The organism is Achromobacter sp. 1011811831, from assembly GCF_059760905.1.
In genome coordinates this window covers 1-57671 of the sequence record NZ_JCBANG010000034.1, presented here as the reverse complement: position 1 = coordinate 57671, position 57671 = coordinate 1, and the positions used below count along the sequence as shown (strand labels likewise).

The window sequence follows — 57671 nt, the reverse complement described above, 5'->3', positions numbered from 1 at the left end:
TCTTGCCGCCCGCGCCGGCGCAGAAGTCGATGATCATCTCGCCGCGCCGCGGCGCCACCAGCAGGGCCAGCAGCTGGCTGCCCTCGTCCTGCACCTCGATGCTGCCGTTCTCGAACTGGGCCCAGCGGTTGATGGCCGGACGGCCCTCCATGCGGATGCCCCAGGGCGAATACGGCATGGCGACCGGCTCGTAGCGACCGGCGCTCTGCTGCAGCTCGACCAGCATGGCGTCGCGCTCGGCCTTGAGCGGATTGACGCGCAGGTCCAGGCTGGCCTGGCGGTTCAGCGCTTCGATCAGCGCGTCCGGGCTGTCCATGGCGGACAAGCGCTCGTCCAGCCAGTCGGGAATGCTGCCCCGCACCGCGCGCGGCAGCGTGGCCGGATCGATGCGCGACACGCGCTGCAGCCATTCGGCCTCGGCCGCGTCCAGGCCCTCGGCCAGTTCCTGCGCGCCCAGCGTGGCGGCCAGGCCCAGGATGGCCAGACGGCGCGAGGCCGGGCCGACGCCGCTTTCACCGTACTGGCGATAGCGCCGCAGATGCCGCAGCACGTCGTAGACGGCTTCGGCGACTTCGGAACGGTCGCGGGCGCCCAGGCCCGGATGGCCGCGCAACCAGTGCGACAGGGCCGCGTCCGCCGGGTAGGTCCATTGCAGGATCTCGCCCAGCACGCGCTGCACCTGGTCGATACGGATGGCGGCATAAGGCTGGCGCGGACGCGAAGGCTGCGACGCACGGCCCTGCCCGCCGCGCGGGCCGCCGTGGCCGGACGCCGGACGGGAATCCTGACCCTGGCGTCCATCGCGGCGCTCGGCGCCCGGACGGCCATCACGTTCGCTGCGGAAATCGCGGTCGTCGCGGCCGCCGTCGAAACGGGGGCCTTGGCGATTCTGGCCGCTCGGCCCGTCCTGATAGGCGCGCTGGCCGTGGCGTTCATCGCCCCGACCGGCATGGCCCTGCTCGCGACGCCCGTCGAAACGGCCATCGCGGCGATCGTCCCGGGCGTATTCCGGGCGTCCCTGCGAACGGCTGTCGCGGCTGTTGTAGTTGTATTCACCACGGCGATCCTGCTGGCGATCGTCACGGCCAGGCTCCCGGCGGCCGTCCTGGCGAGCGCCGCCGGCATATTCCCGGCGCCCTTCCTGACGATCATCGCGGGAGTATTCCCGGCGTCCTTCCTGGCCGCGCGGAGCCTCGCGCCGGCCGGCATCGCCCTGCCGCTCATTGCGACCATAAGCGCGACCACCCTCGCGACCGCCGCCTTGCTCGCGGCGATCCTGGCCGGCGTACTCACGGCGGCCTTCGTGTTCGCGGCGCCCGTCCTGGCGCTCGTCGCGGCCGTATTCGCGGCGGCCGGCGCCCGCCCCTTCGTCCCGACGCCCCGCCGGCGCGTCACGGCGGGCGCGCGGTTCGGCATGGCTGCCACGGCCGCCATCAGGCCCCGAGGCCCGGGCGGGCCGCTCGGAACGCTCGACCGTGGCGCGGGCCTCGCCCTTCGGGCGCGAGAAGAAAGACCGTCCGTCGCGCCCTTCGCCCGCCTTGGCGGCGGCCGGACGGGAACGCGGAGATTGGGGTTTGCTCATGGTGTATTCCAAATAAGGCGGCATCGATCCGCCCTGGTAAATGCAATTGCGGGCCTGATGGCCGGATGATGGCGGGCCGTCAGGCGGCCGGCGACCAGGTGAACAGGCGCTCGGGATCGCCTTGCACGTCCACCCGGTGGTCAGGCGTCAGCGTAACCCGGCCTTCGGCCAGCCAGCGCACGGCGGCCGGAAAAGCACGGTGCTCGACCTCCAGCACGCGGTTGGCCAGCGATTCCGGCGTATCGCCGGCCAGCACCGGCACGCAGCCCTGGGCGATGATGGGGCCGTGGTCCAGCACCGGGGTGACGAAATGCACGGTGCAGCCGTGCACGCGCACGCCCGTGGCCAGCGCCTGGGCATGGGTGTGCAGGCCGGGGAAGGCCGGCAGCAGCGAGGGATGGATATTCACCAGCCGACCCGCGAAATGGTTGACGAAGCCTGGCGTCAGCACGCGCATGAAGCCGGCCAGGATGACGTAATCCGGCGCATGGCGGTCGATTTCCTCGGCCAGCGCGGCGTCGAAGGCCTCGCGGCTGGCGTATTCCTTGTGGTGCAGGGCCGAGGCGGCGATGCCCTGGGCGCGCGCCCAGTCCAGCCCGGCGGCGTCCGGCCGGCTGGCGATGACGGCGACGACCTCGGCCGGCCAGCCCTGGTCGCGACAGGCCTGGACCAGCGCCTGCATGTTGCTGCCGCGCCCCGAGATCAGGATGACCAGGCGGCGCTTGATAAGAGAAGAATCCGGCAAGATAGCGATTTCCGAGAAAAAACCCCGCGCGGCGCTGGGCGCGCATTCCGCTCCGGCGGACCATTTTGCCCAGGAGCGGCGGCGGGTTGGGGACCGTTCCGTCACCCGCCGGCGCAAGAATGCGCGGGGTGCGGACTGATCCTGAATCCAAAATTGTAAACTCTCGTCCGTGAAACCTACGCTGCGCATCCACCGATCCCTGCCCCCGCCCGCTCAACGCGCGCCCAGCGCCTTGACCATCGGCAATTTCGACGGCGTCCATCGCGGACACCAGGCCATGCTCGCGCGCGTCTGCCAGATCGCGCGCGAACGCGGCCTGACGCCCGCCGTGATGACTTTCGAGCCGCATCCGCGGGAGTACTTTGCCGCCCTGAACCGCCGGCCCGAACTGGCGCCCACCCGCATCTCCGGCCTGCGCGACAAGCTGGCCGCGCTGGCCCGCTACGGCATTTCCCAGGTGGTTGTGGAGCGCTTCAATTCCCGGCTGGCCGAAATGTCGGCCAACGCCTTCATAGAGAACCTGCTGGTCCAGGGCCTGCAGACGCGCTGGCTGCTGGTGGGCGAGGACTTCCGCTTCGGCCACAAGCGCAGCGGCGACATCGACCTGCTGCGCGAGGCCGGCCTGCGGCACGGCTTCGAGGTGCAGACCCTGGCCGACGTGACCGACCAGCACGGCCACCGCATTTCCAGCTCCGAGGTCCGCACCGCGCTGGCGGTGGGCGATCTGGACCGCGCGCGCCACCTGCTGGGCCACCCGTTCCATATCAGCGGGCACGTGATCCATGGCCAGAAGCTGGGCCGCACGCTGGGCTTTCCCACGATGAACCTGCGCGTGGCGCCGCGCTGCGCGGCGCGCTCGGGCATCTACGTGGTCCAGGTCTACGGCCTGGGCGACCGCGCCCTGCCGGCCGTGGCCAGCCTGGGCGTGCGCCCGACGGTCGAAGACCATGGCCGGGTCCTGCTGGAGGCCCACCTGCTCGACGAGACCGTCAATGCTTACGGTAAACTCGTGCGAGTCGAATTCCTGCACAAGCTGCGGGACGAAGAAAAATTTCCCGATCTCCCTTCCCTGACTGCCGCCATCGCCGAAGACGCGCGAAACGCGCGCGCCTATTTTGCCGTTCATGGACTATAAAAAATCCCTCAACCTGCCCGACACTCCCTTCCCCATGCGGGGCGACCTCGCCAAGCGCGAGCCCGCCTGGATCACGCAGTGGGAGGAAAACCACGTCTACCAGGCGATCCGCGCCGCCAGCCGCGGCCGTCCGCGCTTCGTGCTGCATGACGGCCCGCCCTACGCGAACGGCGACATCCACATCGGCCACGCGGTCAACAAGATCCTGAAGGACATCATCGTCAAGAGCCGCAACATGGCCGGCTATGACGCGCACTACGTGCCGGGCTGGGACTGCCACGGCATGCCCATCGAGATCCAGATCGAAAAGAAGTACGGCAAGCACCTGCCCGTGGCGGAAGTGCAGTCCAAGGCGCGCGCCTACGCGCTCGAGCAGATCGACCGCCAGCGCAAGGACTTCAAGCGCCTGGGCGTGCTGGGCGAGTGGGACCGCCCCTACATGACCATGAACTTCAGCAATGAGGCCGACGAGATCCGCGCGCTCGGCCGCATTCTGGAAAAAGGCTACGTGTTCCGCGGCCTGAAGCCGGTGAACTGGTGTTTCGACTGTGGCTCGGCGCTGGCCGAGGCCGAGGTCGAATACGCCGACCGCGTCGATCCGGCCGTGGACGTGGCCTTCCCCTTCGCCGACCGTCCGGCGCTGGCCAAGGCCTTCGGCCTGGATTCGGTCGACGATGGCGCCATCGTGATCTGGACCACCACGCCCTGGACCATTCCGTCGAACCAGGCGCTGAACCTGCACCCGGAAATCGAATACGCGCTGGTGCGCGTGTCGCCCGCGCCCGTGTCCGGCCCGCTGTTGCTGATCGCCAAGGACCGCGTCGAGGACTGCCTGAAGCAATGGCAGCTCGAAGGCGAAGTCATCGCCACGGCGCCCGGCGCCGCCCTGTCCGAGATCCGCTTCCGCCACCCGCTGGCCAAGGCCAACCCCGGCTATGACCGCACATCGCCCGTCTACCTGGGCGACTACGTCACGGCCGATTCGGGCACCGGCGTGGTCCACTCGGCGCCGGCCTACGGCATCGAGGACTTCGTGTCGTGCAAGGCGCACGGCATGAAGGACACCGACTTCATCAGCCCTGTCATGGGCGACGGCAAGTACGCCGACAGCCTGCCGCTGTTCGGCGGCCTGTCGATCTGGGACGCGAACCCCAAGATCGTCGAGGCCCTGAAGCTGGCCGGCACGCTGATGCACGTGGAAAAGCACAAGCACAGCTACATGCACTGCTGGCGCCACAAGACTCCCATCATCTACCGCGCCACCAGCCAATGGTTCGCGGGCATGGACGTCGCCCCCAAGGACGGCGGCCCGACGCTGCGCGAATCGGCCCTGGCTGGCATCGACGCCACGGCCTTCTATCCGGCCTGGGGCCGCGCCCGCCTGCACGCCATGATCGCCAACCGCCCCGACTGGACGCTGTCGCGCCAGCGGCAGTGGGGCACGCCCATGGCCTTCTTCGTGCACAAGGAAACCGGCGAGCTGCACCCGCGCACGGTCGAGCTGCTCGAACAGGTGGCGCTGCGCGTCGAACAGGGCGGCATCGAGGCCTGGCAGACGCTGGATCCGCGCGAGCTGCTGGGCGACGAGGCCGACCAGTACGAAAAGAACCGCGACACGCTGGACGTGTGGTTCGATTCGGGCAGCACCCACGCCACCGTGCTGGGCGGCAAGGACGGCGCCTTCGCAGGCTCGCATGGCGCCGAGCTGGCCTGGCCCGCCGACCTCTACCTGGAAGGCTCGGACCAGCACCGCGGCTGGTTCCATTCCTCGCTGCTGACCGGCTGCATGCTCTATGGCCAGCCGCCCTACAAGGCCCTGCTGACTCACGGCTTCGTGGTGGACGGCCAGGGCCGCAAGATGAGCAAGTCCGTGGGCAACGTGATCGCCCCGCAGAAGGTGTCCGATTCGCTCGGCGCCGAAATCCTGCGCCTGTGGGTCGCGTCCACCGACTACTCGGGCGAGCTCTCGATCTCCGACGAGATCCTCAAGCGCGTGGTCGAAGGCTACCGCCGCATCCGCAACACGCTGCGCTTCCTGCTGGCCAACCTGGCCGACTTCGACGCCGTGTCGCAGGCCGTGCCGCATGGCGAGCTGTTCGAGATCGACCGCTACGCGCTGGCCATGACCGCGCAGATGCAGGCCGAGATCAGCGCGCACTACGAGCGCTACGACTTCCACCCGGCCGTGTCGCGCCTGCAGACCTTCTGCTCCGAAGACCTGGGCGCGTTCTACCTGGACATCCTGAAGGACCGCCTGTACACCACGGCGGCCGGCAGCCTGGCGCGCCGTTCGGCGCAGACCGCGCTGCTGGAGATCACCCAGGCGCTGCTCAAGCTGATGGCCCCGATCCTGTCCTTCACCGCCGAAGAGGCCTGGAAGGAACTGGCCGCCTCGGCGCTGAAGAACCAGGCCGACGCCGCGCGCGTCACCATCTTCACCGAGGTCTTCCACAGCCTGCCGCCCTATGCCGACGCCGAGGCCCTGACGGCCAAGTGGGCGCGCCTGCGCGCGATCCGCGCCGAAGTGCAGCGCAAGCTCGAGGAAGTCCGCACGGCCGGCGACATCGGCTCGTCGCTGCATGCCGAAGTGGACCTCTACGCCGCCAGCGCCGACCAGGACCTGCTGGCCAGCCTGGGCGACGACCTGCGCTTCGTGCTGATCGTGTCGCGCGCCACCGTGCATGCCGGCGAGGGTGAAACGCGCATCGAGGTCACGCCGTCCCAGCACAAGAAGTGCGAGCGCTGCTGGCACTGGCGCCTGGACGTGGGCCAGGACGCGGACCACCCCGAGATCTGCGGCCGCTGCGTGTCCAACCTGTTCGGCGCGGGCGAAGCCCGCAACAAGGCCTGAGCATGGCCGGCCCCGTCGACCACGGGACGCCGGACCAGCCGTCCGGCCGCGCCGCTCCGGCGCGGATCGGCGGCTGGCTGGCGCTGGCGCTGTTCATCATCGTCCTGGACCAGCTGACCAAGATCTACTTCAACACCACGTTCCAGTACGGCGAACGGCTGCACCTGCTGCCGTTCTTCGACTTCACGCTGGTCTACAACCGAGGCGCGGCGTTCAGTTTCCTGGCGACCGAGGAAGGCTGGCAGCGCTGGTTCTTCACCGGCCTGGGCTGCGTGGCGGCCGTCGTGATCGTCTGGCTTCTGCGCCGCACCCATGGCCAGCCGCGCTTCAGCCTGGCGCTGGCGCTGATCCTGGGCGGCGCCGTGGGCAACGTGATCGACCGCGTGGTCTACGGCCACGTGGTGGACTTCCTGCTGTTCTACTGGAACGACTGGCAGTTCCCGGCCTTCAACCTGGCGGACGTGGGCATCAGCTGCGGCGCCGTGTTGCTGGTGCTGGACGAACTGCTGCGCTCGCGCAAGCCGCGCGGCTGAGCGCTGTAGAATCAATATCCATTCCTCGACTACGCGGCGCCCACCGCGCCGCTCCCGCCCCATGCTCGACCTCGCCCGCAAACGCATCGTCCTCGGCCTGACCGGGGGCATCGCCTGCTACAAAATCGCCGAGCTGGTGCGGCGCATGACCGAACAAGGCGCCACGGTCGACGTGGTCATGACCGAGGCGGCCACGCACTTCATCACGCCCGTCACCATGCAGGCGCTGTCCGGCCGCCCGGTGTTCGTCGATGCCTGGGACGCGCGCGTGCCCAACAACATGGCGCACATCGACCTGACGCGCGGCGCCGACGCCGTGCTGATCGCGCCGGCCAGCGCCGACTTCATGGCCAAGCTGGCGCACGGCATGGCCGACGACCTGCTGTCCACGCTATGCCTGGCGCGCGCCTGTCCGCTGCTGGTCGCGCCGGCCATGAACCGCGAGATGTGGGCCAACCCGGCCACGCAGCGCAACGTCGAACAGCTGCGCGCCGACGGCATTGCCGTGCTCGGCCCGGCCGCCGGCGAACAGGCCTGCGGCGAGACCGGCGACGGCCGCATGCTGGAAGCGCACGAGCTGCTGACCGACCTGATCGCCTTCTTCCAGCCCAAGCTGCTGGCCGGCCGTCACGTGCTGCTGACCGCCGGTCCGACGTCCGAGCCGGTCGACCCCATCCGCGTACTGAGCAACCGCTCGTCCGGCAAGACCGGCTACGCGCTGGCGCGCGCCGCGCGCGAAGCCGGCGCCCGCGTCACACTGGTCACCGGCGCGACCGCCCTGCCCGTGCCGCGCGGCGTCACGTCGCTGTCCGTGACCACGGCGCGCCAGATGCACGATGCCGTCATGGCCAGCGCCATGGATGCCGACATCTTCATCGCCGTGGCCGCCGTGGCCGACTGGCGAGTGAAGAACGTCAGCGCGCAGAAGCTCAAGAAGACCAGCGAAGGCGGCGGCGCGCCGCAGATGGAATTCGAGCCCAATCCAGACATCCTCGCCGAAGTGGCCAGGCTGGAAGGCGGGCCCTGGTGCGTGGGCTTTGCCGCCGAGACCGAGAAGCTGGCCGAGCACGCCGAGGCCAAGCGCGTGCGCAAGGGCATCCCGCTGCTGGTGGGCAACCTGGCGCAGAAAGTCATGGACGCGGACACCACCGAGCTGGTGTTGTTCGATGCGCAGGGCGTGCATCCCCTGCCCGCCGCCGGCAAGCTGGACGCCGCGCGGCGCCTGATTGCCGAGATCGCGGCGCGCCTGCCGGACTGAGGCCGGCAAGACAGGCGGCTGCCCGGCTACCGGACAGCCGCTACCCCCAGGCGCTCAATCGGGCGCGTTCCCCACCGTCTGCAAATGCGCCAGCGATCCGTAGCGCCGTTGCAGCGCGGCCCATTCCGCTTCGTCGTAGAACTTCAGCGCGCCCTGGCCATAGAGCTTGGCCACCTCGATGCAGAAGCGCATGGCCACGTCAGCGTCGACCGCATTGGTCACGCCCGTGGCGCAGCCGGGCACCGTGGTCTGCGCCGTCAGCGCCACGCCCACCACCGGCGCATCGGTGGCGATTGCCGGTTGCATCAGCGAATTCACATGCCACAGCCCGTTCTCGTAGGGCGTGATGTCCTGCGTCGTCAGGGGCAGCGTCAACGGCAACTCACCGCTCACCCAGCCCAGCAGGTCCAGCATGGTCTCGGGTATGCGCAGCAGATAACCCTGCTTGGCGACCGGCGTCAGCGCGACGCCGCGCTGGTTGACCAGGCGATTGCCGCGCGTGGTGTCGACCGACAGGATCGCGTCCATGCGCGGGTCGACCTCGTGCGCCATCATCTCGCGCATGGGAAAGGGCGAGCGCATCATCGGCACCGGCTGCTGCGGCCGCGTGCCCGCGCGCGGGCAGATATGCGTGCGGATGCGCACCGTGCCGGGCAGCACGTCGCCCTGCGCGGCCATCGCCATGAGCTTGAAGGCGACTGCAATGGCCACCACGGCGCCATCGCTGTCCGACACCAATCCCGTGACCGCCGGACGGGCGCCGATACCGCCCAGGCGGCCCACGATGCCCAGCTGGGGCGCGCTATCGTCCGCGCCCGGAATCACGATGGACAGGAACTCGGTGGCCGCGCCATCCCGCTCCAGCCGCGTGACCGTCACGTCGCAACGGCCGGCCGCGCGCAAACGCCCGGCGACCGCCTCGCCCGTGACATGCGCGGACGACAACAGCTCGATGGCGTCGATAGCCTGTTTCACGCGGGCAGCTCCAGCGCGCCCGGCGCGTAGACGCGCGGCTCCTGCTGCCCCTGGAACAACGGCGCCTCGTGCGGTCCGAGCAGCGTGACGGCATCGCCGCGCACGCGCAGCGCCGAGCCTTCAGGCAGCCCCAGCACCGGCATGGACGGATTCAGCACGCAGAACTCGGCCAGGCGCTGGGCCCGCGTTTCGCCGCGATGGCCGGGAGGATGGGCGTTGGTGTAATGCGGATTGATCTGGAACGACAACAGCCCCAGCGCGTCGAAACCTTCCGGATCGACGATGGGCATGTCGTTGGTCGTGCAGATGCTCGGGCAGGCCAGGTTCGAACCGGCGCTCCAGCCCAGATAGGGCGTGCCCAGGCGCACGCGCCGCGCCACGGCGTCGAGCAGGCCCTGGCGCCGCAGCTGTCCCAGCAGATTGAAGGTATTGCCGCCGCCCACGATGATCAGCGCGGCGTTTTCCAGCGCCGCCAGCGGGTCCGCCGCGCGGTGCAACGGCTGCACGTCCAGGCCGGTATCGGCCAGCGCGGCGCCGACCATGGCGGCGTAGTCATCCCAGCTGCGGGTCACGCCGGCAAACGGCACGAACACGGCGGGCGCGCCGGCCGGCAGGCCCGCGATCAATTCGCGGATGTCGGCCAGGGCATGCACCAGATAGCCGGCGTCGCTGCTGGAATTGCTGAGAAGCAGAAGATTCATGGAAAGGTTCCGTGGTGATGAAGGTCCGGATATCCGGAATGCGATGACTGGAATGCCGCGGACTCGGCGCGCGGCAAGATGGCGGGAAGGCGCGTGTCCGTCGTCAGCCCTGCCAGAATGGATCATTGAGTTCACGGCCCAGCGCGCCGACCAGTTCCAGCACCGCCTCGCGCAGTTGCGCCACGCGCGCGGCATCGGCCTGGAACGACACGAACGACAGGCACAGGCCGCGCAGCTCACCCGAGAGCGGATCGCGCACGGCGGCCGCCACGGCGCCGATGCCGGGCATGGCCTGGTCGATCGCCACGGCGCAGCGCTCGGCGCGCGTCCGGGCCACGCGCTCGGCCAGCTCGCCGACGCTGCCGGGGCAATCACGTCCCTCCATGGGCAGGTGCAGGACCGGATTGGCGCCGTACAAGGTCGTGAATTCGGCGTCGCTCAGGCGCGACAGCAGGGCCCTGCCCATGGCCGTGCCCGACGCGGCGCGGCGCGATCCGGGCGGTGACAGCACCTGCACCGGATGCGAGCCGTCCAGGCGTTGCAGCACCACCGTCTCGCGCTGGTTCAGCGTCGACAGATAGGCCGTCAGGCCGGAACGCTCGGAAAGCCGGGCCAGCACCTTGCGACAAGCGGAGTCCAGTGGACGGCCGGCCATGCCGGCCCGCGCCGCCATCGACAGCATGAGGCCCGGGCGATAGCGGCGGGAAGAAGCGTCCTGATCCAGCAAGCCATGGCGCTGCATCTGGTTGAGCAGGCGCGAAGTGGTGCTTTTGGGCAATGACAGGCGGGTCGCGACGTCAGTGAAGCTCAGTTCGGCCGCGCCTTCGGCGTAAAGCGACAGTACGCGTTGAACGCCGTCGAGGATGCTCATGCAAGTTCCTTATAAAAGAACAAGCATAGTGCAGCCGGAAAGCGTGGGTCAAGCCGGAACGGACGCCGACTCACGAGGGCCAGGGGGAAAGACGCCAGAAAACCCGGCGCGACCACGTCGCGCCGGTGAAAAGAGGCGCACGCAGCGGAACTCAGACTCCGCCGGTGTACATCTTGATCAGGTCCACGTCGCGGCTCACGCCCAGCTTGCGCATGGCGCTGCGCTTCTGGGTGCTGACGGTCTGCACGCTGCGGTGCAGCCGCTCGGCGATTTCGGTGATGGTGCTGCCGGCGCAGAACAGGCGGACGATTTCGGCCTCGCGCGGCGTCAGCCGGTTGGGTTCGGCCACCATCATGCTGTTGAGCAGCATGTCCTTGATGGTCGGCGAGTAATACTGCCGGCCGCCATGCGCGGCATGCACCGCGTCGACCAGATGCGTCAGCGAGTCGGACTTGCTGACCACGCCCGACGTGCCCTGCTTGACGATCGCCAGCAGCAGTGCGGGATTGTCGACCATGGTGTACAGCACCAGCCGCAACTCGCGATAGCGGCGCCGCAGATGAGACAACAACACCAGGCCATCGCCATACCGGCCGCCGGGCATGTTGTAGTCGAGTACCTGCACGTCGCAGGGATGCTGGTCCAGCAAGGCGACCAGTTCGGTGGAATCGTTTGCCTGCCCGATGATGCGCAGCGACGGATTGCGCTCCAGTTCCATCGCCACGCCGAGAAGCACCACCGGGTGATCATCGGCAACCGCTACTTGTATGCTGAGATCGGACACCGCACCTCCCGCTCATCTGGATCGCAAGACAGGAACGCCGCGCGGTTGCGCACGCCCTTTTCCTGCATGGTGCGAAGAATTCTAAACGACGGGATTCAGCGCAAAGCTTGGCTACATGCCGGTTTCCAGGGCATGGCCATCTTGTCACCCACTCGCGGATTGCTTCGGACAAGCGCGAGACCCACGGCTGGCAACGGCTCTCGGGGAACTCGTCATACAAGCCTCTGCCAATGAGCCGCAGGTGTGTTTCGTATTAGTCAAAACCAGAATTCGAATAAATACTAAATCTTCCTGTCGAGCCGCTACCTATAGTTCCCTCACCCGCAATCCTGCGTTGCGGAATGCGTATTCATAGGCTCCGCCGCCATATCGCTCACCGGCCGGCAAGAACAGGAACCGCGGCCTCCGCGGCTAGACCACGTGCAGTCGCTATACAAGAATGTCCCGGCGGCAACTCCGCCGCATGCAGTGCCCCCATCGATGGCCGCCCGGGCGCCCGGCCGCAATCCCGATCACATATCGACATCGCGCGCGTGGGCGGCCTGCCTGCTACTGTGCGCGGCCGTGCCCATGGCGGCACACGCGCAGGTGCCCGACGCCGGACGCAGCCTGCGCGAGATCGAATCGACGCGGCCCGAATTCGCGCCCCTGCCCGATCAGGCGCCGCTGGACGACTCGGCGGCGCGGCCCGCGCCGACGCCATCCAGCGATCCCGATGGCGGCGCACGGCTGCATGTGCGCGCCTTCCGGCTGCAGGGCAATCTCCACGTCGACACCGCCGCGCTGCAGGCGCAGCTTGCCGACCTGAACGGCAGCGAGCAGGACCTGGCCGGCCTGCGCGCCGCCGCCGACCGCATCACGCGCTACTACCACGACCAGGGCTACCTGCTTGCGCGCGCCTATCTTCCGCCGCAGGAAATCCGCGACGGCGTGGTCGACATCGCCGTGCAGGAAGGCGTGTACGACGAGATCCAGCTCGACAACCGCTCACGCGTCAGCGACGCCGTGCTGCGCCGAGGGCTGTCCGTGCTGCGGCCCGGCGATCCGGTGCACATCGACAATCTGGAAAGCCGCCTGCTGCGCCTGGGCGACCTGCCCGGCGCCGCGGTGCAAGGCACGCTGCGCGCGGGCGCGCACCCAGGCTCCAGCACGCTGCTGGTCGACGCGGCGCCCACGCCGCTGGCCACCGGCAGCATCGACGCCGACAACTTCGGCGGCTACTACACCGGCGAATACCGCCTGGGCGGCAGCCTGGACCTGAACAGTCCGCTGCGCCTGGGCGACCAGCTCAGCCTGCGCCTGCTGACCAGCGACCGCAAGCAGCGCTACTACTACGCCGCCTACCAGGCGCCGGTCGGCCCCGCCCTCACCCGCCTGGGCCTGAACGTGTCCAACATGCGCTATGCGCTGGGTCGCGACTTTGAACTCCTCGAAGCGCATGGCAGCGCGCGCACCACCGGCATCTTCCTTCAACAACCCCTGATCACCGGCCGCCATTTCCGCCTGGAAGCGCGCCTGCAATACGAAGACCGCCAGCTGCGCGACGACATGGACCTGTTCTCGCTGCGCCAGGCCAAGCGCATCCGCCTGGGCACAGCCTCGCTGTCGGCCAACGGCGAGGACAGCCTGTTCGGCGGCGGCCGCAGCGCCGCCTACATTTCCTACAGCCATGGTTCCCTGCGCCTGGAAACCGAAGCCCAGCGCATCCGCGACCGCGCGCTGAACCGCAGCGCGGGCGGCTTCGGCAAGCTCAACCTCACCCTGCTGCGCCTGCAGCACCTGTACGGCCCCTTCACGCTGTACGGGCAGATCAGCGCCCAGCGCGCCACCAAGAACCTCGACAGCTCCGAACAGTTCAGCCTGGGGGGCCCCTACGGCGTGCGCGCCTACGCCAACGGCTCGAGCAGCGGCGACTCGGGCTGGCAGGCCTCGCTTGAATTGCGCTACGTGCCCATGGCGGGCCTGCAGTTCGCGGCCTTCGCCGACGCGGGCCGGGTCCAGCTCAGCCAACGCCCCTGGACCGACGAACGCAACCAGAGGCGGCTTTCCGCCGCCGGCCTGAGCATCACGCAGGCCGGCCCGTCGCATCAGGTCATGGCCGCGATGGCCTGGCCCATCCAGCGCGAAAACGAACAGAACGGCCCCAAGCAAGAACCGCGCTTCTGGCTACGCGCCACGCGCTACTTCTGACCGGCCGCCCCCGAGTGCTGCAGCACCGTGCCACGCAGAATCCGGCACGTAATCCAACCCCAGAAGGAATCCCATGAACAAGACTCATACAGTGATATGGAACGCCAGCAAGGCATGCTGGACCGTGGCCAGCGAATGCGCCCGCCGCCGTGGGAAATCCGGCGTCTCCGGCGCCCGCGCGGTGCTGGCCGCCGTCGCGGCCGCCGGACTGAGCGCCCTGGCGCCGCAGGCCCTGGCCGCGCCCACCAACGGCACGGTCACGCACGGCAGCGCCTTCATCTGGCAGGACAATCCCGGCAACGTCGCCGGCCGGCCCACGAACACCGTCATCAGCCAGACCACGTCCAAGGCCGTCATCAACTGGAACACCTTCGACGTGGCCGGCAATGAATCCGTCACGTTCAACCATATGGATCCCAGCCATATGACGCTGAACAACATCACGGGCCTGGTCCCCTCCAACATCGCGGGCGCGATCAACGCCGTCGGCAAGGTCTTCCTGGTCAACCCGAACGGCATCGTTTTCAACAACACCGCGCGGGTCAACGTGGGCAGCCTGGTCGCCTCGACGCATGCCACCGACCCCATCGCGTTCTTCAACAACACCAGCGGCGTCTTCAACTTCGAGGCGCCAGCCGGCCAGAACAACATGGTCAACAACCTGGGCCACATCACCTCCAACTCTGGCGGGGACATCGTGCTGCTGGGCCATCGGGCGCGTAACGGCGGGAGCATCCAGACCAACGGTGGCTCCGTCGCGCTCGGCGGGGCCGGCTCCTTCACGCTGCGGCTTGGCAATGGCCCGCTCAGCCTGAGCGCGAATACCAGCGGCCTGTTCGCCGACGCCCAGAACACGGCTGCGGGCACGATCCAGGCGAACGGCGGACAGGCCCTGTTGATGGCCCGCGACTCGCGGCCGGCCAGCCCGCTGCAAGCGGTGGTGAACAATGCCGGCCTCATCGAGGCCGGCACGCTACAGGCCCGCCAAGGCAGGATCGTGCTTGATGGCGGCTCCGGCACGGTGCTGGCGGGAGGCCGAATGTCGGCCAGCGCCCTTGGCACTTACGGAGACGGCGGTTCGGTCTCGATCCGAGGCGGACACGTGAGCGTGCTGGCGGGCGCCCAGGTGGACACGCGCGCGAGCAATGGCAACACCGGCACGCTGGATATCCGCGGCGACGCGCTCAAGGTGAGCGAGTCCGCCGCCATCACGGGCAACATCCTGGCCAGCACGCTGGCGAATGCCTTGAACACAACGAACGTCAGCCTGGCCAGCAATGCCGGCGACGTCGAAGTGAACGCGCCGGTAAGCTGGAGCAGCGGCCACGCGCTGACGCTGAATGCAAGCCACGGCGGCGGCGGCAAGGTCGTGATCAACGGCGCCCTGACAGCCAGCGGCGCGGGCACCTCCCTGAATCTGTCGGCAGACCGACTGATCGACATCTCGCAGCGGATCACCCTGAGCGGCGTGTCCAACCAGATCCACCTGCGCACGACCCAGTCCGGCACGCCCGGCCTCGCGCCAACCGCCAATTACGTGCTGAGCGGTCCCGCCGGCCAGGCCGCGATCAGCCTGTCGGGCGCCAATCCGCTGTTCACGTCCAACGGACTGCGCCATATGGTGATCCAGAACCTGGCGCAACTGAACGCCGTCAACGGCAACGTGTCCGGCTACTACGTGCTGGGCTCGGACATCCGAGGCGCGGGCACGGTGCTGTCCATCGGCGCCGGTCAAGGCGGCTTCAAGGGGCTGTTCGATGGGCTGGGCAACAAGCTGGTCAATCTGGCAGTCCAGAATCCGGACAGCGTCGCCGGCCTGTTCAGCGAGTCCTCGGGCACGCTGCGCAATCTCATCCTGGACAACGTTTCGGGCACGGGTTCGCGACACATATACAGCGGCACCTTGATCGGCACCAACACGGGCACCATCTCCAACGTCCACATCGTCAACGGCCGGCGCTCCGGCTCTGAAATCGAGAACGGCGCTTTAGGCGGCATGGTAGGGTTCAATAATGGCGGCACCATTGAACGATCCAGCTACTCGGGCAACGTCAACACCTCGTCGCAAGTCTATAACGCGGGCGGGCTGGTAGGCCTGAACGTGAACGGCACCATCCGGGACAGCAGCAGCCAGGGGTCGGTTAACGACTACGCCGGCCACGGCTCCAACGTCGCCCATCTCGGTGGACTTGTCGGCATCAACCGGAATGGCGTGATCATCAACTCCTCCAGCACGGCCTCGGTCACGACCAAACAACAGAGCAACATCGGCGGCCTGGTCGGCACCAACTCCGGCCAGATCATCGCCAGCACCAGCAACGGCCGCGTCTCCAACACATGGGGCGGAAACGTCGGCGGACTGGTGGGTGAAAACACAGGCATGATTCTCGACTCCTCGCAAGCCGACGGCGAAGTCCAGGGGGCCGGCCTGGCCTCGGTGGGCGGACTGGTCGGCTTGAACGGCAACGGCGGCACGATCAACCGGGCGACCAGCAGCAGCGCCAGGGTATACCTGTCCGGCACGACCGCCAGCGTGGGCGGACTGGTGGGCATGAACGCGGCCGGAGCAACGATCAGCAATAGCGAGGCCCTGGGCAAGGATGTCCACGCCACCTCCGCCACCGGCGTGCGGGTCGGCGGCCTGGCTGGCGTCAACGACGGCGATATCCAGCAGAGCGCCGCCCGTGTGCGCGAGGTCAAGGGCGGGGGTAGCGCCTCCGCCGGCGGGCTGGTCGGCCGCAACACCGGCAACATCTTCGCGTCTGAGTCCGCGACGCTGCTGACGGAAAGCGGGAACAACAGCCATGCGGGCGGACTGGTCGGCTACAACGAGGGCAACGTCATGGCCGCGGTGTCCACGAGCCGCGTCGCCGCCGGCAGCTATTCGAACGTCGGCGGACTGGTCGGAACCAACGGCCTGCCGGCCAAGGTCTATCACTCGGAATCGTCGGGTGTCCTGGCAGGCAAAACGGGGTGCTCCGCCAACAACACCAACTGCTCTTGGACTTCCGGACAAGTCACCATGGGCGGCCTGGTCGGCCTGAATCGCGGTCTTGTTTCCGGATCATCCAGCAGCAGCTCGTTCCACGTCTACGATGCCGCCAAGACCGGCGGACTGGTGGGCATGAACCAGGGCCGCATGGAATACAACACGGCGCTGGGCGCTGCCGCGCTGCTTCGCCCGGCGGGCGTCAATCAAGGCATCATCGAGCCTTGACCTGACAGAGGCGGGCAACGGGGCCGGTCCGCATATCGCCGGCCCTGCGGCCAAGCCCGGATCCCCTGGAGGAGGATCCGCGAACGCCGCGCCGATGCGTCGATCCCCGCACAGCAGTCAGCTGTGCGGGGATCTTCTTTTGTGGGACGGAAAGCAATAAAGCCCGAATTCGGCCGACATCAAGACATCGGACTACGGGCGATGCCCTGGCGTATGCTTGCGCACCGCGATCAGTCGTAGCGCACCTGGAAGCGCACGCTGCTATTGGCCGGACCGGGTGTCACGCCCTGGCCTTCGTGATCGGTGCGCACATAGTGCGCCGCCAATTCCAGAGTCGTCGTCTCGCCATCCTGCAGCGTCCCATACTGCGGAAACTGTATATAGGGTCCGGCTTCCGGCGCGTCGCCGATGTTCACCTCCTTGCCGGGATCGTCGCGCCGCGTCAGCACGATGCCGAGATTCCTGGCATGGTTGATGTCGCTCTGATCCAGCCGCAGCACATTGGGCCAGCCGGGCACCTTGCCCTGGAAGCCCGGAGAAAACGATATCTTGGGCTTGGCCCGCGCCGCGCAGTTGCTCAGCGAGATGTCGAACGGCACGCTGCCGGCCCGGTCGCCTCGCCCGGGAAAACTGCCGCGGGTCACGGGTCCCATGGGCACTTCCCTGCCGCTGCCCTGATAGCTGGCATCCACGGCGCACACCGCCGTCACGACCGGCGGCGTCGTGCCGCCCCCGCTGATGAGTTGATCGATATTGAAGTCGAAGCTGGTATTGCAAGAAGGATCCGTGATCGGCCCCAGGTCCGTGCCCTCGGCAGCGGGCTGCGATTTCACTTGCACGATCTTGAAACGCATGCTGGCGCCCTGGTACGCCGTCGCCATTCCCGTCACGGGGAATGCGCCGATTCCAGGCAAGACATCGGAACCCATCTTCACCAGCTCCACGCGCAGGCCTATCAGTAATAAATATGGGGTCATTTGCATATTGGCCGGCATGATCAGCTGATCAATATTGCGGACCGCGCGGATCGCCGTCGTCGCCTGCACCTCGTTGGCACTGTCCCCGGGCGCGGCTCGCAACCGGATCCCTATTCCTGAAACGTTCGTAGGAAAGATGGTGCTGCCGTCCGGCCTGACCCCGGTCCACGTCGCTCCGGCCGCCAGGTAGTACCTGTTCTTGTCCGTCGTCGAGTCTACCGGCACCACCGTGGCGCTGGACGTCAACGTGACCGACCTGACGGCCAATACGGTGCCGTCCGGGATGACCTGGCTGCCGCCCACATTGCCGATCTGCGGAGGAATCCAAGCGCCCCCCGAGGTCTAGCCGGCGCCGAACGACTCGATTCTGCATGTTGTCGCGCGCGCCGACACGTTCTGGGCCCAGGCATCGACAGCAGGCAACGCGACACCGCCCGCCAGCAACAGCCCGACCAGCAGCCGGCTGGCCGGCCCCTCTTGTGGCGCGCGGGTCGGGCGATGAAACAGACGGTGGAACATGGTTTCTCCTTCTAGCTATGCCCGGCCGGCCACGAGGCCAGCCGATGGCGCTCAATCGACGCGCGCGAACTCGGCCTGGGCGCTGCCGCGCTTGGCCGCCCCAAAGTCGTCCACCGACTCATAATCCAGCGACAGCCCGCCCTGATCGCGCGGCGCGGGCCAGCGTCCCACGAAGGACGCGGACGACAGGGGCGGGACGGTCACTCCCGCCAGGCCATCCCCCTGGCTGCCGCGCACTTTCAGCGTCCGGAACGTGACGCTGTAGGGAGTGGGGTTTTCCGCCAACACGCGCATCGAACCGTTGCCGGCATCGCGCCAGGTCCAGCGCAGCTTGCCCGGCGCATCGCTTGCCTTTCCTTGCAGGCCCTCGGGCCGGAACAAGACCTTCATCGACAGGTGCAGTTGCAGGCGCAGGCTGTTCTGCTCGTCGCTCACGACCGGCACTTCCAGGAAGTTCACCCAGAACAGGGACTCGCGATCCTTGGGCAAGGACTCGCCGGTATAGCGCAACTGCACCGCCTTGCGTTCGTTCGGCTCCAGGCGCAGGAGCGGCGGCGTCAACACGAACGGCACCTTCAGCCGCGCCAGATCGTTGGCGTCCCGCGCCTCGCCCCGGTCCAGCCAGGACTGCACCAGGATCGGCTCGGCGCCGATATTGCCGACATAGACGCTGATTGCCTTTTCACGGGCGGGATAGACGAAGCGCGTGCCATCGACGGACATGTCCGCACGGGCGGCGCCGGCCAGCCCGATCCATGCCGCCACGATCGCCATGCCGGCCAAGCCCGCGTGGCGCAGTGCGAGAATGCGCCGGCCGATCATGGCTTCAGCCCCGCCACCGGCATCGGGCCGGCGGGTGATGCCGGCTCCGGCTGGCAGACGCTCTCGACCACATCGAAGCCGCTCTGGCCGCGCTCGCGCTCGGACAGCGCGTAGTCGATGCGGCAGCGCTGGTCGGCTTTCGATCCCCAACGCACGCTGACGCGGCCTTCATCCTTGCGCACGCGCATGACGATGCGGCTGCCCTGGCCAACGCTGCCGATCACCTCGCCATCCTCGAGATCGTAGACCTCGGCGCCGAATGGCAGCGGAGCGCCATCTCGCTGTTTGCCGTCGACCAGTACGGGCCTGGACCGGCGGGTGGGATAGGACAGCAGCACCACCGCGCCGGCGCGCGGCGCCACGGTACGCATATTGCTCAGCAGCTCTACGTCGTCGGCCATGTCGGCGGAATCCAGTTCCACGCTGTTGCTTCGATACGGCATCAGATAGGGCACCAGGCCATAGCCCCGCCCATCGATGCGGCTGTTGCGGTCGCGGGTGGTCCGCGCGTCCTTGGCGTCCGGTGCATGCAGCAGGCCGATGGTATCGCCCAGGACCGGCGCCAGCGTGACCCCGCCCGCGTGGGCCAGCACGTTGCCCGAGGCGCGCAGGCTGGTCTGCCGATAGTCGCGCCCCTGCGAGATGCTGGCGCCTACCTGGGCCAGGCTGCCCAGGTAGTCCAGGTTGCCGTTGGCCGATGAGATGCCCGAGCGGCTGTTGTAGCTGGTGCCGAGCGAATAGTTGAACAGCGAGTCCTCGCCGGCCGATCCGCCCACGCTCAGGCCGGAATTCGTGCCGCCCGCGCCGCTATGGCTGGTGTAGCTGTTGAGCAGGGGCGCGTCGTAGGTCTTGCCCAAGGGAATGTTCAGGTTAAGGGTGACCGTGGTCTCGCGTTCGCGTCCCAGCGAATACAAGCCGCCGTTGACGGTGCTGCGTTGCACGTTCAACGCGTAGGAAACGCGGCCCCAGTTGTTGTAGTAGCCGCCGCCAAAATTGATGTTGCGGCCCGCGCGCTTCCAGTACTGGATCGCCGAGCCATTCAGGTAAAAGGAGCCCAGCCTGTCACCGAGCGACTGGTTGATATTGACATCGATACGATTGCGCAGCCGGCCGCCGGCATCGTAGTAGCGATCGGACTTCGGGATGTTGCGCTGGGCGACGGCTTCGTTGAAGCCGACGAAGCCGCTGGTCGAATAGCGATATGCCAGCACCGAGAAATTCGTGCCCGTCTCGGGCAGATTCTTGCTGTATGACAATCGATAGCTGGAGCCCGATGACTTTTCATTGGCCAGCTTGGCGGTCGCCGCCGTGATGTCACCGGCCAACGCGCCCCATTCGGTATTGAGCACCGCGCCCAGCAACACCGAACGATAGTTGCCGCTGAGCGCCAGCCCCCCGTAGGCCGTGACCAGATTGCTCAGGCCGCGCCGCACCAGGCCTTCGAACACCGCCGGCCCGCCGCTGCGGTAGCCCGAGGCCATGGCCTGCCCCAGCGACATCGAGTAACGCGTTTCGCCGGACTTCAACAGCTCGACGGTCGTGGCAAAAGGCACGGTGAAGCGGCGCGTTTCGCCATTGGCCTCGACGACGCGCACCTCCAGGTCGCCGCCATAGCTGGCCGCCTGCAGATCCTCGATGACGAACGGTCCCGCCGCGACCGTGGTTTCATGGACCAGGAAACCACGCTGATAGACGCTGACCGTGGCATTGGTCTGGGCGGTGCCGCGTATGGTCGGCACGTAGTTGCGCCGTTCGTCGGGCAGCATGCGTTCGTCGCTGGCCACGCGCACGCCGCGAAACGAAACCGGGTCGAAATACCGCCCATCGGAAGATGTCTCGCCCAACAGCAGTTCGGATTTCCAGGACGGGATGCCGGTCACCGCGTACAGCCGGCCCCGTTGATAGCGCGAACCTTCGCGCGATCCCCAAGCCACCGAGCCATCGTGCCGGACGCGCCAGGAGGCGACGTTTAGCCCGGCGCTCAAGCCCAGGTAGCCTCGGTCGTCGGAACGTCCGCCGCGCACGTACTGTGAATAGTAATTGCCGGTATAGCCCAGCCGCGCGGCGGTGATGCCGCTGTCCGACAGGGCCGGATCCACATAGATGCTGGCGCGTCTCGTACCCAGGTAGATGGTGGGCACGGTCAATAACAACTGCTGTTCCGCCGCGTCGAACCTGACCTGCGTGCCGGGCACATGGCTTGCCAGATCGCCGCAATAGGGCGTGTCTCCCAGCACGGGACGCCCCTGCTCGACGGCCTGACGTTCGAGCTTTTCCATGTCGAACCCCGAGCTGCGCAACAGTTCGGCGGTGTAGCAAGGTGCCGCGCCCTCTTGATCCACGTCGCGGAACTCAACGAAAGAGGCCCCACGCCAGTTGCCATTCACCAACACATCGACGCGATACTGGCCGGGCAATACGGCGTTGGGCTTTTCGAAACGGGAAAGATCGACGGAATCGCCCGAGACGCCGCGCAACAACATATTGGAATCGAACTGCACGTACTGCTTGGATTTACCCTGCGCCTGCGCATCCGCCACAATGGCCAACATGCAAAGGCCCGCCATCCAGACCCGCCGTTGCCGCGACTTGCGCCTGTTTCCAGGACGAGCCGTCACCTGCATCGTCAAATGCATCGTTCTAGCCTTGCGAAAAAATGGAGCCTTCAGAAGCGCCGGTCAGGGCGATGACAAGGGGCGCTGATACGAGTGCCTGCCGCCAAAATCATTGATGGCCCAGTAGTGAATCTGACTTTGGCCCGGCACGGGATTTCGACCGGCCGAAACAGGAAAGCGCAACTTGGAAAATGGCGCCACCATGGCGTCCTGGCCTGCCCGGTCCAGGATCTCGCGACGCCCCGCCGTTTCCAGCTCGACAGACAAGAAAGACACGTGATACGGCGTCGGATTGTGCACTTCAACAGCGCCTGCGCCTGGGACCAGCGTCCATGTCAAGCTGTCTGGCGCGTCCCCGGCATCTCCGGACAATCCGGTCGGACGGAAGAACAGCTTGACCCGGGTGCGAAACTGCAAGGTCAGCGCATTCTCCTCGCTGCCGCGCGGCGGAGTTTCCATCACGTTCAGGTAAAACAGCGACTCCCTGTCCGTGGGCAATGGCCGTTTGGCGTAGAACACACGCAGCAGCGCGCTACCGTCAGGCTCGACCCTGGTCAGGGCGGGTGACACGATAAACGGCACCACCATCACTTCGGGCGACAAATTCGGGCGGCCGTCGTCAAGCCAGGACTGAGCGAGTATGGGATAGCTGCCCGGATTCCGCATCCGGATGCTGACATCCTTGGCCTTTTCCGGATAGACGATGCGCGTTCCCTCCAGGACCAGGGTTGCCTGCGCCACGCCAGCGCCGGCAACCCAAGCCATGACGCCCATGCACAACCAACGTACTGCAACACGCTTCATGGGCGTCATGCCTGCACCTCGACTTATCGGTAGGACACCTTGTATGCGATTTGCGAACCGGCGTTACCAGACTCGAGCGTGCCGCTGGCCCTGACATAGCCCGCCTCGAAAGTGAGGTCTCCGGCAAGGATCTGCGTGACGGTCGTATCGTTCGAGAACCTCAACTGAAGCGTCTGTACGTCGCTCGGAGACATGGTGCCTCGGAGGTCAAGCTTGTTGGTCTTGCCATTGCCGGCGTTCCAGATGCCGATCTCGACGCCTTTCGCCGGCTGGAAGCCAGTGACCATCAGATTGCCCGTGGCTCCATTGATGTTCGCCGAACCCTGGTCGAATTCAATGGCGGCGCCTCGCGTTTCGGTTTGTGCGGCGCCCGCGGCAGGGTTGGTAGGCAGAGGCGTGAGCAAGCTGCAATTGGACAGGCTGATCTTGAACGTCTGCTTGGAGCCAATGTTGGCGCCCACGGCCAGCGCCTTCACCGCCGCAGTGGGATCCACGTTGCCGAGCCGCACATCAGTGATGTTGCTCGCAGAACCCTGACCGCCATTGACGGAGCACGTGGTGTCCGACACGCTGCCCGTGAAGCGGATCTGACCGTCCCAGGCGGCCTGCGCGTGCGAAGCCGCCGGCGCCAGAGCCGCCAGCAGCGCGCCGGCAGAAATGAGATACGAGAGAGAACTGCGCTTCATCGTTGTCGTTCCTTATTGATTGGAGAGATGAAACCGGCGCGCCGCAACGACGCATCCAGGCCTTGCCATCGGCGGAGTACCGGAAACCCGGAATCCTGATGCCGGTCCCTGATGCGGATACGGCCTGTTTGAAGCACCCGGATCAAGGATTCGGGTACTTTGCCAGCGGGCACATTTCGGGTCTCTTGAACGAAAACGAAATACAGCTAGTAAAAATACGAGTTCCCCCTTCCCCCCTTGCATAGTGGAAGACAAGAACGCGACGCAGGATGAGGCGCCATGGCGTGGCCTCGCGCCTGGCGACGACGATGCGGTGCCGGCCGCGCGGCGGTGCGCGGCCGGCATGGGCACGAACCTAGCGCAAAGCCTGGTCCGCCCAATCTCGCAGCGGCAACGGCGGCTGCGCATCCAGAATGCGCGCCAATACCAGTTTCAGTTCCGGCCAACCCCCGCTGGCGCTGGGCCAGCGGCTGGGCACGACCGCGATCCAATCGCCTCCCGGCGCGCGCTCGGCCATCTTGAAACGGAAGGTGTAGTGCCCCGCCACGCCCATGCGCAGGTCGGTCACCACCAGCGCATCGCCGATCACGTCATAGCGCAGCCAGTCGCCGGTGAACCAGCGCAGCCTGTCGTGCAGCGCGGACCCCGTCAGGTTGGCGCCGGCGTCCGGGTTGAGCGACAGGCGCAGCCATTCCGGCGACGTCCGATCAAACCAGCCCGATACGGCTTCGTAATAGTGATCGTCCGGCGTCTTGGCAAGCACGCGCCATACGAGCGTATTGAACGGCATGGGCACGGCGCGCAAGGCCGTGACCTCGATGCCTTGCGCGGCCATGGCATCGCGCACGCGGTGCTCGGCCGCCACCCTGCCCGCCAACCCGAAGCCCAGATAGGCCGTACTGAAAACCAGCGCCGCCGCGAGCAATCCGCGCGCGCGCGCCGTCATGCCCGCCGCGACCGCATACAGCGACGCCGCCAGCAACGGCACCGTATAGACCGGGTCGATGATGAACACGGCCGCCCAGCTTTCCGGCACCGGCGCCAGCGGCCAGAACAGCTGGGTGCCATAGACGGTGAAGGCGTCCAGCAATGGATGTGTCACCAAAACCAGCCAGAGCGTCAGGAACAAGCGCCGACCGCCGTAGGGAGCCTGCGGCCAATACCGGCGTATCAGCCAAGCCAGCAGCGCCGCCAGGCCGGTCAGGACGAACAGAGAATGGGAAAAACCCCGGTGATAGGTCATCAATGAAACCGGGTCCGGATAGCGCATCAGTACGTCCAGGTCCGGCACGGTCGCCAGCGCGGCGCCCCAGAGCAGCGCCCTGCGCCCCTGGAAACGCCCCAGCAGCGCGCCCTGTATGCCGGCGCCCAGCACGGCTTGTGTAACGGAATCCATGATCCTCCGACAATCGGCTTCATTCATATGGCCGACGCATGCCGGTCCCACAATGCAGGCGTTAAGATACTCGATTGCGTTCAGCTGATATTCAACTTCCGCACATGGATCAATACATAGACCAGATCGGCATGTTCATCGAGGCCAACCAGGCCTGGGCCGGACCGATCACCTTCCTGCTCACGCTGGGAGAATCCCTGGTGCTGGTGGGCCTGTTCATTCCCGCCACGGCGCTGATGCTGCTGACGGGCGGCCTGATCGGCGCCGGCACGCTGGATCCCTGGAACGTGCTGGCCTGGGGCATCGCGGGCGCGATCGTGGGTGATGCCTTGTCCTACGGCCTGGGCCGCTGGGCCGGCCCCGGCGTGCTGCGCCGCTGGCCGCTCAAGCAGCAACGCACGGCGGTGGCGCGCGCCAGGCTGTTCTTCTACCGCTATGGCTTCGCCTCGGTGCTGATCGGCCGGTTCCTCGGGCCTATCCGTTCCACCATCCCCACCGTAGCCGGCGTCATGGGCATGGCGCATGGCCGCTTCCAGCTGGCCAACGTGTCCTCCGCCATCCTGTGGATGCCGCTGATGCTGGCGCCGGGCTATGTCACCGCGCGCAGCCTGGGCTCCGCGGAAAACGCGCAACAGATCGCCATGCTGATCGGCGCCGGCTTTTCGGTGGTGTTGGGCGTCGGGCTGCTGGTCGCCATGCTGCGAAAAAAAGGGAAGCCCCAGCCCCGAAGCGCCACGCGCTCCTCCCTGTAGGAGGCGCAGCTGCGGACCGGGTTGCGGACAGCCCCTCCCCCGCGGCGCTTGTGCGCTTCCCCCTCAAGGAGGCGCCTCTGCGGACCGGCGGAGCCGGCTCCGCGCGGCCTCGCCCCGGGAGCCTGCCATGCGCAGAAGGGGTCGCGGGCTGCACGGAATGGCATATAGTGCTGGAATGACTGGAATGGAGATGTCTGATGGCTCTGGGCGGCGAACCAAAGGATGGCGATTACGCGCGCTATGTCAAAGAACTGAGTCGTGTCAGCGCGTCGGGTCTGTTCAACGCGCCCTCGCCTGACGCCACGCGGTCTCCCGGCGCGACATCCGGCGGCGAGTCCACGTCGACTAGCCCGCTGTCGTCCGCGCCCTGGGGCAATGGCGGCACGCCGCCCGTGCCCCATTCCACCCTGCCCCCCGCACAACCGGATACCGACGCCGCAACGCTGGCCAAGACCGCCGCCAAGCGCGGCGTCGGCAAGGTGCTGACGGTCGCCGCGGCGGTGGTCGGCCTGATCGCGGCGCGCATTGTGCTGCAGGCGCTGAACAATCCGCGCGCCGGGCTGGACGATTTCATGCCCGCGGTGTTCCTGGCCTTCTTCGCCTTCATGCTGTTCAAGGCCGCCGGCGACGCCCGCAAGCCCGGCAAGCCGCCCGCCGGCAAACTGCCGCCGCTGAAGTCCACCTACCGCAAGGACGGCTAGCAGCAGCCTGGCCTGGCGCGACCCCGGCCTGCATCGCCAGCCAGCTGCGGCCTACCAGCTGCGGCCTGCCGACTGCGGTCAACCGGATACAGCCCGCCAGACGCTACGGGCAGAGAGCGGCCGACTGAGTGGCCGACTACCCAGGCCAGCGCCCGGGCACGGCCGGCGTAGCGCCACGGGGTGCTAACATCTGCGCCCTGCGCGCGATCCGCGCAGGTATTCCCGCGTCAAATATACGGAGCGAAAGTGAACACACCCGTCGGATTGAACCCGGCCCAAGCGGCCACGATGCTGAAACTGCAGGATCACCTGAACAGCATGATCAATCCCGCCTGGGTGACCAGCGGTTCGCGCTTCCTGCGCGCCGCGTTCGTGGAATCAGCCGAGGCGCTGGAACACCATGGCTGGAAATGGTGGAAGAAGCAGACCATCGACCTGCCCCAGGTGCAGATGGAACTGGTCGACATCCTGCACTTCTACCTGTCGCACACCATCGTCCAGGCAGGCGCGTCGATCGAAGGCGCCGCGGCCGAGCTGATGCGCGACCTGGCCGGCCCCGGCACCGTCACGCTGGACGGCGCTACCCGTGAGCTGGCCGCGTTGAGCGTGCCCGAGCTGCTGGAACTGATCGGCGGACTGGCCGTGTGCGGCCGCGCCAGCTTCAAGGTCCTGGAACGCACCATGACCGCCTGCGAGATGGGCTGGAACGACGCCTACACCCAGTACGTGTCCAAGAACGTGCTGAACATCTTCCGCCAGCGGCACGGCTACAAGGAAGGCACCTACATCAAGATCTGGAATGGCGAGGAAGACAACGTGGTGCTGGCCCGGCTGATGTCCGCGCTGGACCCGGCGCAGGCCGATTTCGCCGACCAGTTGCAGGCCCAGCTGGAACAGGCCTACGCCAAGCTGTAGTTCCTGGCCCGCAGCGGCGGTTCCAGATAAAAAAAGCGCCGCCTTGCCAGCGGCGCTTTTTCTTGCGTGCCGAATCCGCGTCAGCGCTGGCCGAAGCGCGTTTCCCCGAACAGCGCCTTGTGCTCGCGCGGCTGCGAACGCCAGTACTGGCGCGGCGCGTCGACCTGTCCGCCCAGCTGCGCGGCCGCGTGCCAGGGCCAGCGCGGGTCGTACAGCATGCCGCGCGCCAGCGCCACCATGTCGGCCTGCCCGCTGACCACGATTTCCTCGGCCTGGGCGGCCTCGGTGATCAGTCCCACCGCGATCGTGGGCATGCCGACGCGGCGCTTGATCTCAGCGGCGAAAGGCACCTGATAGTTCGGCGCGACCGGGATCTTCTGCCGAGGCGACACGCCCCCGCTGGACACGTCGATGAAGTCGCAGCCGCGCGCCTTCAGCGCCTCTGCGAAGGCCGTGGTCTGCTCCAGGTCCCAGCCGCCCTCCACCCAGTCCGTGGCGGACACGCGCACGCCCAGCGCGACGGATGTCGGCACCACGTCGCGCAGTGCCTGGAATACCTCCAACGGGAAACGCATGCGGTTTTCCAGCGAACCCCCATAGGCGTCGTCGCGCCGGTTCGCCAGCGGCGACAGGAACTGGTGCATCAGGTAGCCATGCGCGGCGTGCAACTCGATGGCGTCGAAACCCAGCCGCAGCGCGCGCCGGGCGCTGGCCACGAACGCATCGCGCACGCGGGCCAGGCCAGCGGCGTCCAGCGCCTGCGGCGCCGGCTCGGATTCATTGTGCGGCAGCGCCGAGGGCGCCCAGCCCTGCCAGCCGCCTTCGGTGGACGGCACCAACTGCCCGCCGTCCCAGGGAGCGTGGCTGGACGCCTTGCGTCCGGCGTGGCCGAGCTGGATGCCCAGCTTGATCGGCGAATAACGGCGCATGGCCGTCACCACGCGGCCCAGCGCGGCCTCGGTTTCATCGGACCACAAGCCCAGATCGCCGGGCGTGATGCGGCCGTCGGGCTCCACCGCCGTCGCCTCGACGAACAGCAGCGCGGCGCCGGACAAGGCCAGATGGCCCAGATGGATCATGTGCCAGTCGGTGGCACAGCCCGCGTCGGCCGAGTATTCGCACATGGGCGCGATCACGATGCGGTTGGCCAGTCGCAGGGGACCGGCCTGGGTGGGGGTGAACAATTGGCTCATGCGCAAGCGTCTCCGGGCAATGGAGCGCACAGCATAGCGCCGGCGCGCCGCAGCCGGGCCGATCCCCGAGGCCGCGACAGGGTCAAAGCCCGCCGCGCGGCCCGGCGCCCGCCGCGCATGGCACACCGCCCCCTGCCCGCCGTTCACTGCCCTTCGATCACGCTGTCCAGGAACTGCCGCGTGCGCGCTTGCCGGGGCTGGCTGAACAGCGTGGCGGACTCCGCGTCCTCGACGATATTGCCCTCGTCGAAGAACAGCGTGCGGTCCGAGCTGCGCTCGGCGAACTTCATCTGGTGGGTGACGATGATCATGGTCATGCTGCGGCGCGCGGACAGGTCGCGCAGGATCTGCAGGATGCCGCCCACCAGCTCGGGATCCAGCGCCGACGTCACCTCGTCGAACAGCATGATCTCCGGACACATGGCCAAGGCCCGCGCAATGCCCACGCGCTGCTTCTGGCCGCCGGACAGCTGCGCCGGATAGGTGTCCAGCTTGTCGCCCAACCCCACCATCTCCAGGTATTCCACGCCGCGCTCGCGCGCCTGCTCGCGACTCAGGCCCTGCACCCGCAGCGGCGCCTCCATGGCATTGCCCAGCGCGGTCATGTGGGGAAACAGGTTGAAGTGCTGGAACACCATGCCGATCTTGCCTCGCACCCGGCGCAAGTGGGACGAATGCAGCCCCGCCGGCTTACCGCCAGCGTCCGTCCACATGGGCACGCCGTCTATCTCGATCTCGCCGCCGCTGGGCCGTTCCAGCGTCATCAGCACGCGCAGCAAGGTCGACTTGCCCGAGCCGGACGGGCCGATCACGGCCACCGTCTGACCAGACGGGATCTCCAGGTCGATGCCCTTGAGCACCTCCAGGTCGCCGTAGCGCTTGCGCAGGCCGCGAATGTTCACACTGGCGCTCATCGTTTTCCTCCATAACGTTGCAGGCGGGTTTCCAGCCCGCGCACGCCCCAGGCCGCCAGCAGGCTAAGCGCCAGGAACAGCGCGCCCACCAGGGTCAGGGGCTCGGTGTAGCGGAACGTGGCCGAGCCGAGCATCTTGCTCTGCTGCAACAGTTCCACCACCGTGATGGCCGACAGCAAGGGCGTGTCCTTGAACATGGCGACCAGATAGTTGCCCAACGCCGGCACCACCGGCGGAATCGCCTGCGGCAGCACCACGTCCACCGCCGTGCGCCAGCGCGGCAGGTTCAGGGCGATGGCGGCCTCGGTCTGCCCCTTGGGCACGGCTTCGATGCCGGCGCGGTACACCTCGGCGCAATAGGCGGCGTAGTGCAGGCCCAGCGCCAGCACCCCGGTAGCCAGCGGCGACATGCGCAGGCCGGTCAGCGGCAGGACATAGAACAGGAAGTACATCTGCACCAGCAGCGGCGTGCTGCGCACGAACTCGATCACGAAGGCCGCCGGCCAGGACACCAGCCGCAACCGTGCACGCCGCAGCAGCGCCAACGCCAGTCCGAGCGTGACGGCGACCAGCATGCCCAGCACGGTGGCCTGGATCGTGACGATCAGGGCTGCGCCCAGCGCGGGCAGGATTTCGAGCGCGTATGACCAGTCGAATATCGGCGTCATCGGATGCGCATCCTCCGTTCAAGCAGGCGCACGCCCGCGGTGATCAGCAAGGCCACGGCGAAGTACATCAGCAGCATCAGGCTGAAGATCTCGGTGGTGCGCAAGGTCTCGCCGCGCAGCAGCTGGCCTCGGAAGGTCAGGTCCGTGATGGTCACCAGCGACACCAGCGCGGTGTTCTTGAGCAGTTCGATCAGCAGATTGCCCGCCGGCGGCAGCATGGCCGGCACGGCCTGCGGCAAGACCAGCCGCCGCAGGATCTGCCCGCGCGTGAAGTTCAGCGCCACGCCCGCCTCGCGCTGGCCCGGCGGCACGGCCCGGATCGCGCCGCGCACCACCTCGGCGCCATAGGCGCCGGCGTTCAGGCCCAGCACCACGATGCCGACCAGCATGGCGGGCAATTGCAGGCCGAACAGCGGCAGCACGAAGTAGAACCAGAACAGCTGCACCAGCGCGGAGGTGCCGCGGAATACCTCGACGTAGACGGAGGCCAGCCAGCGCAGCGGACGCCGCGTCGACAGGCGGCCGACGCCCGCGGCAACGGCCAGCGGCACGGCCAGCGCGGCGGCGCCCGCCATGACCTGCAGCGTCACGCCCAGCCCGTCCAGCAGCGGCGGCGCCAGCTCGCCCAGGGTCTCGATCCAGCTCGTCATGGCGCCGTCCTCACCGGCCCGCGCACAGCTTGGCCGCCGTCATGCCATTGGGCAGTTCCTCCGCCGTGAAGCCGAAGGGCGCGACCAGTTTCTTGTGTTCCTCGGTGCCCAGGAACTTGGCCAGCTCGGCATTGAACGCGTCGACGAAGGCCTGGTCTTCCTTGCGGAAGGCATAGGCGCCATAGCCGCGCACGCCCTTGCCGTCGATCACCGGATCGTTGAAGGGCTCGGCCTTTTCCAGGCCGCTGTCCTTGCCGGCCTTGCCCATCAGGTCGTTCACGGTCAGCGCGGTGGCGGCATAGGCATCGGCGCGCCCGGCCTGCACGCCGGCCAGCGCGCTCACCGCGTCGGGAAACACGACGGTGCGGTCGGGCGGCACCTTGAGGCTGGCGGCGTAGTCCGATTCGATCGCGCCCACCACCACGCCCAGCCTGGCGTCGGGGTTCTTGGCCGCGTCCTCGTAGCTGTGCAGGTTCTTGGGATTGCCCTGCTTGACCAGCATGGCCTGGCCCACGCCATAGGTGGGATTGGAAAACGCAGCTTGGCCGCAGCGCTCGGGCGTGATGTACATGCCCGCGGCGATGATGTCGAAGCGCCTGGCCTGCAGGCCGGGAATCAGCGAACCGAATTCCGTCAACACGCCCTCGACCTGGTTGATGCCCATGCGCTTGAGCACGACCCGTGCGATTTCGACGGACTCGCCCGTCACCTCGGCGCGCTGGCTGTCCATGTAGGCGAATGGCGCCTCGTTGGCGTAGCCGATGCGGATCTTGCCGGCCGCCTTGGCCGCCTCCAGCGTACTGGCGGCTCCCTTGGCGCCCGCCGAGCCGGCCTGGCTGTCGGAACCGGAGTCCGAGCAGCCTGCCAGCCCGGCTGCGCCCAGGGCCAGCAGCACGCCTGCCAGCAAGGCGTGGCGGCGGGAAGCGCGCGGCAGAGTGGTCTTGCTCATTGTTTTCTCCCATGTCGCAATATCTTCGCTAGAAATCATACGTCAATAAATGATTTCACTACTAATCATATGGACATGAAAAAAGCAGGCCGAGGCCTGCTTGCGGAAGCTGCCACCCTGGGCGGCGGCGGGGAATGCGAGGGATCGCTACAAGACGTGTCTTTATTGCCCGGCGTAGGAGAAACGGCCGTTCTTGACCACGCCCATCACGCGGGCGCGCTCGTCGAAGCCTTGGTGATCGTCCTTGGAAATATTGAACACGCCATTGGGCACGGCCAGGTCGCGGGTCGACTCCAACGCGTCGCGCAGCGCCTTGCGGAATTCCGGCGTGCCGGGCTTGGCGCCGCCCTTCAGGGCGCGGGCCACGGCCGAATCCAGCAGCATCCATGCGCCATAGGCGTCGCCGGCGAACTGGGTCAGCGTGTGGGCGCCGTACTGGGCTTCGTACTTGTCCGCGAACGCGACCGCCACCTGCTTGACCGGATTGGAATCCGGCAATTCGCGCGCCACCACGCCGGGGCCGGTGGGAAACAGCGTGCCTTCCACGTCCTTGCCGCCGACCTGCAGGAATTCCAGCGTGCCGATGCCGTGCGTCTGGTAGATGACACCGCCGTAGCCGCGCTCGAGCAGCGTCTTCTGCGGCAGGGCCGAGGGCGTGCCGGCGCCGGCGATCAGCACCGCGTCGGGCTTGGCGGCGATGAGCTTGAGCACCTGGCCCATCACCGACGCGTCGGTGCGCTGGAAGCGTTCCTGCGCCACGATCTTCAGGTCGGCGCCGGCGGCGGCGCTGAATTCCTTCCACCAGCTGTCGCCATAGGAATCGGCGAAGCCGATGAAGGCCACGTTCTTCAGGCCCTTCTTCTTCATGTCCTGGACCAGGGCGGTGGCCATCAGCGAGTCATTTTGCGGCATCTTGAAGGCCCAGGCGCGCTTGGGATCGGACAGCGGCTCGACGATCACGCTGGAGGCCGCCAGCGCGATCATCGGCGTGCCGGTCTCGGCCAGCACATCCAGGCCGGCCAGCGCGGCGGCCGTGATGTTGGGGCCGACGATGGCGTCGACCTTGTCCTCCGAGGTCAGCTTGCGCATGTTCTTCACGGCGCGGCTGACATCGGTGCCGTCGTCCAGCACCACGTAGCGGGCGGGCTGTCCGCCCAGCGTGGCCGGCCACAGCCGGACCGCGTTGTTGGTCTGGATACCGATGGCCGCGGCGGCGCCTGTGGTGGACACATCCACCCCGATCACGATTTCGGCACGAGCGGACAGGGCGGGAACGGACAGAACGGCGACGCAGGCGAGGCGTGCGAGCAGGCGGGACATGACAGCGGATCTCATGAAAAGCAACAAGCCGGTACGGCAAAAACGGGCACGGGGATAGTAGCCCAAACAGGCGGCGTCCCTTGTGCGGCGCATCCGGGCGCGCGCGGCGTGGCGACTGCCTCGCGTCTTCAGTTCATCGGGTTCGCGCCCGTGCGGTTCTCGTAGACCAGCGCTGCCAGCGTCAGGTCCTCCAGCGCGCTGCCGACCGCCTTGAATACGGTGATCTCGCGCGCGTCGCGCCGGCCCGGCGCCTTGCCCGACACCAGATCCGCCAGCGTGCCGCGCAGGTCTTCGCGCCTCAGCACGCCGGCCTGGAACGCGGCCAGCAGGTCGCCGGCCTTGGTCGGCGCTTCATCGGTGTCCACATAGACGGACGTGCCGTCAAAGCAGGCCGTGTCGGTTTCGATCATGTCCGGCTTGAAGCTGCCGATCAGGTCCAGGTGCGTGCCGGGTTGCAGCCAGGCGCCATGCACCAGCGGCACGGTGGACAGCGTGGCGCAGCTGACGATATCGGCCTGCCGCACCGCCGCTTCCAGATCCTCGGTCGCGGCCGCGTCGTAACCCTGCGCGCGCAGTTCCTCGGCCAGCGCCTGCGCGCCGGCCGCCCGCAGGTTCCACACCAGCACCTTGCGGATCGGCCGGACCGCGCTCATCGCCTGCGCCAGCAATCCGGCGATACGGCCGGAGCCCACGATCAGCAGCACGGCGGCGTCCGGCCGCGCCAGGTACGAGGCGCCCAGCGCCGCCGCGCCGGCGGTGCGGAACACCGTGACGATGTCGCCGTCGACCTGCGCCAGCGGCACGCCGCTGCGGGCGCTGTACAGGTTGTAGGTTGCGTGCAGGCCCGGCAGCGACTGGCGCGTGTTCTCGGGAAAGATATTGATCACCTTCACGCCGAAGTAACCGCGTTCGTTCCAGGCCGGCATGATGAGCGAGGTGCCATGCGCGCCGCCGGACTCGATCGCGTGCACATGGCGTGCCGGCACGTGGGCGCCTTGCGCGAAGGCCTCGCGCAAGGCGGGGATGGCCTGCTCGAAGGACAGCGCGCCGCGGGTTTGTTCCGTGTCGATCACCAGCATCTTGATTCCGCACCTGTATGTAATTGTTCGAGGGCCAGTGTGACGGCGCGCGCGCCTGCTGGCAAGCGCATCGCCGCGCGCGCAAGCGATGTCGATGCAATGGCGCGGGCTTGCGGTTACATCGGCTTGCCCGGGCCCGCGCCCGGTCGCCGTAACATGACTGCCAGGCTTCGCCGCGACGGCGCACCGGCGTGGCGGACGCCTCCCCTTTTCCCTGATGAAGGAGTCCCCCATGAAGAAAACCGCAACCGCCGCCTGGTCGGGCGATCTGAAAACCGGCAAGGGCACGATCTCCACGCAAAGCGGCGCGCTCAAGGAACAGCCCTACGGCTTCAACACCCGCTTCGGCGACACGCCCGGCACCAATCCCGAGGAACTGCTGGGCGCGGCCCATGCCGGCTGCTTCACCATGGCGCTGTCCAACATCCTGGCCGAGTCCGGCATGGTCGCCCAACGGCTGGACACCAAGGCGGAGGTCACGCTGGACAAGGCCGACGGCGGCTTCGCCATCACCGCCGTGCACCTGACCGTGGAAGCCGTCATCCCGGGCGCCAGCGCCCAGGCCTTTGAAGACGCGGCCCGCAAGGCCGAGACCGGCTGCCCGGTATCCAAGGTCCTGAAGGCGAAGATCACCATGGAGGCGCGACTGAAGGCCTGAGGCCGGTCCGCCGCCCCACGCCTGCCCCGGCCAGCCGGGGCGCGCCGTCCGCCGCATCATTGGGCTGCCCTATCCCGGACTTGGCGAAAATCAATTTGACGGGCGTTCTGCTCAAGAGAATAATGAGAACCATTCTCAGGAGTGGTTCATGACCGGACTCATCGTCGCGATGTCGGGCGGCAAATCCGCCCTGGCGCAGAACGCCCAGCTGTCCGCCAGCATGCGGCGCATGGTCGGCTCGGGCCTGCTGGTCGCCGTCGGCTACATCGACCCGGGCAACTGGGCCACCGACATCGCCGGCGGCAGCGGCTTCGGCTACGGCCTGCTGTCGGTGGTCATCGCGTCCGCGCTGCTGGCCCTGGGCTTCCAGGTGCTGGTATCGCGGCTGGCGCTGGCCACCGGGCAGGATCTGGCCACCCTGACCGCGCGCCACCTCTCCCCCCGCATGGCCAAGGCCGCCTGGCTGGCCGGCGAGGCCGCCATTCTCGCGACCGCGCTGGCCGAGCTGGTCGGCGGCGCCATCGCGCTGCGCCTGCTGTTCGGCCTGCCCCTGCTGGGCGGCGTGGCGGTGACCGGCGTCGGCACCTTCGCCGTGCTGGCGCTGACGCGCGGCAACGCCGACCGCCACGAGCGCGTCATCGCCGTGCTGCTGGCCATCGTGGCCGCATCGTTCGTGTTCCTGCTGTTCAAGGCCAACCCCGCCTGGACCGAGGTCGCGCAAGGCGTCGCCCAGACCGGCAGCGCGCTGCGCGATCCGCAGGGCTTCCTGATCGCGCTGGGCATCCTGGGCGCGACGCTGATGCCGCACAACCTCTACCTGCATTCGGGCTCGCTGGCCGAACGCGCCCGCAGCCTGCCTGCGGACGCACGCGACATGGCGATGCGCGTGGCGCGCAATGACACCGCGCTGTCGCTGGGCGTGGCCATGCTGATCAACGCGGCCATCATGATCGTGGCCGCCGCGTCCCTGTCCGGCCCCGGCCTCATCGTTTCCAGCCTGGACGACGCCCACGCGGCCATCGGCCACACGCTGGGCGCGGGCGCAGCCATCATCTTCGCGGTGGCGCTGTATGCCGCGGGGCAAAGCTCCACCATCACCGGCGTGCTGGCCGGCCGCATCCTGTCGCGCGGCTTCCAGGCCGGCAGGAACTGGTCCGACCGTCGCCGCGCGCTGGTCACCCGGCTGATCGCGGGCGCGGCCGCGGCGGGTCTGCTGGGCTACTCGGGCGGCCAGGATCCGGACGGACTGCTGGTGCTGAGCCAGGTGATCCTGAGCCTGGCCCTGCCCTTCGCGCTGGCGCCGCTGGTGCTGCTGGCCTGCCGCGAGTCCATCATGGGCCGGCACGCGCTGCGCGGCGCCTGGGCCTGGGCGGCCATCGCGGCCACCGTCGGCATCATCGCGCTGGATGGCTATCTGCTGGCCGATACCTTGCTGTAGCGCGGCGTCCGCGCGGAACCGGCCGTGGCAAACAAAAAAAGACGCCAGCATCGCGCTGGCGTCTTTTCACTTGCCCTTGCGGGAGGAGTCCCGATAGGCAGAAATCACAGGATGGTGTCGGCGTCCGACATCCATGTCATGCAGCATCTCGCCCAAGGCGCCGCCGAAGGCCGCCATGCGCAACTTCAGTCGCCGCCAGGCCTGGCGTCCGAAGGGCCCGTCCGACAAGGCTTGCGCCTGGATGGCCTCTTCGATCAGGGTCCGTTCCAGCTCGTCGGACATGCGTGCATGCTTCAACGTGGCATCGCTCATGATTCTCTCCCGGAGAACTCACGACTAGGAACCAGCATCAGCCCATGCTAGATCCGCGCGACCCGCGCCGCAATGCAATTTTCCTATCAGATTTTCATCTCTTGCTTAATGCGGACTAGCCCCTAAACCTATCGAACTAGACCGGCCGCGCCTCAATCGCCCGCGCGCTGCGGCGCAACATCCGGCGTCGGACCGACCCAGGCGTCGATCAGCCGTCCGGCGGCCTGGGCCAATTGCCCGGCGGGTCCGCCCTCGTGGAATAGCTGGCTGGATACGAACGCCCCTTCGAGCAGCAACAGCAGGCCGTCGCCCAGCGCCTGCGGATCGGTCGCGCCCATGCCGCGCGCCATGTCGGCCAGCCGCCGGCGCAGCTCGACCTTGTGCTCGACGGCCACGGCGCGCGCCGGATGCGGATCCTCCGGGTATTCGACGGCGGCGTTGGTCAGGCCGCAACCCCGGTAGCCGGCCTGCACGGCGCGCTGGCTCAGGCCGGTCAGGTAGGCCATCAGCTGCGCCCTCGGATCGCCCGGATGCGCGTCGCAGGCGGCATTGAAGCGCCCCCAGAACTCGGCGTCATAGTCGCGCAGATAGGCGGCCGCCAGCTCATCCTTGGACGCGAAGCTGCGATACAGGCTGGGCTTGGTCACGCCCGCCTGGGTGACGATGGCGTCCACGCCCACCGCGCGGATGCCATCGCGGTAGAACATTTCCCTGGCGGTGCGCCGTATCCGGTCCGCCGCCAGCAGCGGCTTGTCCGAAGATTGCGCGTCCGCCGCGCCGGCGGCCGGACGCTTGCGCGCAACGGTGGATTTGCTGGCCATGTGTCGCTCCTGTGCAAAGACGGGCCGCCCGGTCGCGCAAAAACAACTTGACGGCGTTACTGACCGGTACGTACGATTCGCACATCCCAACACGTACCGGTCAGTAACATGAGTATACCCCAGCCCCCATTCCCGTTCCGCCGCGCCGGCCAGCGGTACGCCTTCGTGGTCGTCGCGGTGATCTTCCTGTCGCTGCTGGTGTCGGCCGGCCTGCGCTCCACGCCCAGCGTGCTGCTGGTGCCGCTGGAGGAATCCTTCGGCTGGAGCCGCACGTCGATTTCATTCGCCGCCGCGCTGGGAATCTTCCTGTATGGCCTGGTCGGCCCCTTCGCCGCCGCCGCGATGGAACACTTCGGCCTGCGCCGGGTGCTCATCGGCGCGCTGAGCCTGATGGCCGTGTCCAGCGCGGCCAGCGCCTATATGACCGAACCCTGGCACCTGCTGCTGAGCTGGGGCGTGTTCTCGGGCATCAGCTCGGGCGCGGTCGCCATCGTGCTGGGCGCCACGGTCGTGAACCGCTGGTTCAGCGTCCATCGCGGACTGGTGATGGGCCTGCTGACCGCCAGCGCCGCGACCGGCACGCTGGTGTTCCTGCCCGCCCTCGCCGCGCTGGCTTCCTCCGGCGACTGGACCCGCGTGGTCTGGGCCGTGGCCGCGGCCGCGGCGGCCCTGGTGCCGCTGGCCTGGTGGCTGGTGCCGGACCGGCCCGCGCAAGTCGGACTGGTGCCGTACGGCAGCGATCCCGCCTCACCGCCGGCGCCGGCCGCGCCGCGCACCGGCATGATCGCCGCCACCTTTGGCGCGCTGGGCCGGGCCGCGCGCACACGCACATTCTGGTTCCTGTTCGCCACATTCTTCATCTGCGGCTTCACCACCAACGGCCTGGTCGGCACGCACCTGATCGCGCTCTGCGGCGACCATGGCATGCCCGAAGTGCAGGCCGCCGGCCTGCTGGCGCTGATGGGCATCTTCGATCTGGTCGGCACCACCGCCTCGGGCTGGCTCACCGACCGCTACGATCCGCGCAAGCTGCTGTTCGTGTACTACGGGCTGCGCGGGCTGTCGCTGATCTACCTGCCCTATTCAGACTTCTCGTTCTACAGCCTGTCGATCTTCGCCATCTTCTTCGGCCTGGACTGGATCGCCACCGTGCCGCCCACGCTGCGACTGACCACCGAGGCCTTCGGCGAACGCGACGCCTCGATCGTGTTCGGCTGGATCGTCGCCGGCCACCAGCTGGGCGCGGCCAGCGCGGCCTGGATGGCCGGCTTCGTGCGCCAGTCGCAAGGCAGCTACCTGACGGCCTTCGTGCTGGCCGGCATGACCGGCATCATCGCGGCGTTCATCGCGCTGATGATAGGCCGGAAGCGCATGGTGACAGCTCCCGCCTGAGCCCCGCGCAAACACGCAAGGGCCGCGCCCCTGCGCGCCGCCCTTGCTACGCGCTCAGAACCAGCCATGCTGGCGATACCAGCCCACGGTATCGGCCAGCGTCTGCTCCAGCGGACGAAAACGCAGGCCCAGTTCATGCTCGCTCTTGGCCGGATTGAAGCGGGTCCGCCCCGCCTCGCGCGCCATCAGCCGCACCGTCGCCAGCCCCAGCAGCACCGGCTTGCCCGAAACCCGCGCATAGACTTCCTGTACGGCCGCCAGCGCATACAGCAAGGGCAGCGGCAGCTTGCGCGTTGGCACCGGAATTCCGGCCACCTGCCCCAGCAGCGGGATCAGTTCTCCCATTTCCATGTGGCGCCCGGCCGCCAGATAGCGTTCGCCCCGGCGGCCGCGCTCGGCCGCCGCGATCTGCGCCAGCGCCACGTCACGGGCGTCGACCACCGAGAAGCTGCCGGGCACCAGGCCGGGCAGCTTGCCGCGCGCCACGTCGTTGACCAGTTGCCCCGCCGAGGTCGGCCCGATATCGCCAGGCCCCCACATCCAGCCAGGCAGCACGAAACACGCGTGCATGTCGGGATGTTGGCGCAGGAACGCGCGCACCGCGTCATCGGCCAGGATCTTGCTGCGGTAGTAGTCGTCGGCGTCGGCCGGCAAGCGGTCGCAGGTCTCATCGATCAGCGTGCCTGGCAATCCATCGAGTACGGCAATCGAAGACGTCTGCACGAACCTGCGTACGCCCGCGGCATGCACGGCGGCAATCAACGCCGCCGTGCCGTCCACGTTGATGCGCCGCAGTTCGTCCCAATGGCGTCCGCCCTTGTAGCTGTCACGGAAATGGGCGGCGGCATGGAACACCACGTCGCAGCCGGCCAGCGCGTCGGCGAAGGCGCCGACCTCGCCCATGTCGCCATGCACCACCTGCACCTGCGGCAGATCCGCGAACTGCTTGCGCGCCTTGTCCACGGACCTGACCAGCGCCCGAACCTCGATGCCACGCGCCGCCAGCTCGCGCACCAGGTTGTTGCCCAGCAGGCCCGTGGCGCCAGTGACGAAGGCCTGCCGGATGGGCCGGGCCCGAGGCTCCCGCGCCTGGACACCCTGGTTGCGCGCGACGCCAGCCTGTAACGGCGCCTGATGGTCTTGATGGTGCATGTAGCGATCTCTCCGGGTGAAGTGGGCGCGGCCATATGCGTGGACACACCCATTTCAGATATCAAATGATATTTGAATAGCAAATGGTATCCTCATCCGGCAAAATCAGTCAATCCAGATAGCAATCGATATTTAAAATGCCACGCCCCCGCCTGACACGAGAAGAGAGCCAGGAACAGACACGCCAGCGCCTGATCGCCGCGGCCTGCAAGCAAGTCGCCGAGCGCGGCTTCGCATCCACCAGCGTGCGCGATATCGCCAGGGAGGCCGGCTATACCCAGGGCGCCTTCTACTCCAATTTCCAGAGCAAGGAAGACCTGCTGCTGGACCTGCTGCGCCAGCACAAGGCGCAGGAGGCCGAGCGCATCACGGGCGGCGTGGCCATGGCGGGCGAGGACTTCGGCAAGGCCTTCGAGGCGTTGGAGCTTTGGGCGCGCGACTTCGGCATGGATGCCTCCCAGGCCCTGCTCGCGACCGAGCTGCAACTGCTGGCCGCGCGCAATCCGGAGTTCGGCCAGGCCTACGCCGCGCTGATGGCGGACCAGCGGCGGATCTACGCGCAATTGCTGGAACGATTGTTCGCGCTCGCCGGACGGACGCCGCCCGTCCCCGCTGAGGAATTGGCCGGCAGCCTCATGGCCCTGGCGCGCAGCCAGGCCATCGATCATGCGCTGTATGGCGCGGCGTCCGCGGGCGACATCCTGATCGCCGTGCTGCGCAGCCTGTTCCAGCGGCCGCCAGCATGATTCCGGGCATCTGCCCTGTTCCTGCGTGGCGATGAAAAAAAGCCGGCGCGATCCTCTCGCGCCGGCTTTTTCACGCAACGAACCCCGGGCTCAGGCGTGCTCTTCGACTTCACCCAGGTAGGCCGCGCGCACCTTGGGATCGTGCAACATGTCGCCGGACTTGCCGGACAGGATGATCTCGCCCGATTCCATCACGTAGCCGCGATGGCTGTTTTCCAGCGCCAGGCGTGCGTTCTGCTCGATCAGCAGGATGGTGACGCCTTCGCTGGCGATGGTCCGCACCACCTCGAAGACCTTTTCCACCATCAGCGGCGCCAGTCCCATCGAGGGCTCGTCCAGCAACAGCAGCTTGGGACGCGCGATCATGGCTCGGCCCATGGCCACCATCTGCTGCTCGCCGCCGGACAGGGTGCCGGCCGCCTGCTTGCGGCGCTCGGCAAGGCGCGGGAACAGCGTGAAGACGCGGTCGGTATCCTGGCGGATCTGGGCCGCGTCGCGGCGCACATAGCCGCCCATGGCGAGGTTTTCCTCGATGGTCAGCTGGCCGAAGATGCCCCGGCCTTCCGGCACCATCACCAGGCCCTGGCGCACGAGCTCGTGCGATTTCTGGCCGCCTATGGACTTGCCGCCATAGACGACTTCGCCGCCGGCCAGCGGCACCAGTCCGCAGATCGCGCGCAGCGTGGTGCTCTTGCCGGCGCCGTTGGCGCCGATCAGGCAGACCAGCTCGCCTTCGTCGACCCGCAGGTCGATGCCGCGCACCGCGCGGATGCCGCCGTAGGCGACCTGCAGGCCGCGCAATTCGAGTAGGGGTTGGGATACCGTCGTCATGCCTGGCGCTCCTGATGAATCAGCGGATCCTGGGCCGCGCCCGCGCCCAGATACGCTTCGATGACCTTGGGATCGCGCTGCACCTGGGCGGGCTTGCCCATGGCCAGCACCTTGCCGTATTCCAGCACCAGCACGCGGTCGCACAGGCCCATGACCAGCTTCATGTCGTGCTCGATCAGCAGCACCGTGATGCCGTCGTCGCGGATCTTCTCGATCAGCTTGCGCAGCACCACCGTTTCCGAGGCGTTCATGCCGGCGGCCGGTTCGTCCAGCGCCAGCAGCTTCGGCTCGGTGGCCAGCGCGCGCGCGATCTCCAGGCGGCGCTGGTCGCCGTAGGGCAGCGAACGCGCCACGTCGTTGGCGCGATGGCCGATGCCCACGTATTCCAGCAGTTCCTGGGCGCGCGCCTCGATGGCGGCTTCCTCGGCGCGCGCGCCGCGGGTGCGCAGCACGGCGCCCAACACGCCGGCGCGGGTGCGCATGTGGCGGCCGATCATCACGTTCTCGATCGCGCTCAGGTTGGCGAACAGGCGGATGTTCTGGAACGTGCGCGCCAGGCCGGCGTAGGCCACTTCATGCGGCTTCTTGCCCGACATGGACTGGCCATTGAAGGTGCAGGAGCCGTCTTCCGGGATGTACAGGCCGGTCAGCACGTTGAACAGCGTGGTCTTGCCCGCGCCGTTGGGGCCGATCAGGCCGTAGATCTCGCCCTGCTCGATGTCGAAGCTTACGTCCGACAAGGCTTGCAGGCCGCCGAAGCGTTTGCCCAGTCCCTGGGCTTGCAGCAGTTTGCTCATGCGGCGCCTCCTTGGGCCTTGCTGGACAGTTCGCGCTTGCGCACGGCGGACGGCCACAGGCCGGCCGGGCGGAACAGCATCACGCAGACCATGGCCAGGCCGAACAGCAGCATGCGGATGCCTTCCGGATCCAGCACCACGGCGCCGAACAGCATGTGCTGCGCCGGTTCGACCACGGCGCGCAGGAACTCGGGCAGGCCCGCCAGGATGATGGCGCCCAGGATCACGCCCGGGATATGGCCCATGCCGCCCAGCACCACCATGCACAGGATGGAGATGGATTCCATCAGCGAGAAGCTCTCGGGGCTGACAAAGCCCTGCATCGAGGCGAACAGCGCGCCGGCCACGCCGCCGAAGGACGCGCCCATGGCGAAGGCCAGCAGCTTGATGTTGCGGGTGTTGATGCCCATGGCCTTGGCCGCGATCTCGTCCTCGCGGATGGCTTCCCAGGCGCGGCCGATGCGCGAGTTCTGCAGGCGCAGGCAGACCACCACGATGATCAGCGTCAGCGCCAGCAGCAGGTAGTAGTACTTCTCCGGGCCGGTGAAGCGTATGCCCATCAGCGTTTCGGTACGGCCAAACGCGAACTCGCCCACCTTGAAGGTGTCGATGCGATTGATGCCTTGCGGACCGTTGGTGATGTTGATCGGCGAGTTCAGGTTGTTCAGGAAGATGCGGATGATCTCGCCGAAACCCAAGGTCACGATGGCCAGGTAGTCGCCGCGCAGCTTGAGCGTGGGCGCCCCCAGCAGCACGCCGAACAGGCAGGCCACCGCCAGCGCGATCGGCAGGATCGCCCAGAACGGCAGGTGCAGGCCGAAGTGCGGCGAGGCCAGCATGGCCCAGGCATAGGCGCCCACCGCGTAGAACGCGATGTAGCCCAGGTCCAGCAGGCCGGCGAAACCCACCACGATGTTCAGGCCCAGCGACAGCATCACGTACAGCAGCGCGAAGTTCAGGATGCGCACCCAGCTCTGGCCGGCCATGCCGATCACGAAGGGCAGCACCGCCAGCACGATGCCGATCAGCGCGATGCCGATCAGGTTGCGGGTGGAAAGCCCGCTCTTTTTCATGGTCGCGTTCATGCACGGTCCCCCACGCGCTCGCCCAGGAGGCCGGAGGGGCGGAAGATCAGCACCAGCACCAGCACGAAGAAAGCGAACACGTCTTGATAATGGCTGCCCAGGAAGCCGCCGGTCAGGTCGCCGATATAGCCGGCGCCCAGCGATTCGATGATGCCCAGCAGCAGGCCGCCGGCCATCGCGCCCACCAGGTTGCCGATGCCGCCCAGCACCGCCGCGGTGAAGGCCTTCAGGCCCAGCATGAAGCCCATGGTGTATTGCGACACGCCGTAGTAGGTGGCGACCATCATGCCGGCCACGGCGGCCAGCGCCGAGCCGATCAGGAAGGCGGCCGAGATGACGGTGTTGATGTTCACGCCCATCAGGCCGGCCACTTCGCGGTTCTGCGCGGTGGCGCGCATGGCCGTGCCCAGGCGGGTCTTGTGCACCACGGCCAGCAGCCCGCCCATGATGAGCGCGGCGATGACCACGATGGCGATCTGCAGCGTGCTGATGCGCGCGCCGAAGATCTCGAACACCCGTGGCGTGAGCACTTGCGGGAAGTTCAGGTAGTTGCGGCCCCAGCCCATCATCGCCACGTTCTGCAGGATGATGGACACGCCGATGGCGGTGATCAGGGCGGCCAGGCGCGGCGCGCGGCGCAGCGGCCGGTAGGCCACGCGTTCCGCGGTCCAGCCGATCGCCATGCACAGCGGCACCGACACCAGCAGGCCCAGGCCCAGCACCACGAAGGCCGAGGCCGAGGGATCGCCGCCGACCAGCGAGATCGCGATCGTCGTCGCCGCCATGGCGCCGATCATGACCACGTCGCCGTGCGCGAAGTTGATCAGCCCGATGATGCCGTACACCATGGTGTAGCCCAGGGCGACCAAAGCGTACACGCTGCCCAGCGTGACGCCGTTAATCAGTTGTTGAATGAAGATATCCATAGGGGCCGCAGAATAAGCCTGGAAAAAATCGCGCGAGCCGCGCGGATGGGGCGTCGAAGCCCGTGCCGGGCTGCGCGCGGCAGCGCCTGGCGGCGCTGCCGGTGCAAAGCGGGCGGAGGGCGCGGGGAGCGCCGCCCGCCTCGGTCATCCGGCCTTAGTTGGCCTGGCTGACCATCGTTTCAACCATCTCCCACTTGCCGTTCTTGACTTCGTAGATGGTGACCGAGATTTCCTTCAGATCGCCGTTCTTGTCGTAGGCGATGTTCTCGCTGGTGGCGCCCTTGCGGCTCAGCTTGGCCAGCGCCGGCAGGTACTTCTCGGGCTTGGCCGAGCCGGCCTGCTCGATGGCGGTGATCATGTTCCACGCGCCGTCGTAGGCGTAGGGCGCGTAAACGCCGGGAGCCTTCTTGAAGCGGGCCTGATAACGCTGCTCGAAGTCCTTGCCCGCGGCCATCTTGTCCAGCGGCACGCCGGCCAGCGAGGCGTAGGTGCCGTCGGCGGCGTCGCCGGCCAGCTTGATGAAGGTGTCGCTGCGGGTCATTTCACCCGAGACCAGCGGGGCCTTCAGGCCGAGCGTGGCCAGCTGGCGCTTCATCGGGCCGGACTGCGCGTCCAGGCCGCCGTAGAAGATGGCGTCGGGCGCCGAGCCCTTGATGTTGGTCAGGATGGCCGTGAAGTCGTTGGCCTTGTCGGTGGTGTACTCGCGGCGCACGATTTGGCCGCCGGCGGCCTTGACGGCCTTCTCGACCTCGTCGGCCAGGCCCTGGCCGTAGGCGGTGCGGTCGTCGATGATGGCGACCTTCTTGGCCTTCAGGCTCTGCACCATGAACTTGCCGACCGCGGCGCCCTGCTGGGTGTCGCTGGTCATCATGCGGAAGGTGGTTTCGTAGCCCTGCTTGGTGTACTCCGGCGAGGTCGCCATGGCGATCTGCGGCAGGCCAGCTTCGTGGTAGACGCGCGAAGCGGGAATGGTGGTGCCCGAGTTGAAGTGACCCAGGATGCCGACGACGCTTTCGTCGACCAGCTGCTGCGCGACCTGCACGCCCACGCGCGGGTCGGCCTGGTCGTCGCGCGACACCAGCACGAACTTGGCGGGCTTGCCGTCGATCTTGATGCCCTTCTGGTTGGCTTCTTCCAGCGCCAGGTTCAGGCCGTTCTGCATGTCCTCGCCGTAATGCGACTGCGGACCGGTCAGCGGCGCGGCAAAGCCGAGCTTGATGTCGGCGGCCTGCGCGGCGGCGGCCATGCCGACGGCGGCGATGCTGGCCGAAAGAAGCTTCAAAGTGGTGCGGAACTTCATAGGGGTCCTCCGGTATGTCGGATTTATGGCCTGTTATAACCTGGGCCGATAGCCCGGCTTTCGTTTTTTCACTTCCACGCCGCCCGGGTTCTCCGGGATCGGCGCCTGCAGCTTTCTACAGAAAGGGGATGCCGGTTTGCGGCATCCCCACTTGAGGTGCGACCGGATTTTGCTTCGAGTGCAACCTCATTCGATATTGGAGATAACCCTTGGTCACCCAAAGGTTACCCACCAGTCACCTCAACCGATCGTCATCAGGCTGGCGTTACCGCCGGCAGCGGCCGTGTTGACGCTGACGGAACGCTCGGCAAGCAGGCGCTCCGGCGCATAGGCCGTGCCCGCGGCCAGCGCGTCCGAGGTCAACCCATGCACGGCCAGGATCGGACCGGCGCGCTGGGCGATACGCTGGTTCAGCGCGCGCAGCGCGTCGCCGTCGCCCTCGAACAGCACCGCCTGGAAATCAGCGTGGTCGACGTCGGCATCGGCCAGGATGCCCGCCTGCCCCTGCTGCTCGGCATCCAGCCCGGACAGCAGCGCCTGCGCGGCCGGCGTATCGGCGAACCAGGCATGGTTGCCGGTCTGCCGGGCCACCGCCCATTGCGCGCGCGCGCCGGCCTCGCTGGCCGCCACGCAATACACGGCGCCGCGCGGCTCGACCAGATAGGTGTTGGTCTCGCCCGTGGGACCGGGCAGCGCGATGCGCTGCGGCAGCGGCGCGGCTGGATCCAGCGCCGGCGGCAGGCCCGCCGGGCGCGTGCCCAGCAGACGGTACATGTACAGCGGGCCGCCGGCCTTGGGGCCGGTGCCGGACAGGCATTCGCCGCCGAAGGGCTGCACGCCCACCACCGCGCCGACGATGTTGCGGTTGACGTAGACGTTGCCGGCATGCACCTGGCCCGTCACGTGCGCGATGGTTTCATCGATGCGGGTATGCACGCCGAAGGTCAGGCCGTAGCCGGTGCCGTTGACGGCCTCCAGCAGCGCGTCCAGTTCCTCGCGCTTGTAGCGCACCACATGCAGCACCGGCCCGAAGATCTCGCGCTTCAGTTCGCTGATGTGACCGATCTCGATGATGGTCGGCGGCACGAAGGTGCCGTGGCGGCATTCACCATTGAGTTCCAGCTGGTCCACTCGGCGGCCGGCGGTGCGCATGGCGTCGATGTGGCGCACGATGCCATTGCGGGCCTCGGCGTCGATCACCGGCCCCACATCCACAGACAGACGATCGGGATTGCCCACGCTGAGTTCGCGCATGGCGCCGCGCAGCATCGTCAGCACGTGGTCGGCGCTGTCTTCCTGGATGCACAGCACGCGCAGCGCCGAACAGCGCTGGCCGGCCGAATCGAAGGCCGAACTGAGCACATCGAACACGACCTGCTCGGCCAGCGCCGACGAATCCACCACCATCGCGTTCTGGCCGCCGGTCTCGGCGATCAGCGGAATGGTGTGGCCGTCGTCGTCCAGGCGATCAGCCAGCGCGCGTGCGATGATGCGCGCCACGTCGGTCGAGCCGGTGAACATGACGCCGCGCACGCCAGGACTGGCCACCAGCTGCGCGCCGACGGTCTCGCCACGGCCCGGCAGCAGCTGCACGGCGCCGGCCGGCACGCCTGCGGCGCGCAGGATCTCGATGGCCTGGGCCGCGATCAGCGGGGTCTGCTCGGCGGGCTTGGCCAGCACGGTATTGCCGGCCGCCAGCGCGGCGGCGACCTGGCCGGTGAAGATGGCCAGCGGGAAGTTCCAGGGACTGATGCACAGCACAGTGCCCAGCGGGCGGTGCGTGTCGTTGCCGAACTCGCGCGACGCCTGGTCGGCGTAGTAGCGCAGGAAATCGACGGCCTCGCGCACCTCGGCGATGGCGTTGGGCAGCGACTTGCCGGCTTCGCGCACGATCAGGCCCAGCAGCGTCTGCATCTGCTCTTCCAGCAGTTGCGCGGCGCGGCGCAGGCATTGCGCGCGCTCGGCCACCGGCGTCGATTGCCAGATGGGCGCGGCATTGGCCGCGATGCGCAGCGCGGCCTCGGCTTCCTCGGCATTGGCCTCGACCACATGGCCGACCAGGTCGCGCAGATTGGCCGGGTTGCGCACTTCGACGGCGCGCGCCGCGTCCCAGGCCTGGGCGCCCTCGCCCAGCATGGGGCCGGCGCGCCAGGTCATGCCGGCGCTGGCCAGCAGCGCGGCCGACAGCGATCCCAGGCGATGCTCGTTGCTCAGGTCCAGGCCGGCGGAGTTGGCGCGCGCACCTTCCTGCAGATTGCCGAACAGTTCGCGCGGCAGCGGGATCTTCTCGTGCGGCGCGCCCAGCGGCACGACGCGCGAGGCGGCGTCCACCGGATCGGACACCAGCAGCTCGACCGGGATGCTCTCGTCGCCGATCAGGTTCACGAAAGAGGTGTTGGCGCCGTTCTCCAGCAGGCGGCGCACCAGGTAGGCCAGCAGCGTCTCGTGCGTGCCCACCGGCGCGTAGATGCGACACGGGCGGTTCAGCTTGCCCTGCGCCAGCGGGCCGACCACTTCGTCGTACAGCGGTTCTCCCATGCCGTGCAGGCACTGGAACTCGTACTGGCCGGGGTAGTAGTTCTGGCCGGCCAGCTGATAGATGGCCGACAGCGTGTAGGCGTTGTGCGTGGCGAACTGCGGATACACGGCCTCGGGCGCGCCCAGCAGCTTGCGGGCGCAAGCCAGGTAGGCGACATCGGTGTAGATCTTGCGGGTATAGACCGGATAGCCTTCCAGGCCATCGACCTGGGCGCGCTTGATCTCGCTGTCCCAATAGGCGCCCTTGACCAGGCGCACCATCACGCGGTGGCGGCTGCGGCGCGCCAGGTCGATCACGTAGTCGATCACGAAGGGCGCGCGCTTCTGGTAGGCCTGGATCACGAAGCCGATGCCGTTCCAGCCGTCCAGCTCGGGCGCGAAGCACAGCGCCTCCAGCAGGTCCAGCGAGATCTCCAGGCGGTCGGCTTCCTCGGCGTCGATGTTCAGGCCGATGTCGTAGCTGCGCGCCAGCGCGGTCAGCGCCTTCACGCGCGGTAGCAGCTCGGCCATGACACGCTCGCGCTGGGCGCGCGAATAGCGCGGATGCAGCGCCGACAGCTTGATGGAAATGCCCGGGCCTTCATAGATGCCCCGGCCGGCGGCGGCCTTGCCGATGGCATGGATGGCCTGCTCGTAGGACGCGTAATAGCGGTCGCCGTCCTCGGCGGTGGTGGCCGCCTCGCCCAGCATGTCGTAGGAATAGCGGAAGCCGCGCGCTTCCATCTTGCGGTTGTTGGCCAGCGCCTCGGAAATCGTCTGGCCCGACACGAACTGCTCGCCCATCATGCGCATGGCCATGTTCACGCCCTTGCGCACCAGCGGCTCGCCGCCCTTGCCGATCAGGCGCGTCAGCGCCTTGGACAGCGACTGCTCGCTGTTCACGGCCACCAGCTTGCCGGTGATCATCAGGCCCCACGTGGCGGCGTTGACGAACAGGGACTGCGAGCCGCCCATGTGCGACTTCCAGTCGCCGCGCGAGACCTTGTCGCGGATCAGCGCGTCGCGCGTGGCGCGGTCGGGAATGCGCAGCAACGCTTCGGCCAGGCACATCAGCGCCACGCCTTCCTGGCTGGACAGCGAGAATTCCTGGATCAGGCCCTCGACGCCACCGCCCGTGCGCTTGCCGCGCAGCTTCTTCACCAGGTCCGTGGCCATGCCGCGGATCTTGTCCAGGTTCGGCATGCGGGCCTGGCCCAGCAGCAGCGGCACGCATTCCGGCTCGGGCCGGCGATAGGCGGCGGTAATGGCGGCGCGCAGCACCGATTGCGGCTGCACGTCCTGGCCGAACTCGTAGAACGGCGGCGTGGCGATGGCCTGGCCTTCGCCCGCCTCGTCCTCGGCGCCCTCTTCGCCGCCCAGGTGCGACATCTCGGCGGGCAGATGGCCGCGCTCGATCCTGTCCAGATAGGCGAGGATCGCCTGCTTGTGCAGCCAATGCGGCGTGCAGTTGAGCTTTTGCGCGGCCGTCTTGAGGCGGTCGCGCAGTGCGTCATCGACTTTGACGCCGAGGGTCGTGCTGGCCATAAGAGATTGCTTCCTGTCGCATGGCAAGGGTCACCAGGCCCCTGTTGGAGCCCGGAAAATGGTTGGACCGTATGCTAATCAGGTTGCAACCCGCCAGATATTAAGGTTAACCCTAGGTTAACTATCTGAGATTGCGGAAGTTTCCGGGCCGAGATCCGGCCCCGGATTCACTCTTTCAACGGCGCGCAGCCTACGCTGCGCACGCCTTCGCCGTCCGGCGTCTGGCGGCCGCGGATGGCCGACGCCATCACGCCCGCCAGCTTGGACAAGGCGCGCTGCTGCGCGGCGACCAGCGCCGAGGCGCCCTGCCCCGATACCGGCTCGTCGACCACCGTGCGGCAGATCAGCCCGCTGCCCTTCAGGTTTACCGGCCGGACGCGCCAGGTGGCGTCCAGCTGGGCCGAGCCGGGCGACAGGTCGAACCGCTGCACATCGGTCTGCACCCGCCACACCGCCGCGCCGGAAGCGGGTTTCACCACGCGTACATCCAGCGCGCCCAGCTCGCGCTGCAGCGCGTCCGACAGCGCGCCCCGGACCTCGTCGGCCAGCGGCGCGGTCCAGCGCTCGGAATACAGCGCCGAGACGCTGCCGTCGCCATTGCGCACCATGAGCTGGGGCTGGTCGGCTGGCGTGGGCACGCTGACCGGGAGCACGTCGATCATATAGGCCGCCTGCGCGCCAGCGGCCGCCGACGCGGCGCCCGCCGGCGCGGACAGCGTGTAGTAATGCACGGGCGCCGAGCCGCAGCCCGCCAGGGCGGCGGCCAAGACCAGTGCGGGCGCGGCGATGCGCAGGAAGAACGGCTTGGGCATCATGTTCATGGGCATCAGTTCTTGACCGGGCCAGCGCCGGGGATGGGATCGTTGCCGCGGCCGCGCAGCAACGCTTCGGGATTGGCCTGCAGGAAGTCCGCCAGCGACCGCAGCGACCGCGCGGCGCGGTTCAGTTCCTGCAGCGCGCGCTCGGTGCTGACCGGCAGCGCGCCGTCGGAGGCCAGCAGCTCGTTGATGCGGGCCATGGACTCCCTGGCCTGCTTCAGCATGCCCTGCGCCTCGGGCGCCACCTGCTTGTCCAGGCGGTTCATCAGCCTGGAAGTGCTGGCCAGCGTGGTGCGCAGGTCCTCGCCGATCTTGTCGAACGGAATCTTCTCGATCTTGTTGACGATGTTGCTGAGCTGTTGCTGCAGCTGGTCCAGGTTGCCCGGCACGGTCGGGATGATCGCCGGCACGGATGGCTTGTACGCCACGGGCTTGGCATTGGGGAACACGTCCAGGTTCACGTACAACTGGCCCGTCAGCAGGTTCGCCGGACGCAGTTGCGCGCGCAGCCCGTGCTTGATCATGCCGCCCAACAGGCGATCGCCAGCCACGTCGCCATCCTTCTCGGCCAGCCCGTGGACCTCGTCATAGACGCTGCCCAGGCGTTCCGGATAGAGCGTGGCGTCGACCACTGAGTAGAAACGCTTGGTCTCCGAGTCGAAATCCAGGTTGATGCCGGTGACGTTGCCCAACGTGATGCCGCTGAAATCGACCAGCGCGCCCACGGCCAGGCCACGGATCGACTGGTCAAAGCGCATCCGTATGTCGAAGGCCTCGCCATCCGGATTGGCCTTGGCCTGAGCCTCGGTCGAATAGAGTTCAAACTCGGCATCCGCCAGCGCCGGCTTGTTGGCGCCGCGCGCCGTATAGACCGGCTCGAACGCCACCCCGCCCACCAGCAGCGACACCACCGATTGCGTGCGCACCTTCAGTCCGTCCGCATTGACGCTGAAATCCACGCCGCTGGAATTCCAGAAGCGCGTGCCGCTGGTCACGAACGCATCGTTGGGCGCGTCGACGAAGACCTCGATATTCACGGAATCACCGCTCTTGTCGAGCTCGTACCCGATGACCCGGCCGACGTTGATGCGGCGGTAGTAGACCGGCGAACCGATATCCAGCGAGCCCAGGTTGTCGGCCTTGAGCTTGAAGCGCTTGCCGGCCCGGTCATGCGTCACGGCGGGCGGGATCTCCAGCCCCTCGAATGCCAGCTTGGTGGCCTTGCTGGCGTTGTGCTTGCCTTCCGTGGCGTCCACGCCGATGTAGGCGCCGGACAGCAAGGTGCCCAATCCCGACACGCCGCTCACGTCCAGGCGCGGCTTGACCACCCAGAAATTGGTGCCGTCGCGCGCCAGATCGGAGACTTCCTTGGCCAGCTCGGCCGTCACCACCACCTTGCTGCGGTCTTCATTGAAGCCGATGGACTTCACCGTGCCGACGTTCACGTCCTTGTAGCGCAACCGGGTCTTGCCAACTTCCAGCCCGTCGGCGGAATTGAAGGTGATGGAAATGTCGGTGCCGGCCTGCAGCCAGGTCCGCACGACCAGCGACATGCCCATCAGGGCCGCGACCACGGGCACCAGCCAGATCCAGGAGATCCGGTTCTGGCGCTTGCGCGTGATCGTGGGCGCGGCGATCTTCGGATCGCCCTTGCCGGGTGCTTGCTCGGACATCGATTCTTCCTGTTGTGTTGCGCGCCGCGCCGGGACTATGCCTGACGTTCGGCTGCTGCCGCCGGCGGCTTGTGGCCGCCCGCGATCAGCGGTACATCATCCAGCTCCGCATGGCCTTCCAGATCCCAGCTGCGGCGCAGGTCGAAGCTCATGGCCGACAGCATGGTCAGGATGACCACGACGCCAAAAGCCGCCGCTCCGCCGCCCGCGCTGATTTCCATCAACCCCTGGAAATCGGCCAACGCGGCCAGCAATATAACGACAAAAACGTCCAGCATCGACCACTGCCCGATGAATTCAACCATCTGGTACAGGCGCGTGCGCGGCCGCAAGTTGGTGGAACTGCCCCACTGCTCGGTGAGCAGCAGCAGCACCAGCGCCAGCAGTTTGGTCAGCGGCACCGCCACGCTGGCGATGAAGACGATGAGCGCGATGTCCCAGGATCCCATGGCCCAGAGTTCAACCACCCCGCCCAGGATCGTGTGCGCGCCGCCCCCCACCACCGAGCGCACCTGCATCACCGGCAGCACGTTGGCGGGAATGTAGAACACCACAGCGGCCAGCAGCAGCGCCCAGCTGCGCGCCCGATGATCCGGCTTGCGGTAGTGGACCAAAGCATGGCAGCGCACGCAGTGATGGTCGGCCTCGGGATCGCCATCACGCGGCAACGCCTGGACCTGTCCGCAAACATGACAGCCGGTCAGTACGCTGTCAGGCCCGGCCTGCGGCACATGCACCGGCACCACGCCAGCCGTCTCGGCGTAGCGCCAGATAACATGAGGCGACAGGCGGCCCAGCATGGTGAGCAGGACGGTCAACATACCGAAACCAGCCAGGCCGATGCCAGGCGAAACATCGGCCATGCCAGCCAGTTTAACCACCGCCACCAGCACGCCCAGCAGGAACACCGGCACCATGCACCAAGGCCGCAGCAGGCCCAGCAGGCGCATGGCAGGATGGAAACCGCGCGGCTCGCGCCCTTGCGACAAGGGACCCAGCACCCACAGCAGCACGGACAGTTGCAACAAAGGCAGCACGAAACCGGACAACCCGGTCATCACGGCGACGATCTCGTGGTTCTGCCGCCAGGTGATGGCGACGGCATCGAGCAAGGAGGCCTGCTGCAACATGCCCTGGACGGACATGGATGCGACCGGATAGGCATTGGCAATGCCGAAGACGATCAGCGCGGTGATGGCCAGCGCCAGCCAGTTGGACAGGCTCAGCCCGCTGTAGCGCCACAAGGTGGCGCCGCAGCGGGTGCAACTGGCGGTTTCGCCATGATCGAGTTCATGCCGGCGGTAGATGCTGGCACAGTGTTCGCACTCGATCAGGGGCTGGCTGCTGTCCGCGGCCATCAGTCAACCAGTTCGACTTCCTGCTTGTCGGGCGCGTCCGAGGACGGCGGCTTGCCGCTGTCCTCGAAATCCAGCGTGACCTTGCCCGACTCGTCCAGATCGACCGTGACGGAGCCGCCGTCGACCAGCTTGCCGAACAGCAGCTCGTCGGCCAGCGCGCGCCGGATGGTGTCCTGAATGAGGCGCTGCATGGGACGCGCGCCCATGAGCGGATCGAAGCCTTCCTTGGCCAGGTGGTCGCGCAGGCGCGTGGTGAACACGGCCTCGACTCGGCGCTCGTGCAGTTGGTCTTCCAGCTGCATGAGGAACTTGTCGACCACGCGCAGGATGATCTCGCGATCCAGCGCGGCGAAGGGAATGATCGCGTCCAGGCGGTTGCGGAACTCGGGCGTGAACATGCGGCGGATTTCCGCCATTTCGTCGCCCACCACCCGCGAATTGGCGAAGCCGATGGACGGACGGTTCAGGGTCTCGGCGCCCGCGTTGGTCGTCATGATGAGGATGACGTTGCGGAAGTCCGCCTTGCGGCCGTTGTTGTCGGTCAGCGTGCCGTGGTCCATCACCTGCAGCAGGATGTTGAAGACATCCGGATGCGCCTTCTCGATTTCATCGAGCAGCAGCACGCAATGCGGCTGCTTGGTGATGGCCTCGGTCAGCAGGCCGCCCTGGTCGAAGCCCACGTATCCCGGCGGCGCGCCGATCAGGCGCGACACGGCGTGGCGTTCCATGTATTCCGACATGTCGAAGCGCAGCAGCTCCACGCCCAGCGTGAAGGCGAGCTGGCGCGCGACCTCGGTCTTGCCCACGCCGGTGGGGCCGGAGAACAGGAAGGCGCCGATCGGCTTTTCCGGCTTGCCCAGGCCCGAGCGCGCCATCTTGATGGCGGCCGACAGCGCCTCGATGGCGTTGTCCTGGCCGAACACCACGGTCTTGAGGTCGCGGTCCAGCGTGGCGAGCTTGCTGCGATCGTCGTTGGAGACGGACTGCGGCGGAATGCGCGCAATCTTGGAAACGATGTTTTCGATGTCGACCTTGCCGATCACCTTCTTCTGGCGCGAACGCGGCAGCAGGCGCTGCGCGGCGCCGGCCTCGTCGATCACGTCGATGGCCTTGTCCGGCAGGTGGCGGTCGTTGATGTAGCGCGCCGACAGCTCGGCCGCGGCCGACAGCGCGGCCGACGAATAGCGCACGTTGTGGTGCTCTTCGAAGCGGCTCTTCAGGCCGCGCAGGATCTGCACGGTCTGCTCGACGCTGGGCTCGGGCACGTCGATCTTCTGGAAACGGCGCGACAGCGCGTGGTCTTTCTCGAAGACGCCGCGGTATTCGGTGTAGGTGGTCGCGCCGATACACTTGAGCTGGCCCGAGGACAGCGCCGGCTTGAGCAGGTTGGACGCGTCCAGCGTGCCGCCCGAGGCCGAACCGGCGCCGATCAGCGTGTGGATCTCGTCGATGAACAAAATGGCATCGGGATTGCCACGGATCTGCTTGAGCACGCCCTTCAGGCGCTGCTCGAAATCACCGCGATACTTGGTGCCGGCCAGCAGCGCGCCCATGTCCAGCGCGTAGACCTGCGAGGCCTGCAGGATCTCGGGCACTTCGCCGCGCGTGATGCGCCAGGCCAGGCCCTCGGCGATGGCGGTCTTGCCCACGCCGGCCTCGCCGACCAGCAGCGGGTTGTTCTTGCGGCGGCGGCACAGCACCTGGATGACGCGCTCGACCTCGTGCTCGCGTCCGATCAGGGGATCGATGCGGCCGGCCAGCGCGGCGGCGTTCAGGTCATTGGCATACTGATCCAGCGGCGACTGGCGCGATTCGCCCTGGTCTTCCCCGTTGCTCTGCTGCTCTTTCTGCACGGCGGCGGACTCCACCTGTGGCTGTTTGGTAATGCCATGCGACAGGAAATTGACCACGTCCAGGCGCGTCACGCCCTGCTGTTGCAGGTAATAGACGGCGTGCGAGTCCTTTTCGCCGAAAATGGCGACGAGCACATTGGCGCCCGTGACGGGTTTCTTGCCGGTGCCGCCTGCGGACACATGCATGATCGCGCGCTGGATCACGCGCTGGAAACCCAGCGTGGGCTGCGTGTCGACTTCCGCGCCGCTGGGAATCACGGGCGTGTTTTCCGAGACGAACTGGCGCAGGTTGCGGCGCAGGTCGTCCAGGTTCGCGGCGCAGGCGCGCAGAACCTCGACGGCCGAAGCATTGTCGAGCAACGACAACAGCAGATGCTCGACGGTGATGAATTCGTGCCGGGCCGAACGGGCCTCGACGAAAGCCATATGCAGGCTGACTTCAAGCTCTTGAGAAATCACGCTTCCTCCGATGACGCATCGAAGCGGTCAAATACACGATTCATATTCTATGCCGATCATGGCGTAACACCAGAGATTTCAAAAACCACACTATCGTGGCGCCCCTTGGTATCCATGACCGTAAGCGTATACCGGCCGTCCTGCGCCAACACTAATTTAAACGGATGAGCCGCCCCGCCGTGATTGACGACCCGGCCATCCAGCATCCACCATACCTCACCCTCGGCGCCCTGCGCGTCCACGTCCAGCGCCACCTGCCGGCTGCCCGGCACGGGCCGCAGCACCGCCCCGGCCGACACGCCGCCCAGCCGCAACGGCCCCTGAGTGACGTCGGCGTAGCCGGCGAAGGACGGCGGCACCGTGTCGTTCAGGGCCCAGGCCGCGCGCTGCTCGGGGCAGGCATCGGTCGGGCCGCTGCCCAGCCGGTAGCCCAGCGGCCAGCACGTCACGACGGCTTGCACCGTGGCGGGCCGGATCCGGGGCTGCGGCGCGCCTTCCGGCAGGGCCGCGACGATGTCCTGCAGCAACGGCGCTGCCACATTGGCGCCGAAAAAGCCCGGATTGGGCGTGCCGTCCGGACGGCCGACCCACACGCCTATCGTCCATCTGTCGGTCACGCCGACCGACCAGGCGTCGCGGAAACCGAAACTGGTGCCGGTCTTCCAGGCCAGCCGCCGCCCCTGATTGCCCGATTCATAGAACGGGCGGTCGGGGTGGCCGCCGCTTTCCAGGATGTCGCGGACAATCCAGGCGGCTCCGGCGCTCATCATACGGGACTCCACCCGGGGCTGCTCCGGCCGCAACCGGGGACGCCCGGACAGGCCGCCGCGCGCCAGCGCCCGGTAGGCGCCCACCAGTTCTTCCAATGTGGTGCCGCCCCCGCCCAAAATCAAGCTCAGATTGGGCTCGGCGCCGGCCGGCAGGCGCAGGCGCACCCCGCCCGCCAGCATAACCGAGGCGAAACTGACCGGCCCGACACGGTCCAGCAGGTCCACGGCCGGGACATTCAGGGACCGCTGCAACGCCTGCGCCACGCTGATCGGACCCGAGAAGGCCGCCTGGAAATTGCCCGGCGCGTAGCCGCCGAAGGACAGCGGCGCGTCGATCAGCAGGCTTTCGGAATGGATCAGCCCCTCGTCCAGCGCCTGCGCATACAGGAAGGGCTTGAGCGTGGAACCCGGCGAACGCACCCCGCGCACCATATCCACGTGCGCGTATCGGGAATCATCGGAAAAATCCGCCGACCCCGCGTAGGCCTTGATTTCCAGGCTGTCGTTGTCCATGACCAACACCGCCATGGACACCTTGGGCGGCAGATTGTCGACCCGGTCCAGCAGCATGCGCTCGACCGAAGCCTGCATGTCCGCATCCAGCGTGGACGCGACCAGCGGCGGACGCTCGCCGGGACGCCGGCGCGCCCCGCCCGCCTCCAGCAACAGGCGCTGGGCGGCCAGCGGCGCCAGCCAGCGCGCCCGCAGCGGCGGCGCGATGACGTTCTCGATCTTGGCGTCGGCGACCTCTTCGGCCGTCCAGCGTCCGCGCTCGACCATGCGGTCCAGCACCTTGTCTCGCGCCACCTGCGCCGCCTGCGGATGGCGGTCGGGACGCAGCCGCGACGGCGCCTGCGGCAAGGCAGTCAGCATGGCCGCCTCGGCCGGGCTCAGGTCGCTGGCGGGCTTGCCCAGCCATAGACGGGATCCCATTTCCACGCCTTCGACGATGCCGCCCATGGGCGCATGCGTCAGATACAGGGACAGGATCTCGTCCTTGCTGTAGTGCATTTCCAGCTGCACGGCGCGCCAGGCCTGGCGCAGCTTGGCCGAGATCGTGCGCGACGGCTTGCCGGCCAGCTGCGGGTCGATCAAGCGGGCCGTCTGCATGGTCAGCGTCGAGCCGCCGGACACGATGCGCCGGTTGGTGGCCCACTGCCAACCGGCGCGCGCCAGCGCCACCGGATTGACGCCGGGGTGCCAGTAGAACCAGCGGTCCTCGTAGGTCAGCAGGGTTTCGAGGTAGCGCGGCGACACCTGGGCCGGCGTGACCGGATAGCGCCAGATGCCGTCGCGGCTGGGATAGTTGCGCAGCGGCGTGCCGTCGGCCGAGACGACCACGGCGGCGCCGCCGGAATCGATCGGCGGCAGCGGGAACAGACGGTCCAGCGCGAATAACAACGCGGCCAGCGTCAGGA

General features: G+C 67.6%; 47 protein-coding genes (1 of these 47 running past the window's edge). 13 read left to right on the top strand and 34 right to left on the bottom strand.

The window, feature by feature from the left end:
• Positions 1–670 carry the beginning of an RsmB/NOP family class I SAM-dependent RNA methyltransferase gene (locus tag AC6LJ9_RS15030; protein ID WP_498148172.1) on the bottom strand. Its footprint begins 680 nt before the window's first position, so 670 of the gene's 1350 nt are visible here — the first part of the coding sequence; it begins with the start codon at positions 668–670; the stop codon falls past the left edge of the window.
• Between the two features lie 991 nt (positions 671–1661).
• Positions 1662–2327, bottom strand: coding sequence for a phosphoribosylglycinamide formyltransferase (gene purN / locus AC6LJ9_RS15025; protein WP_212316093.1), 666 nt, complete (start codon positions 2325–2327; stop codon positions 1662–1664).
• Positions 2328–2496: 169 nt separating this feature from the next.
• Between purN and AC6LJ9_RS15020 the strand changes: the two genes are divergently transcribed.
• From AC6LJ9_RS15020 to coaBC, 4 genes are all read left to right on the top strand, one after another.
• Positions 2497–3462, top strand: coding sequence for a bifunctional riboflavin kinase/FAD synthetase (locus AC6LJ9_RS15020; protein WP_498148170.1), 966 nt, complete (start codon positions 2497–2499; stop codon positions 3460–3462).
• A complete protein-coding gene (gene ileS, locus AC6LJ9_RS15015; protein WP_498148169.1) occupies positions 3452–6313 on the top strand; it encodes an isoleucine--tRNA ligase in 2862 nt (953 codons plus the stop codon). Before AC6LJ9_RS15020 ends, ileS begins: the two co-directional genes overlap by 11 nt.
• Positions 6314–6315: 2 nt before the next feature.
• Positions 6316–6846, top strand: a complete 531-nt coding sequence (gene lspA, locus AC6LJ9_RS15010) for a signal peptidase II (protein WP_498148168.1) — start codon at positions 6316–6318, stop codon at positions 6844–6846.
• Between the two features lie 61 nt (positions 6847–6907).
• Positions 6908–8104 carry a bifunctional phosphopantothenoylcysteine decarboxylase/phosphopantothenate--cysteine ligase CoaBC gene (gene coaBC / locus AC6LJ9_RS15005; RefSeq protein WP_212316085.1) on the top strand — a complete coding sequence of 399 codons (1197 nt, stop codon included), beginning with the start codon at positions 6908–6910 and terminating at the stop codon, positions 8102–8104.
• 54 nt (positions 8105–8158) lie between these two features.
• Here coaBC and AC6LJ9_RS15000 read toward each other — a convergent pair whose 3' ends face one another.
• The 4 genes from AC6LJ9_RS15000 to AC6LJ9_RS14985 form a co-directional block, all read right to left on the bottom strand.
• Positions 8159–9079 (bottom strand): DUF1177 domain-containing protein, encoded by a 921-nt coding sequence (locus AC6LJ9_RS15000; RefSeq protein WP_212316083.1) that lies wholly within the window; start codon positions 9077–9079, stop codon positions 8159–8161.
• Positions 9076–9780, bottom strand: a complete 705-nt coding sequence (gene pepE, locus AC6LJ9_RS14995; protein WP_498148167.1) for a dipeptidase PepE — start codon at positions 9778–9780, stop codon at positions 9076–9078. The genes AC6LJ9_RS15000 and pepE overlap by 4 nt, the downstream gene beginning before the upstream one ends.
• A gap of 103 nt (positions 9781–9883) precedes the next feature.
• Entirely contained in the window at positions 9884–10651 is a 768-nt protein-coding gene (locus AC6LJ9_RS14990; protein ID WP_212316079.1) for an IclR family transcriptional regulator, read from the bottom strand.
• A 151-nt stretch (positions 10652–10802) separates the two neighbouring features.
• Positions 10803–11435 carry a response regulator gene (locus AC6LJ9_RS14985; RefSeq protein ID WP_103275119.1) on the bottom strand — a complete coding sequence of 211 codons (633 nt, stop codon included), beginning with the start codon at positions 11433–11435 and terminating at the stop codon, positions 10803–10805.
• 570 nt (positions 11436–12005) lie between these two features.
• On the opposite strand from AC6LJ9_RS14985, the gene AC6LJ9_RS14980 reads away from it, so the two are divergent.
• Together AC6LJ9_RS14980 and AC6LJ9_RS14975 are read left to right on the top strand one after the other, a co-directional pair.
• A complete protein-coding gene (locus tag AC6LJ9_RS14980; protein WP_498148166.1) occupies positions 12006–13625 on the top strand; it encodes a ShlB/FhaC/HecB family hemolysin secretion/activation protein in 1620 nt (539 codons plus the stop codon).
• A gap of 73 nt (positions 13626–13698) precedes the next feature.
• A complete protein-coding gene (locus AC6LJ9_RS14975; protein ID WP_498148165.1) occupies positions 13699–16842 on the top strand; it encodes a two-partner secretion domain-containing protein in 3144 nt (1047 codons plus the stop codon).
• Between the two features lie 230 nt (positions 16843–17072).
• Here AC6LJ9_RS14975 and AC6LJ9_RS14970 read toward each other — a convergent pair whose 3' ends face one another.
• The 7 genes from AC6LJ9_RS14970 to AC6LJ9_RS14940 all read right to left on the bottom strand — a co-directional run bounded on the left by AC6LJ9_RS14970 (position 17073) and on the right by AC6LJ9_RS14940 (position 24661).
• Entirely contained in the window at positions 17073–18122 is a 1050-nt protein-coding gene (locus AC6LJ9_RS14970) for a fimbrial protein (protein ID WP_498148164.1), read from the bottom strand.
• Positions 18123–18161: 39 nt separating this feature from the next.
• Positions 18162–18338 carry a hypothetical protein gene (locus tag AC6LJ9_RS14965; protein WP_498148163.1) on the bottom strand — a complete coding sequence of 59 codons (177 nt, stop codon included), beginning with the start codon at positions 18336–18338 and terminating at the stop codon, positions 18162–18164.
• A gap of 51 nt (positions 18339–18389) precedes the next feature.
• Complete coding sequence (locus AC6LJ9_RS14960) at positions 18390–19160, bottom strand: fimbrial biogenesis chaperone (protein ID WP_498148162.1); 771 nt, start codon at positions 19158–19160, stop codon at positions 18390–18392.
• Positions 19157–21712, bottom strand: coding sequence for a fimbria/pilus outer membrane usher protein (locus tag AC6LJ9_RS14955; RefSeq protein WP_498148161.1), 2556 nt, complete (start codon positions 21710–21712; stop codon positions 19157–19159). Before AC6LJ9_RS14955 ends, AC6LJ9_RS14960 begins: the two co-directional genes overlap by 4 nt.
• A 126-nt stretch (positions 21713–21838) precedes the next feature.
• On the bottom strand, positions 21839–22588 hold the full coding sequence (locus tag AC6LJ9_RS14950; protein WP_498148160.1) for a fimbria/pilus periplasmic chaperone: 750 nt from the start codon (positions 22586–22588) through the stop codon (positions 21839–21841).
• A 14-nt stretch (positions 22589–22602) separates the two neighbouring features.
• On the bottom strand, positions 22603–23265 hold the full coding sequence (locus tag AC6LJ9_RS14945; protein ID WP_498148159.1) for a fimbrial protein: 663 nt from the start codon (positions 23263–23265) through the stop codon (positions 22603–22605).
• Positions 23266–23620: 355 nt separating this feature from the next.
• A complete protein-coding gene (locus AC6LJ9_RS14940) occupies positions 23621–24661 on the bottom strand; it encodes a metal-dependent hydrolase (protein ID WP_498148158.1) in 1041 nt (346 codons plus the stop codon).
• Between the two features lie 104 nt (positions 24662–24765).
• Here AC6LJ9_RS14940 and AC6LJ9_RS14935 point away from each other — a divergent pair, with 104 nt between their 5' ends.
• The 3 genes from AC6LJ9_RS14935 to AC6LJ9_RS14925 all read left to right on the top strand — a co-directional run bounded on the left by AC6LJ9_RS14935 (position 24766) and on the right by AC6LJ9_RS14925 (position 27029).
• Entirely contained in the window at positions 24766–25413 is a 648-nt protein-coding gene (locus AC6LJ9_RS14935) for a DedA family protein (protein WP_212316060.1), read from the top strand.
• 197 nt (positions 25414–25610) lie between these two features.
• Positions 25611–26114 (top strand): hypothetical protein, encoded by a 504-nt coding sequence (locus tag AC6LJ9_RS14930; RefSeq protein WP_498148157.1) that lies wholly within the window; start codon positions 25611–25613, stop codon positions 26112–26114.
• Positions 26115–26378: 264 nt separating this feature from the next.
• A complete protein-coding gene (locus AC6LJ9_RS14925; RefSeq protein WP_249205057.1) occupies positions 26379–27029 on the top strand; it encodes a dUTPase in 651 nt (216 codons plus the stop codon).
• 80 nt (positions 27030–27109) lie between these two features.
• Here the strand turns inward: AC6LJ9_RS14925 and AC6LJ9_RS14920 are convergent, their stop codons facing one another.
• From AC6LJ9_RS14920 to lhpI, 7 genes are all read right to left on the bottom strand, one after another.
• Entirely contained in the window at positions 27110–28222 is a 1113-nt protein-coding gene (locus tag AC6LJ9_RS14920; RefSeq protein WP_498148156.1) for an NADH:flavin oxidoreductase/NADH oxidase, read from the bottom strand.
• Positions 28223–28365: 143 nt separating this feature from the next.
• Positions 28366–29136: an amino acid ABC transporter ATP-binding protein gene (locus tag AC6LJ9_RS14915; protein ID WP_498148155.1), complete on the bottom strand. Its 771-nt coding sequence runs from the start codon at positions 29134–29136 to the stop codon at positions 28366–28368.
• Complete coding sequence (gene ehuD / locus AC6LJ9_RS14910; RefSeq protein ID WP_498148154.1) at positions 29133–29804, bottom strand: ectoine/hydroxyectoine ABC transporter permease subunit EhuD; 672 nt, start codon at positions 29802–29804, stop codon at positions 29133–29135. The genes AC6LJ9_RS14915 and ehuD overlap by 4 nt, the downstream gene beginning before the upstream one ends.
• Positions 29801–30454, bottom strand: a complete 654-nt coding sequence (ehuC, locus tag AC6LJ9_RS14905; RefSeq protein ID WP_498148153.1) for an ectoine/hydroxyectoine ABC transporter permease subunit EhuC — start codon at positions 30452–30454, stop codon at positions 29801–29803. Before ehuC ends, ehuD begins: the two co-directional genes overlap by 4 nt.
• 10 nt (positions 30455–30464) lie before the next feature.
• Positions 30465–31403 carry an ectoine/hydroxyectoine ABC transporter substrate-binding protein EhuB gene (ehuB, locus tag AC6LJ9_RS14900; protein WP_498148152.1) on the bottom strand — a complete coding sequence of 313 codons (939 nt, stop codon included), beginning with the start codon at positions 31401–31403 and terminating at the stop codon, positions 30465–30467.
• 162 nt (positions 31404–31565) lie between these two features.
• Positions 31566–32723, bottom strand: a complete 1158-nt coding sequence (locus tag AC6LJ9_RS14895; RefSeq protein ID WP_498148151.1) for an ABC transporter substrate-binding protein — start codon at positions 32721–32723, stop codon at positions 31566–31568.
• 128 nt (positions 32724–32851) lie between these two features.
• Positions 32852–33802, bottom strand: a complete 951-nt coding sequence (gene lhpI / locus AC6LJ9_RS14890; RefSeq protein WP_498148150.1) for a bifunctional Delta(1)-pyrroline-2-carboxylate/Delta(1)-piperideine-2-carboxylate reductase — start codon at positions 33800–33802, stop codon at positions 32852–32854.
• A 232-nt stretch (positions 33803–34034) separates the two neighbouring features.
• Between lhpI and AC6LJ9_RS14885 the strand changes: the two genes are divergently transcribed.
• Complete coding sequence (locus AC6LJ9_RS14885; protein ID WP_498148149.1) at positions 34035–34460, top strand: OsmC family protein; 426 nt, start codon at positions 34035–34037, stop codon at positions 34458–34460.
• A gap of 148 nt (positions 34461–34608) precedes the next feature.
• Positions 34609–35898: an Nramp family divalent metal transporter gene (locus AC6LJ9_RS14880; RefSeq protein WP_498148148.1), complete on the top strand. Its 1290-nt coding sequence runs from the start codon at positions 34609–34611 to the stop codon at positions 35896–35898.
• Between the two features lie 66 nt (positions 35899–35964).
• Here the strand turns inward: AC6LJ9_RS14880 and AC6LJ9_RS14875 are convergent, their stop codons facing one another.
• Together AC6LJ9_RS14875 and AC6LJ9_RS14870 are read right to left on the bottom strand one after the other, a co-directional pair.
• The gene (locus tag AC6LJ9_RS14875; RefSeq protein ID WP_498148147.1) at positions 35965–36210 is read right to left on the bottom strand and encodes an XRE family transcriptional regulator; all 246 of its coding nucleotides are present in this window, start codon (positions 36208–36210) and stop codon (positions 35965–35967) included.
• A gap of 152 nt (positions 36211–36362) precedes the next feature.
• Positions 36363–37031: a TetR/AcrR family transcriptional regulator gene (locus AC6LJ9_RS14870; RefSeq protein WP_498148146.1), complete on the bottom strand. Its 669-nt coding sequence runs from the start codon at positions 37029–37031 to the stop codon at positions 36363–36365.
• A 108-nt stretch (positions 37032–37139) separates the two neighbouring features.
• On the opposite strand from AC6LJ9_RS14870, the gene AC6LJ9_RS14865 reads away from it, so the two are divergent.
• On the top strand, positions 37140–38423 hold the full coding sequence (locus AC6LJ9_RS14865) for an MFS transporter (RefSeq protein WP_498148145.1): 1284 nt from the start codon (positions 37140–37142) through the stop codon (positions 38421–38423).
• A 54-nt stretch (positions 38424–38477) separates the two neighbouring features.
• Here AC6LJ9_RS14865 and AC6LJ9_RS14860 read toward each other — a convergent pair whose 3' ends face one another.
• Positions 38478–39575, bottom strand: coding sequence for an SDR family oxidoreductase (locus AC6LJ9_RS14860; protein ID WP_498148144.1), 1098 nt, complete (start codon positions 39573–39575; stop codon positions 38478–38480).
• A 137-nt stretch (positions 39576–39712) separates the two neighbouring features.
• Here AC6LJ9_RS14860 and AC6LJ9_RS14855 point away from each other — a divergent pair, with 137 nt between their 5' ends.
• Positions 39713–40321, top strand: coding sequence for a TetR/AcrR family transcriptional regulator (locus AC6LJ9_RS14855; RefSeq protein WP_212318447.1), 609 nt, complete (start codon positions 39713–39715; stop codon positions 40319–40321).
• A 90-nt stretch (positions 40322–40411) separates the two neighbouring features.
• Here the strand turns inward: AC6LJ9_RS14855 and AC6LJ9_RS14850 are convergent, their stop codons facing one another.
• From AC6LJ9_RS14850 to pbpC, 11 genes are all read right to left on the bottom strand, one after another.
• Positions 40412–41152: an ABC transporter ATP-binding protein gene (locus AC6LJ9_RS14850; protein WP_103275141.1), complete on the bottom strand. Its 741-nt coding sequence runs from the start codon at positions 41150–41152 to the stop codon at positions 40412–40414.
• Complete coding sequence (locus tag AC6LJ9_RS14845; RefSeq protein ID WP_103275142.1) at positions 41149–41949, bottom strand: ABC transporter ATP-binding protein; 801 nt, start codon at positions 41947–41949, stop codon at positions 41149–41151. The genes AC6LJ9_RS14850 and AC6LJ9_RS14845 overlap by 4 nt, the downstream gene beginning before the upstream one ends.
• The gene (locus tag AC6LJ9_RS14840) at positions 41946–43034 is read right to left on the bottom strand and encodes an ABC transporter permease subunit (RefSeq protein WP_212318439.1); all 1089 of its coding nucleotides are present in this window, start codon (positions 43032–43034) and stop codon (positions 41946–41948) included. Before AC6LJ9_RS14840 ends, AC6LJ9_RS14845 begins: the two co-directional genes overlap by 4 nt.
• Entirely contained in the window at positions 43031–43882 is an 852-nt protein-coding gene (locus AC6LJ9_RS14835; protein WP_498148171.1) for a branched-chain amino acid ABC transporter permease, read from the bottom strand. The genes AC6LJ9_RS14840 and AC6LJ9_RS14835 overlap by 4 nt, the downstream gene beginning before the upstream one ends.
• A gap of 232 nt (positions 43883–44114) precedes the next feature.
• Entirely contained in the window at positions 44115–45260 is a 1146-nt protein-coding gene (locus AC6LJ9_RS14830) for a branched-chain amino acid ABC transporter substrate-binding protein (RefSeq protein WP_212318435.1), read from the bottom strand.
• 240 nt (positions 45261–45500) lie between these two features.
• Complete coding sequence (gene putA, locus AC6LJ9_RS14825) at positions 45501–49322, bottom strand: trifunctional transcriptional regulator/proline dehydrogenase/L-glutamate gamma-semialdehyde dehydrogenase (protein WP_498148143.1); 3822 nt, start codon at positions 49320–49322, stop codon at positions 45501–45503.
• 167 nt (positions 49323–49489) lie between these two features.
• Positions 49490–50143, bottom strand: coding sequence for a PqiC family protein (locus tag AC6LJ9_RS14820; protein ID WP_498148142.1), 654 nt, complete (start codon positions 50141–50143; stop codon positions 49490–49492).
• A 5-nt stretch (positions 50144–50148) separates the two neighbouring features.
• Positions 50149–51813, bottom strand: a complete 1665-nt coding sequence (locus AC6LJ9_RS14815; protein WP_498148141.1) for a PqiB family protein — start codon at positions 51811–51813, stop codon at positions 50149–50151.
• Between the two features lie 35 nt (positions 51814–51848).
• Entirely contained in the window at positions 51849–53171 is a 1323-nt protein-coding gene (locus AC6LJ9_RS14810; RefSeq protein ID WP_498148140.1) for a paraquat-inducible protein A, read from the bottom strand.
• A complete protein-coding gene (gene clpA, locus AC6LJ9_RS14805) occupies positions 53171–55483 on the bottom strand; it encodes an ATP-dependent Clp protease ATP-binding subunit ClpA (RefSeq protein WP_212317415.1) in 2313 nt (770 codons plus the stop codon). Before clpA ends, AC6LJ9_RS14810 begins: the two co-directional genes overlap by 1 nt.
• Positions 55484–55539: 56 nt before the next feature.
• The gene (pbpC, locus tag AC6LJ9_RS14800; RefSeq protein ID WP_498148139.1) at positions 55540–57669 is read right to left on the bottom strand and encodes a penicillin-binding protein 1C; all 2130 of its coding nucleotides are present in this window, start codon (positions 57667–57669) and stop codon (positions 55540–55542) included.
• Positions 57670–57671: the final 2 nt, after the last annotated feature.

Coding starts and splice junctions, on each gene's coding strand:
- AC6LJ9_RS14830 (WP_212318435.1), bottom strand. CDS start 45,260: ATGAAGTTCCGCACCACTTTGAAGCTTCTTTCGGCCAGCATCGCCGCC.
- ehuB (WP_498148152.1), bottom strand. CDS start 31,403: ATGAGCAAGACCACTCTGCCGCGCGCTTCCCGCCGCCACGCCTTGCTG.
- AC6LJ9_RS14865 (WP_498148145.1), top strand. CDS start 37,140: ATGAGTATACCCCAGCCCCCATTCCCGTTCCGCCGCGCCGGCCAGCGG.
- coaBC (WP_212316085.1), top strand. CDS start 6,908: ATGCTCGACCTCGCCCGCAAACGCATCGTCCTCGGCCTGACCGGGGGC.
- AC6LJ9_RS14945 (WP_498148159.1), bottom strand. CDS start 23,265: ATGAAGCGCAGTTCTCTCTCGTATCTCATTTCTGCCGGCGCGCTGCTG.
- AC6LJ9_RS14975 (WP_498148165.1), top strand. CDS start 13,699: ATGAACAAGACTCATACAGTGATATGGAACGCCAGCAAGGCATGCTGG.
- lhpI (WP_498148150.1), bottom strand. CDS start 33,802: ATGCTGGTGATCGACACGGAACAAACCCGCGGCGCGCTGTCCTTCGAG.
- pepE (WP_498148167.1), bottom strand. CDS start 9,780: ATGAATCTTCTGCTTCTCAGCAATTCCAGCAGCGACGCCGGCTATCTG.
- AC6LJ9_RS14855 (WP_212318447.1), top strand. CDS start 39,713: ATGCCACGCCCCCGCCTGACACGAGAAGAGAGCCAGGAACAGACACGC.
- AC6LJ9_RS14950 (WP_498148160.1), bottom strand. CDS start 22,588: ATGACGCCCATGAAGCGTGTTGCAGTACGTTGGTTGTGCATGGGCGTC.
- lspA (WP_498148168.1), top strand. CDS start 6,316: ATGGCCGGCCCCGTCGACCACGGGACGCCGGACCAGCCGTCCGGCCGC.
- AC6LJ9_RS14920 (WP_498148156.1), bottom strand. CDS start 28,222: ATGAGCCAATTGTTCACCCCCACCCAGGCCGGTCCCCTGCGACTGGCC.
- AC6LJ9_RS14990 (WP_212316079.1), bottom strand. CDS start 10,651: ATGAGCATCCTCGACGGCGTTCAACGCGTACTGTCGCTTTACGCCGAA.
- AC6LJ9_RS14850 (WP_103275141.1), bottom strand. CDS start 41,152: ATGACGACGGTATCCCAACCCCTACTCGAATTGCGCGGCCTGCAGGTC.
- AC6LJ9_RS14870 (WP_498148146.1), bottom strand. CDS start 37,031: ATGGCCAGCAAATCCACCGTTGCGCGCAAGCGTCCGGCCGCCGGCGCG.
- AC6LJ9_RS14815 (WP_498148141.1), bottom strand. CDS start 51,813: ATGTCCGAGCAAGCACCCGGCAAGGGCGATCCGAAGATCGCCGCGCCC.
- AC6LJ9_RS14820 (WP_498148142.1), bottom strand. CDS start 50,143: ATGAACATGATGCCCAAGCCGTTCTTCCTGCGCATCGCCGCGCCCGCA.
- AC6LJ9_RS14940 (WP_498148158.1), bottom strand. CDS start 24,661: ATGGATTCCGTTACACAAGCCGTGCTGGGCGCCGGCATACAGGGCGCG.
- AC6LJ9_RS14860 (WP_498148144.1), bottom strand. CDS start 39,575: ATGCACCATCAAGACCATCAGGCGCCGTTACAGGCTGGCGTCGCGCGC.
- AC6LJ9_RS14915 (WP_498148155.1), bottom strand. CDS start 29,136: ATGAGCGCCAGTGTGAACATTCGCGGCCTGCGCAAGCGCTACGGCGAC.
- AC6LJ9_RS14895 (WP_498148151.1), bottom strand. CDS start 32,723: ATGTCCCGCCTGCTCGCACGCCTCGCCTGCGTCGCCGTTCTGTCCGTT.
- AC6LJ9_RS14980 (WP_498148166.1), top strand. CDS start 12,006: ATGGCGGCACACGCGCAGGTGCCCGACGCCGGACGCAGCCTGCGCGAG.
- putA (WP_498148143.1), bottom strand. CDS start 49,322: ATGGCCAGCACGACCCTCGGCGTCAAAGTCGATGACGCACTGCGCGAC.
- AC6LJ9_RS14835 (WP_498148171.1), bottom strand. CDS start 43,882: ATGGTGTACGGCATCATCGGGCTGATCAACTTCGCGCACGGCGACGTG.
- ehuD (WP_498148154.1), bottom strand. CDS start 29,804: ATGACGCCGATATTCGACTGGTCATACGCGCTCGAAATCCTGCCCGCG.
- AC6LJ9_RS14935 (WP_212316060.1), top strand. CDS start 24,766: ATGGATCAATACATAGACCAGATCGGCATGTTCATCGAGGCCAACCAG.
- AC6LJ9_RS14930 (WP_498148157.1), top strand. CDS start 25,611: ATGGCTCTGGGCGGCGAACCAAAGGATGGCGATTACGCGCGCTATGTC.
- AC6LJ9_RS14880 (WP_498148148.1), top strand. CDS start 34,609: ATGACCGGACTCATCGTCGCGATGTCGGGCGGCAAATCCGCCCTGGCG.
- AC6LJ9_RS14955 (WP_498148161.1), bottom strand. CDS start 21,712: ATGTTGGCCATTGTGGCGGATGCGCAGGCGCAGGGTAAATCCAAGCAG.
- AC6LJ9_RS14845 (WP_103275142.1), bottom strand. CDS start 41,949: ATGAGCAAACTGCTGCAAGCCCAGGGACTGGGCAAACGCTTCGGCGGC.
- ileS (WP_498148169.1), top strand. CDS start 3,452: ATGGACTATAAAAAATCCCTCAACCTGCCCGACACTCCCTTCCCCATG.
- AC6LJ9_RS14965 (WP_498148163.1), bottom strand. CDS start 18,338: ATGTTCCACCGTCTGTTTCATCGCCCGACCCGCGCGCCACAAGAGGGG.
- AC6LJ9_RS14885 (WP_498148149.1), top strand. CDS start 34,035: ATGAAGAAAACCGCAACCGCCGCCTGGTCGGGCGATCTGAAAACCGGC.
- AC6LJ9_RS14840 (WP_212318439.1), bottom strand. CDS start 43,034: ATGAACGCGACCATGAAAAAGAGCGGGCTTTCCACCCGCAACCTGATC.
- ehuC (WP_498148153.1), bottom strand. CDS start 30,454: ATGACGAGCTGGATCGAGACCCTGGGCGAGCTGGCGCCGCCGCTGCTG.
- AC6LJ9_RS14875 (WP_498148147.1), bottom strand. CDS start 36,210: ATGAGCGATGCCACGTTGAAGCATGCACGCATGTCCGACGAGCTGGAA.
- AC6LJ9_RS14960 (WP_498148162.1), bottom strand. CDS start 19,160: ATGATCGGCCGGCGCATTCTCGCACTGCGCCACGCGGGCTTGGCCGGC.
- AC6LJ9_RS14810 (WP_498148140.1), bottom strand. CDS start 53,171: ATGGCCGCGGACAGCAGCCAGCCCCTGATCGAGTGCGAACACTGTGCC.